The 54,129-nt window shown below is 57.5% G+C and carries 60 protein-coding genes and 3 pseudogenes; 47 read left to right on the top strand and 16 right to left on the bottom strand.

The genetic code is table 11. The features are described from left to right. Positions 1-785: 785 nt before the first annotated feature. The 3 genes and pseudogenes from FVF58_RS43925 to FVF58_RS53650 form a co-directional block, all read left to right on the top strand. Positions 786-982: pseudogene (locus tag FVF58_RS43925) on the top strand (cold-shock protein); the annotation flags it as partial. 263 nt (positions 983-1,245) lie between these two features. Beyond that, entirely contained in the window at positions 1,246-1,425 is a 180-nt protein-coding gene (locus tag FVF58_RS43920; RefSeq protein ID WP_149675853.1) for a DUF2934 domain-containing protein, read from the top strand. Positions 1,426-2,603: 1,178 nt separating this feature from the next. Continuing rightward, a complete protein-coding gene (locus tag FVF58_RS53650) occupies positions 2,604-2,756 on the top strand; it encodes a hypothetical protein (RefSeq protein WP_246217484.1) in 153 nt (50 codons plus the stop codon). A gap of 351 nt (positions 2,757-3,107) precedes the next feature. On the opposite strand, the gene FVF58_RS43910 is transcribed toward FVF58_RS53650, so the two are convergent. Beyond that, a complete protein-coding gene (locus tag FVF58_RS43910; RefSeq protein ID WP_149675856.1) occupies positions 3,108-3,425 on the bottom strand; it encodes a P-II family nitrogen regulator in 318 nt (105 codons plus the stop codon). Positions 3,426-3,785: 360 nt separating this feature from the next. Beyond that, complete coding sequence (locus tag FVF58_RS55035) at positions 3,786-3,857, bottom strand: hypothetical protein (RefSeq protein WP_425469024.1); 72 nt, start codon at positions 3,855-3,857, stop codon at positions 3,786-3,788. Between FVF58_RS55035 and FVF58_RS53645 the strand changes: the two genes are divergently transcribed. Together FVF58_RS53645 and FVF58_RS51995 are read left to right on the top strand one after the other, a co-directional pair. Next, on the top strand, positions 3,825-4,121 hold the full coding sequence (locus FVF58_RS53645; RefSeq protein ID WP_246217483.1) for a hypothetical protein: 297 nt from the start codon (positions 3,825-3,827) through the stop codon (positions 4,119-4,121). The two genes, FVF58_RS55035 and FVF58_RS53645, sit on opposite strands and share 33 nt — an antisense overlap. A gap of 407 nt (positions 4,122-4,528) precedes the next feature. Then, complete coding sequence (locus FVF58_RS51995; protein ID WP_188131139.1) at positions 4,529-4,678, top strand: hypothetical protein; 150 nt, start codon at positions 4,529-4,531, stop codon at positions 4,676-4,678. Positions 4,679-4,739: 61 nt separating this feature from the next. Here the strand turns inward: FVF58_RS51995 and FVF58_RS43900 are convergent, their stop codons facing one another. Further along, positions 4,740-5,651, bottom strand: coding sequence for a sterol desaturase family protein (locus FVF58_RS43900; protein ID WP_149675851.1), 912 nt, complete (start codon positions 5,649-5,651; stop codon positions 4,740-4,742). Positions 5,652-6,202: 551 nt separating this feature from the next. Between FVF58_RS43900 and FVF58_RS43895 the strand changes: the two genes are divergently transcribed. After that, a complete protein-coding gene (locus FVF58_RS43895; RefSeq protein ID WP_149675850.1) occupies positions 6,203-6,823 on the top strand; it encodes an SEL1-like repeat protein in 621 nt (206 codons plus the stop codon). A 63-nt stretch (positions 6,824-6,886) separates the two neighbouring features. On the opposite strand, the gene FVF58_RS43890 is transcribed toward FVF58_RS43895, so the two are convergent. Beyond that, positions 6,887-7,081 carry a hypothetical protein gene (locus tag FVF58_RS43890; protein ID WP_149675849.1) on the bottom strand — a complete coding sequence of 65 codons (195 nt, stop codon included), beginning with the start codon at positions 7,079-7,081 and terminating at the stop codon, positions 6,887-6,889. A gap of 107 nt (positions 7,082-7,188) precedes the next feature. Between FVF58_RS43890 and FVF58_RS43885 the strand changes: the two genes are divergently transcribed. From FVF58_RS43885 to FVF58_RS43875, 4 genes are all read left to right on the top strand, one after another. Next, positions 7,189-7,794: an IS607 family transposase gene (locus FVF58_RS43885; RefSeq protein WP_149675848.1), complete on the top strand. Its 606-nt coding sequence runs from the start codon at positions 7,189-7,191 to the stop codon at positions 7,792-7,794. Beyond that, complete coding sequence (locus FVF58_RS53640) at positions 7,791-8,306, top strand: RNA-guided endonuclease InsQ/TnpB family protein (RefSeq protein ID WP_342802442.1); 516 nt, start codon at positions 7,791-7,793, stop codon at positions 8,304-8,306. The genes FVF58_RS43885 and FVF58_RS53640 overlap by 4 nt, the downstream gene beginning before the upstream one ends. Beyond that, on the top strand, positions 8,212-8,991 hold the full coding sequence (locus FVF58_RS43880; RefSeq protein ID WP_246217482.1) for an RNA-guided endonuclease InsQ/TnpB family protein: 780 nt from the start codon (positions 8,212-8,214) through the stop codon (positions 8,989-8,991). Before FVF58_RS53640 ends, FVF58_RS43880 begins: the two co-directional genes overlap by 95 nt. 611 nt (positions 8,992-9,602) lie before the next feature. Next, positions 9,603-10,991, top strand: coding sequence for a hypothetical protein (locus FVF58_RS43875; protein WP_149675847.1), 1,389 nt, complete (start codon positions 9,603-9,605; stop codon positions 10,989-10,991). Positions 10,992-12,870: 1,879 nt separating this feature from the next. On the opposite strand, the gene FVF58_RS43860 is transcribed toward FVF58_RS43875, so the two are convergent. From FVF58_RS43860 to FVF58_RS43830, 6 genes are all read right to left on the bottom strand, one after another. Beyond that, a complete protein-coding gene (locus FVF58_RS43860; protein ID WP_149675846.1) occupies positions 12,871-13,212 on the bottom strand; it encodes a hypothetical protein in 342 nt (113 codons plus the stop codon). 430 nt (positions 13,213-13,642) lie between these two features. Continuing rightward, a complete protein-coding gene (locus FVF58_RS43855; protein ID WP_149675845.1) occupies positions 13,643-13,945 on the bottom strand; it encodes a type II toxin-antitoxin system RelE/ParE family toxin in 303 nt (100 codons plus the stop codon). Beyond that, positions 13,942-14,184, bottom strand: a complete 243-nt coding sequence (locus FVF58_RS43850) for a type II toxin-antitoxin system ParD family antitoxin (RefSeq protein WP_149675844.1) — start codon at positions 14,182-14,184, stop codon at positions 13,942-13,944. Before FVF58_RS43850 ends, FVF58_RS43855 begins: the two co-directional genes overlap by 4 nt. Beyond that, entirely contained in the window at positions 14,181-14,504 is a 324-nt protein-coding gene (locus tag FVF58_RS43845; protein ID WP_149675843.1) for a hypothetical protein, read from the bottom strand. The genes FVF58_RS43850 and FVF58_RS43845 overlap by 4 nt, the downstream gene beginning before the upstream one ends. Before the next feature lie 2,699 nt (positions 14,505-17,203). Further along, complete coding sequence (locus tag FVF58_RS43835) at positions 17,204-18,187, bottom strand: ParB/RepB/Spo0J family partition protein (protein ID WP_149675842.1); 984 nt, start codon at positions 18,185-18,187, stop codon at positions 17,204-17,206. Next, a complete protein-coding gene (locus FVF58_RS43830) occupies positions 18,184-19,392 on the bottom strand; it encodes a ParA family protein (RefSeq protein WP_149675841.1) in 1,209 nt (402 codons plus the stop codon). The genes FVF58_RS43835 and FVF58_RS43830 overlap by 4 nt, the downstream gene beginning before the upstream one ends. An 850-nt stretch (positions 19,393-20,242) precedes the next feature. Here FVF58_RS43830 and FVF58_RS43825 point away from each other — a divergent pair. Next, complete coding sequence (locus tag FVF58_RS43825) at positions 20,243-21,631, top strand: replication initiation protein (RefSeq protein WP_149675840.1); 1,389 nt, start codon at positions 20,243-20,245, stop codon at positions 21,629-21,631. A 395-nt stretch (positions 21,632-22,026) separates the two neighbouring features. Here the strand turns inward: FVF58_RS43825 and FVF58_RS53635 are convergent, their stop codons facing one another. Further along, positions 22,027-22,356, bottom strand: a complete 330-nt coding sequence (locus tag FVF58_RS53635) for a hypothetical protein (RefSeq protein WP_246217481.1) — start codon at positions 22,354-22,356, stop codon at positions 22,027-22,029. 108 nt (positions 22,357-22,464) lie between these two features. Further along, the gene (locus FVF58_RS43815) at positions 22,465-23,013 is read right to left on the bottom strand and encodes a hypothetical protein (RefSeq protein WP_149675839.1); all 549 of its coding nucleotides are present in this window, start codon (positions 23,011-23,013) and stop codon (positions 22,465-22,467) included. A 385-nt stretch (positions 23,014-23,398) separates the two neighbouring features. Here FVF58_RS43815 and FVF58_RS43810 point away from each other — a divergent pair, with 385 nt between their 5' ends. From FVF58_RS43810 to FVF58_RS43795, 3 genes are all read left to right on the top strand, one after another. Next, a complete protein-coding gene (locus FVF58_RS43810; protein ID WP_149675838.1) occupies positions 23,399-24,007 on the top strand; it encodes a VirB8 family type IV secretion system protein in 609 nt (202 codons plus the stop codon). A gap of 261 nt (positions 24,008-24,268) precedes the next feature. After that, a complete protein-coding gene (locus tag FVF58_RS43800) occupies positions 24,269-24,733 on the top strand; it encodes a hypothetical protein (RefSeq protein WP_149675837.1) in 465 nt (154 codons plus the stop codon). A gap of 240 nt (positions 24,734-24,973) precedes the next feature. Then, the gene (locus tag FVF58_RS43795) at positions 24,974-25,426 is read left to right on the top strand and encodes a hypothetical protein (RefSeq protein ID WP_149675836.1); all 453 of its coding nucleotides are present in this window, start codon (positions 24,974-24,976) and stop codon (positions 25,424-25,426) included. Positions 25,427-25,544: 118 nt separating this feature from the next. On the opposite strand, the gene FVF58_RS43790 is transcribed toward FVF58_RS43795, so the two are convergent. Next, positions 25,545-26,075 (bottom strand): hypothetical protein, encoded by a 531-nt coding sequence (locus tag FVF58_RS43790; protein WP_149675835.1) that lies wholly within the window; start codon positions 26,073-26,075, stop codon positions 25,545-25,547. A 592-nt stretch (positions 26,076-26,667) separates the two neighbouring features. Between FVF58_RS43790 and FVF58_RS43785 the strand changes: the two genes are divergently transcribed. The 11 genes from FVF58_RS43785 (at position 26,668) to FVF58_RS43740 (ending at position 33,857) form a co-directional block, all read left to right on the top strand. Further along, the gene (locus tag FVF58_RS43785; protein ID WP_149675834.1) at positions 26,668-27,528 is read left to right on the top strand and encodes a VirB8 family type IV secretion system protein; all 861 of its coding nucleotides are present in this window, start codon (positions 26,668-26,670) and stop codon (positions 27,526-27,528) included. A gap of 15 nt (positions 27,529-27,543) precedes the next feature. Beyond that, positions 27,544-28,662, top strand: coding sequence for a type II secretion system F family protein (locus tag FVF58_RS43780; protein ID WP_149675833.1), 1,119 nt, complete (start codon positions 27,544-27,546; stop codon positions 28,660-28,662). A 59-nt stretch (positions 28,663-28,721) separates the two neighbouring features. Continuing rightward, positions 28,722-29,012: a hypothetical protein gene (locus FVF58_RS43775; RefSeq protein ID WP_246217480.1), complete on the top strand. Its 291-nt coding sequence runs from the start codon at positions 28,722-28,724 to the stop codon at positions 29,010-29,012. Continuing rightward, entirely contained in the window at positions 29,009-30,244 is a 1,236-nt protein-coding gene (locus tag FVF58_RS43770; RefSeq protein ID WP_246217479.1) for a hypothetical protein, read from the top strand. The genes FVF58_RS43775 and FVF58_RS43770 overlap by 4 nt, the downstream gene beginning before the upstream one ends. Positions 30,245-30,361: 117 nt before the next feature. Further along, on the top strand, positions 30,362-30,856 hold the full coding sequence (locus FVF58_RS43765) for a hypothetical protein (protein ID WP_149675832.1): 495 nt from the start codon (positions 30,362-30,364) through the stop codon (positions 30,854-30,856). Between the two features lie 378 nt (positions 30,857-31,234). Continuing rightward, positions 31,235-31,789, top strand: coding sequence for a hypothetical protein (locus tag FVF58_RS43760; RefSeq protein ID WP_188131138.1), 555 nt, complete (start codon positions 31,235-31,237; stop codon positions 31,787-31,789). Positions 31,790-31,799: 10 nt separating this feature from the next. Continuing rightward, complete coding sequence (locus FVF58_RS51985) at positions 31,800-31,967, top strand: hypothetical protein (protein WP_188131137.1); 168 nt, start codon at positions 31,800-31,802, stop codon at positions 31,965-31,967. Between the two features lie 113 nt (positions 31,968-32,080). Next, positions 32,081-32,305: a hypothetical protein gene (locus FVF58_RS43755; RefSeq protein WP_149675831.1), complete on the top strand. Its 225-nt coding sequence runs from the start codon at positions 32,081-32,083 to the stop codon at positions 32,303-32,305. Positions 32,306-32,468: 163 nt separating this feature from the next. Then, positions 32,469-32,663, top strand: coding sequence for a hypothetical protein (locus FVF58_RS43750; RefSeq protein WP_149675830.1), 195 nt, complete (start codon positions 32,469-32,471; stop codon positions 32,661-32,663). Beyond that, positions 32,663-33,490 carry a hypothetical protein gene (locus tag FVF58_RS43745; protein ID WP_149675829.1) on the top strand — a complete coding sequence of 276 codons (828 nt, stop codon included), beginning with the start codon at positions 32,663-32,665 and terminating at the stop codon, positions 33,488-33,490. Before FVF58_RS43750 ends, FVF58_RS43745 begins: the two co-directional genes overlap by 1 nt. Positions 33,491-33,560: 70 nt before the next feature. Beyond that, positions 33,561-33,857 carry a hypothetical protein gene (locus tag FVF58_RS43740; RefSeq protein WP_149675828.1) on the top strand — a complete coding sequence of 99 codons (297 nt, stop codon included), beginning with the start codon at positions 33,561-33,563 and terminating at the stop codon, positions 33,855-33,857. Between the two features lie 194 nt (positions 33,858-34,051). On the opposite strand, the gene FVF58_RS43735 is transcribed toward FVF58_RS43740, so the two are convergent. Further along, positions 34,052-34,993, bottom strand: coding sequence for a LysR family transcriptional regulator (locus tag FVF58_RS43735; protein WP_149675855.1), 942 nt, complete (start codon positions 34,991-34,993; stop codon positions 34,052-34,054). A 106-nt stretch (positions 34,994-35,099) separates the two neighbouring features. Between FVF58_RS43735 and FVF58_RS43730 the strand changes: the two genes are divergently transcribed. The 4 genes from FVF58_RS43730 to FVF58_RS43715 all read left to right on the top strand — a co-directional run bounded on the left by FVF58_RS43730 (position 35,100) and on the right by FVF58_RS43715 (position 39,956). Further along, a complete protein-coding gene (locus FVF58_RS43730; protein ID WP_149675827.1) occupies positions 35,100-36,611 on the top strand; it encodes a CoA-acylating methylmalonate-semialdehyde dehydrogenase in 1,512 nt (503 codons plus the stop codon). A gap of 521 nt (positions 36,612-37,132) precedes the next feature. After that, positions 37,133-37,567 (top strand): MarR family winged helix-turn-helix transcriptional regulator, encoded by a 435-nt coding sequence (locus tag FVF58_RS43725; protein ID WP_149675826.1) that lies wholly within the window; start codon positions 37,133-37,135, stop codon positions 37,565-37,567. Between the two features lie 238 nt (positions 37,568-37,805). Beyond that, complete coding sequence (locus FVF58_RS43720) at positions 37,806-38,252, top strand: tautomerase family protein (RefSeq protein ID WP_149675825.1); 447 nt, start codon at positions 37,806-37,808, stop codon at positions 38,250-38,252. Between the two features lie 78 nt (positions 38,253-38,330). After that, entirely contained in the window at positions 38,331-39,956 is a 1,626-nt protein-coding gene (locus tag FVF58_RS43715) for an MFS transporter (RefSeq protein WP_149675854.1), read from the top strand. Positions 39,957-40,068: 112 nt separating this feature from the next. Here the strand turns inward: FVF58_RS43715 and FVF58_RS43710 are convergent, their stop codons facing one another. After that, positions 40,069-40,458: a tautomerase family protein gene (locus FVF58_RS43710; RefSeq protein WP_149675824.1), complete on the bottom strand. Its 390-nt coding sequence runs from the start codon at positions 40,456-40,458 to the stop codon at positions 40,069-40,071. Positions 40,459-40,957: 499 nt separating this feature from the next. Between FVF58_RS43710 and FVF58_RS43705 the strand changes: the two are divergent. From FVF58_RS43705 to FVF58_RS43630, 16 genes and pseudogenes are all read left to right on the top strand, one after another. Continuing rightward, positions 40,958-41,626, top strand: a pseudogene (locus tag FVF58_RS43705) (IS110 family transposase); the annotation flags it as partial. Positions 41,627-41,675: 49 nt separating this feature from the next. Continuing rightward, complete coding sequence (locus FVF58_RS43700; protein ID WP_246217478.1) at positions 41,676-42,017, top strand: tyrosine-type recombinase/integrase; 342 nt, start codon at positions 41,676-41,678, stop codon at positions 42,015-42,017. Positions 42,018-42,167: 150 nt separating this feature from the next. Then, on the top strand, positions 42,168-42,410 hold the full coding sequence (locus tag FVF58_RS43695) for an AbrB/MazE/SpoVT family DNA-binding domain-containing protein (protein WP_149675822.1): 243 nt from the start codon (positions 42,168-42,170) through the stop codon (positions 42,408-42,410). After that, positions 42,410-42,805, top strand: coding sequence for a type II toxin-antitoxin system VapC family toxin (locus FVF58_RS43690; RefSeq protein ID WP_149675821.1), 396 nt, complete (start codon positions 42,410-42,412; stop codon positions 42,803-42,805). The genes FVF58_RS43695 and FVF58_RS43690 overlap by 1 nt, the downstream gene beginning before the upstream one ends. Positions 42,806-42,885: 80 nt before the next feature. Next, complete coding sequence (locus tag FVF58_RS43685) at positions 42,886-43,179, top strand: H-NS histone family protein (RefSeq protein ID WP_149675820.1); 294 nt, start codon at positions 42,886-42,888, stop codon at positions 43,177-43,179. Between the two features lie 16 nt (positions 43,180-43,195). After that, entirely contained in the window at positions 43,196-43,738 is a 543-nt protein-coding gene (locus tag FVF58_RS43680; protein WP_188131136.1) for a hypothetical protein, read from the top strand. 527 nt (positions 43,739-44,265) lie between these two features. Then, positions 44,266-44,499 carry a hypothetical protein gene (locus tag FVF58_RS43675; RefSeq protein WP_149675819.1) on the top strand — a complete coding sequence of 78 codons (234 nt, stop codon included), beginning with the start codon at positions 44,266-44,268 and terminating at the stop codon, positions 44,497-44,499. A 15-nt stretch (positions 44,500-44,514) separates the two neighbouring features. Next, a complete protein-coding gene (locus tag FVF58_RS43670; protein ID WP_149675818.1) occupies positions 44,515-44,733 on the top strand; it encodes a hypothetical protein in 219 nt (72 codons plus the stop codon). A 324-nt stretch (positions 44,734-45,057) separates the two neighbouring features. Next, a complete protein-coding gene (locus FVF58_RS43665; RefSeq protein WP_149675817.1) occupies positions 45,058-45,438 on the top strand; it encodes a hypothetical protein in 381 nt (126 codons plus the stop codon). Further along, positions 45,431-46,177 carry a hypothetical protein gene (locus FVF58_RS52360; RefSeq protein WP_223191216.1) on the top strand — a complete coding sequence of 249 codons (747 nt, stop codon included), beginning with the start codon at positions 45,431-45,433 and terminating at the stop codon, positions 46,175-46,177. Before FVF58_RS43665 ends, FVF58_RS52360 begins: the two co-directional genes overlap by 8 nt. Before the next feature lie 58 nt (positions 46,178-46,235). After that, the gene (locus FVF58_RS43655; protein ID WP_149675816.1) at positions 46,236-46,445 is read left to right on the top strand and encodes a hypothetical protein; all 210 of its coding nucleotides are present in this window, start codon (positions 46,236-46,238) and stop codon (positions 46,443-46,445) included. Between the two features lie 88 nt (positions 46,446-46,533). Next, positions 46,534-47,337 (top strand): hypothetical protein, encoded by an 804-nt coding sequence (locus FVF58_RS43650; protein WP_149675815.1) that lies wholly within the window; start codon positions 46,534-46,536, stop codon positions 47,335-47,337. 65 nt (positions 47,338-47,402) lie between these two features. Next, positions 47,403-47,873: a hypothetical protein gene (locus FVF58_RS43645; RefSeq protein WP_149675814.1), complete on the top strand. Its 471-nt coding sequence runs from the start codon at positions 47,403-47,405 to the stop codon at positions 47,871-47,873. 50 nt (positions 47,874-47,923) lie between these two features. Continuing rightward, a complete protein-coding gene (locus FVF58_RS43640) occupies positions 47,924-49,369 on the top strand; it encodes an IS1182 family transposase (RefSeq protein WP_149675813.1) in 1,446 nt (481 codons plus the stop codon). Between the two features lie 319 nt (positions 49,370-49,688). Beyond that, on the top strand, positions 49,689-50,912 hold the full coding sequence (locus tag FVF58_RS43635; protein ID WP_149675812.1) for a PDDEXK family nuclease: 1,224 nt from the start codon (positions 49,689-49,691) through the stop codon (positions 50,910-50,912). A 426-nt stretch (positions 50,913-51,338) separates the two neighbouring features. Next, positions 51,339-52,160 carry a hypothetical protein gene (locus tag FVF58_RS43630; protein ID WP_149675811.1) on the top strand — a complete coding sequence of 274 codons (822 nt, stop codon included), beginning with the start codon at positions 51,339-51,341 and terminating at the stop codon, positions 52,158-52,160. A gap of 348 nt (positions 52,161-52,508) precedes the next feature. On the opposite strand, the gene FVF58_RS43625 is transcribed toward FVF58_RS43630, so the two are convergent. Continuing rightward, on the bottom strand, positions 52,509-53,246 hold the full coding sequence (locus FVF58_RS43625; RefSeq protein ID WP_149675810.1) for an SDR family oxidoreductase: 738 nt from the start codon (positions 53,244-53,246) through the stop codon (positions 52,509-52,511). 137 nt (positions 53,247-53,383) lie between these two features. Here FVF58_RS43625 and FVF58_RS43620 point away from each other — a divergent pair, with 137 nt between their 5' ends. Together FVF58_RS43620 and FVF58_RS43615 are read left to right on the top strand one after the other, a co-directional pair. Continuing rightward, positions 53,384-53,707, top strand: coding sequence for a cupin domain-containing protein (locus tag FVF58_RS43620; protein ID WP_246217477.1), 324 nt, complete (start codon positions 53,384-53,386; stop codon positions 53,705-53,707). Positions 53,708-53,758: 51 nt separating this feature from the next. Continuing rightward, positions 53,759-54,007 (top strand): annotated as a pseudogene (locus FVF58_RS43615) (NAD(P)-binding domain-containing protein); the annotation flags it as partial. Positions 54,008-54,129 lie beyond the last annotated feature (122 nt).

The raw sequence follows: 54,129 nt of genomic DNA, 5'->3' as shown, positions 1-54,129 counted from the left end.
AGGTATCCGAGTCGGCAGCATCACCCCACAGGGTCGCGGTATCGGTCAAATCCGTGCCGATAAGTTCGCCAGCACGGGAATAGCCGTCCTGCACGCTGGTGACGGTTTTGTGAATCGGGTCGACGAGGAACGATACATCCACAAGCGTCTCTCCGTCAGGCCAGAGGCTATGCGGACCATGATACACGCCGAGGCTGTGCGCGAAACCGTCCCGGCTGGCAGCGCGTTGCTCTGGCACACTGGCCATACGGGTCGAACACGGCTTCCGCGGTACGTACGCTGGTTGAATCTCATACAAATTGAGCCAACATGCAGGTAAGCACCGAAAGTCTTGTCGACATGTTGCAGGAAATCGAGACGGCAGACCCTATCGATTACGCCGACTGCCGTTTGGCGAGAAGGAACTGCGTCGGCTTGTATTCGGTTCACTCGTGGAACCCCACAAACCGGTTCAGAAGGACCTGAACGTCGATGACGTTCGCGCCATGTACTAACCTGGGCGGCATATTGTCCCGGCGCAGTAGGGCTGTGAGCCGTGAGTACGCGGCTGACGACGCATCCCGGCGCACCCGCGAAGGGTACTAGCGCACTATCGAGCGGTCCGCCCCCCGTATTACCGGATTGACCCACGTACCACAGCAGACTACAACTTCACTGTCACTGCCGAAGTCCCCGGAAAGCGGTCGGGCCCGGTGATTGAGCCGGCGCACTCGAAGCAACGGTTGCAATAAATGTACGGCTTGCGCACCGGATTAAACGCACTCTTCAAATTTGTAGGAGTGGGTTTGGCGACTGGAACGGTGAAGTGGTTTAACGACTCGAAGGGGTTTGGATTCATCACGCAGGACGACGGCGGGGACGACCTGCCCACTTCTCGGAAGTCAGCGCAGCAGGTTTCAGGACCTTGCCGGAGAATCAGAAGGTCAGCTTCGACGTGAAGACCGGTCCAAAGGGCAAGCAGACCGCAAATATCAAACTGGTCTGGGGAAAAGTCTGCATCTTGGAGTCTCACGATGCCCGGTCCGTCTGGCGTCGTACTTTCAAGGCGGAGTCGTGCGAGAGCGTCTGGTGAAAAAGTGCCGCCCGGCACCAAGCGTCGAAATCCGGCATCCAACACGGAGCCCTGCGGTCGCCGGACTGGCTCTTTCTGCTCGCGCGTCGGCTCTTCCCCGTTCCGCCGTCGAAACGATAGGCCGGGCGACAACAGGCGTGGCTGTTCGTGAATAATCTACTGGAGAGACTGCAATGGACAATGTTTCGCGGGAAGAGAAGATTCGTGTGCGGGCCTATGAGCTCTGGCAAAAAGACGGCAGCCCCGAGGAACGCGCCGGAGAGTATTGGGAGCAGGCCCAGGCCCAGATAGACGAAGAAGAATACGCGGCCAACGAGAGCGGAACTGAGCCAAAGAGCCGGCTGCCCAAGTGACATAAACCGGACGCTGAAGAGGAGCCCCGCCGTCGACCGCCCAGCGGAGCCATAACTCGGCGTTCCCATTTCGGTGCCGCCCTGACCTGCACCGGAGCCCCCAGCACCACTTGTGCCCGCACCCTGCGCATAGGCGGCGCCAGACAAACTCAAAATGAATACCGATAACGGTAATCCTGCGTAGCAACTCGCATGATGGTCGCCCTCGTGAGCAAAGCGCCCAGTTGCGACCCGGGTCGGTGCAACCGCCGCTGCGTTGATTCGCGCAATTCCCGTGCCGCTGATGACCCTCGCAAAGGTTCCTCAATTTTACCGTTCGCGGTTGGCCGTCCCAGGAACTATTGCGAGCAAGAGCGAAGGTCCGCGCACTGGCATGCGAATGCCGCTGCGCCGCACTGCAGGAGGTTCCCTGGACGCTGCTGTCCATCTTCAAGGCGGTCAACATACCGTCTACAGAATGCAAGTGAGCTGGCGAGAATCCAGGGCGATAACTGTTGCACGCCAACTTATGGAGAGAGATTGTTCACTGACAGGGGGCAGGTGGCATATAAATTTACCGACCGAGTTAAGCCTTGCTGAACCTTGGACTTCGACTGCGTCGGCACGAGCCAGCAGCCGTCGCATGCACTGGCATCAGGCACTGCATGCGATTTGCAAACAACGGTCGTCGTGGCATGCGTGTTGCGCGTCCAAAGGCATCAACCTTTCAGGAGTACATGACTGACATTTAAGAGTTCTGTCCCCGACAAGCGGCATACGACGCGGCCGCCGCCTGTCGGACAGCCGCACACGCAGCACCCAGTCCGTTTGGGTCGCTGCCTCCCTCACGGAGGAAATCATGACGAATCATCGAAAGAGACAGACACGCGACACGGGCCGCGATGATGATAAAGATGAGCGACCAGGAGACACCCCGAACTCGTCTGGCTCGCCAGTGCCCGACAGCGCTGCTCCGGTCTTGCAGTCAGAGGACCAAGACGCATTGGTCGACGAAGACGCGCCGGGATGAGATGCGACGGAAAGAGGCGTTGCGCCGAGACGGTACATTTCCAGCTAGGGACGCAGCGAGTGGAGATAGCTGCCAGCACGACCTCTTTGATGGCAACCCTGACGCCTGGAAGACGTATGTCGCCCATATGCAGAAGAAAGTGGGATGGTTTGGGACCGGGCTTCCCGAGATGAAAAGAAGCGTCTCGGACGAAGCGGTGCACGTTGCCGCTGAAGAAGCGAGTCCGGTCGAAGCATCGGTCGAGGCCGTGCCGCCCGCTGAGTGGGATGCGCCCGACGAGAAGAAGGGTTGGCCTTGGCCCCAGCCAGGGTCGACGTCCTGACGCACTTCTGCTCGCGGCGTCTACCGCAGATTCCAGATTCCCGAGGGCCCGAACTCGGCCCTGGCGACAGCACCCTCAAGACAAAAGCCTGAGCTTCTTCTTGCACAAAACAGTACGGGCTGTTGCCGTAGAGCAGTGGTTGCAAGCCGTCGCTCACGCGTCGAAGGCCGAGATGCGAGGTTGATGCTGTTCGTGTGCCATTTAAAGCTCCGATGGAATGGCCGGCGACAAGACCGGCTCATTTCATCGAGCAACGCACGGACCCAGTCTGCAACGTTGTCTTTTTCGGCCTCCCGTGCCAGAGCCAGGGCGACCGCACTCAGGACCATCGGCGTGAAGCCGTCAGGCAGGTCAAGGTATTGCCTCAGACTGCGTGCGGACGCGGAAAAACCTTTCGACGGGAATAATCGCGACTATGCCGTCTCCGGCCGGCCCGACGTGCGCGATATCCATGATTGCTCTTACAAGGGTTTCAACGTCCGATGCCTGGGCGAAAATTTCGATTTTGATGTGCTCGGTCGTCCAATCATCGGCAAACTGCTTCGGATGCACGCCGAACCCTTTTACCTTGCTAACGGTTATGCCGTGGATATCAATAGCGCCGAGCCTCTTTTCCAGAGTTTGCAGAACGTCCGGCCGAACAACCGCCACAACACATTTAAGTTCCATGTCTTGCTCCTCGTTGACTCCTTGATGGAAGGACGTCATGCGCTGTTCCCCCTTCGGCGCCCACCTTGCATCAACTACTGCCTGAGTCTTCCCTGCATCTCGAACTCCGTCTTGTGTCATCTGATAGTGTATCTCTGCCGTACGTTGGGGAACCGGACAAGTTACTGCAATCCGGTCTTCAAAGCATTGCAAGTGCAACGGCGGCGTATCGGCGTTGGCGAGCGTGATAGGTGCCTGCGCCGGCTTCTTCGGGTCGTTGGCCTCTTTTCCATTGACAGCGACCGTTGCTTCACGCGTAGCCCCCGCCGTTGCACCATATGCGTCGATTACTTTTGCGTATTTGACGGAATTGCCGCTGTGTTACTCAGTGCTGAAGTACCCTGGTTCCGCTACCGTCACATGAATTCCCAATGGGGCGACCTCGATGGCCAAGCACTCGGTGATGCCTTCTACGGCGAATTTCGTCGCGCAATAGCTATCTGGCTGCAACGGAACGGACTGACGGCAAGCTGGCTTGAGCGGATTGAAGTTGTCGCCGAGGCGCGTGAAATCGCTCGCGCGGTCGTAGAGCATGAACTCAACGATGAAGGCGATGCGCGGCCCGAGCAGCTATTTACTTCTGCAATGACGGTTCAATACGCATCTCCCGTTGTTGCCAAAATCTGGAGGCGATGTAACAGTTCACTCTCAAATTGATACGCGGATTCGTTCCAGGCACAGACCGAAAATGGAACCGGACACGTACAAGGGATACAGCATTTGGGGCCACGCGATTCCTCAGCATGACGGCTTCCCCGTATGTACAACTCTGCTGCCCACACCACAAGGGCGTGGACAGCCGCCCGATGGGCGGTTCCAGAGATGCACACACTCGAAGGTCTGACGCGCCGGCTTCGCCGGCTTGCTCAAATGTGAAAATAGCTGTTCAAAAACCGACCAAAAGAGCACATTTGATTTGACATTCAGTTTTGGTTGCTTAACACGACATTCCTGGCGTAATGTCGAGCAACGCGAAGAGTCCGAACAGCGACGCCTGCTGTATCGCAGTTTGGGGCTTCATCTGAACTCACCGCAACCAATTTGCCAGTTAGAACCCGGATGATATGCACGAGAAACACGGCATCGCGTTCGTCACCGACGAAATTTCGGCCTTGGTGCCGTTTGATGTCAGAGGTTCTCGCCAGATGCACGGCAAAGCCCGCGACCATCAGACCATCGATCCACAGGTCGCATTATCCCGAATGCGGGATTGAAACCTGAAAACGCAGCAAGGCGCATGTCTGCAACATGCGCCTTCCGCTTTCCACCGTGGCATTAGCCACTGGCGACTTTGCACGCGTTAGGTTCTTTGCTCTTGCGGCGCAGCTCTTCCGTCATTTCGCCTCCGCCGTTCGGCAGCCAGCCCGGCGGCTGGATCACGTGGTTGATTGCGATCCACGGGCTCTTCGCCTTGACGACATCGCGGATCAACGTGGCCCAGTGTTCGAACTCGACGACGAAGGGGTTGCGCGACGTGGTCGGCGTCACGAGACCGTAGCGGCAGGGTTCGTCGGCGCGTTCTTCGACGTAGGTGCCGAACAGCCGGTCGAAGATGATCAGCACGCCACCGTAATTCGCGTCCAGGTAATCGACGTTCGACGCATGGTGCACCCGGTGCGCAGACGGCGTATTGAACACATATTCGAACCAGCCGAGTTTGGGAATGTACGTGGTGTGCAACCAGGACTGATACATCAGATTAAGGAAGAGCGTCAGCATCACGACCTCTGGCTTGATCCCAAGCCAGACAAGCGGCGCGAAGAAGAGCGTCGTGCCCGTCAGCTTGCCGGTCACACCGAGACGGTACGCGGTTGAAAGCGTCAGCTGGTTCGGCGAATGGTGCACGGCATGCGTGGCCCAGAAGAAGCGTACCCGATGCGACGCACGGTGATACCAGTAGTAGCAGAACTCCAGCCCGATGAAGAGCGCGAACACCATCAGCGCGCTATTGATCTCGACCGTAAAGATGCGATGGTCGTAGACGAAGCTGAAAAGAGGTGTCGCAAGCGAGACCGGCAGCAGGGCCATCAATCGGCGCACAGCTAGGTCGAACAGGGAAATCCACACCTCATACCATGCAAATGATGTGGCGGCATTCTTGTTGCGGCTGAGCACGACTGCTTCGATCAGTGAGATGACGACGACGACGCCCGTGACGAAAAGGAGAAGTTCTGTGAAGGATTCCATGACGATGCCATAACGGTTTGTGGCGGGAGTATCGTCTGCGGTGGCGTTCGGTCATTGCGTCGCATCCGATAGGCGCACTTTAGACAGGGTGCGCGCGAGCGGCTACACAGAAGTTATTTCACCCTGTGTCATGGGACGGACAGCCTTTTCCCGCAGGCCTCGCGGCCTGTTTCAACGCACCTTCAATGCACCGACGAAACGTCCGGATGCCGAGGCCAGTCACATCATTCCGCTTCTCCTTCCGCCTCGTCGAAGGACGGCGGGCGGAGGTCGCAAACGACCTCCAGCATCATGACACCGTCACGCGAGCGGCACTGTCGCAGCGGTCCCGGCCTCCCGTAACGAATCGTCAAGGCAGTTGGACCCGGCCGTGAACCCTCTAGCCAACGTACATTTTCACAACAGAGCATCACAGGCTTTCTACAGATTCGGCGCATTCCGTGCACCATGGGCGCGGACACATTTGTTACGAAGCCGCACCTCAAGCCCGGTTGCAATCAGCGAAAGGTGAGCTAGAATGAGGTGCACTCTTCACCAAGGGATCGCTCACCATGCAAATGGAAAGCTGGGTGGGGACAATCGAGCGTGAATGGCATCAGTTACGCCACGCCGACCCCACACTGGATGTCGAAAAGTTCTCCCGCCACGTTGTCGCGGCAAACAAGATTGGATTCCTTTCACCGGAGTCACTCGCCGCGATCGCCAATGCACTTCTCACCAGCAGGTTAAGCCGCGCACCGTATCTAGGCCGCTGGTTACTCGAGCGCATTGGCGCGAACCGCCATCCAGCCTGGCGAATGGCCATGGCCATATCCCTCGTCACACCAACAGGAGGCGACGCGGACTTTGAAAGAGGTAACGTGATTCTTGAAGATGTGATGAAGGATGAGACCGCGGACGGTCGTCTGCGCGGCATGGCCGCCGCCGCACTGGGCGACAGCGCCCGACTGGGGCGAGGCATGGATGCGGATGTGAGCCGTGCGCGCTCGCTCTACGAGCAGGCGATTGAATTGGGGCACAAAACATCTGCACACAATCTCGGACTTTTCTGGGAGGGCGTGTGGGGTGCAGAAGACAGGAACGTTGTCCCGGACCGCACCAAGGCCATGCAGAGCTATCGACGCGGTGGAGATGACAAACGCTGCCAACGCCGTCTGGAAGCGCTGCGTTGAAGCCCTACCGCCTGACAGTCGGGCGGGTAGAAGGTTTCAGAGGCACCCGACGGATTTCTTCCGTCAATGGAGAAAAGCAAGGCTGCGAAGAAGAGACTCGCCGTGCGCCGTGACGCGGGCACGCACTGCGCCACCAGCAAGTCGCTCGAGTGCGACAAGCTGACGCTCCAGCAACGTACCCAGCTCTTCCCGATCGGCAATCTGATCCGCGGAGTCCTTGACCAGCATCAATGTTGCAAATTCGTGGGCGCTTAGCACGGGATGGTCCTGACGGAGAGAAAGAAATGCTGCTCGTCAGCGTTTGCGGTGACGGGGGATGGCAACTGAGTTCACTTATCTCCAGCAATCTGCTCTAATCTTTTCTTATGGAAAAGAGACTTGTGAAGATTGGTGAAGCAGCAACGATGCTCGGCGTCGCAATCTCCACCCTGCGTAAGTGGGAGGAGACCGGCGAACTGCTGCCCGCACGCAAGACAGCCGGCGGCACGCGCTATTACGCCGTCTCGGATCTGCTCGGTATCGGCAATGAGGACGTACCGACGGTCTGCTATGCCCGTGTCTCGTCGCACGACCAGAAGGCGGACCTTGAGCGTCAGCATGCGATGCTGGAAAGCTACTGCGCCGCTAAAGGCTGGCGCTGCGAGGTCATCAAAGACCTTGGCAGTGGCATGAACTACCACAAGAAAGGTTTGAACAGACTGCTCGAAATGATTCTGCGCAAGCAGATGAAGCGGCTCGTCATTACGCACAAGGATCGCCTTCTGCGCTTCGGCTCCGAGTTGGTGTTCGCCATGTGCGCGGCGCAGAACATCGAGATCGTCATCATTCACAAGGGCGATCAGCCGTCGTTCGAGGAAGAGCTCGCGAAGGACGTGCTCGAAATCATTACGGTGTTCTCGGCGCGCTTGTACGGCTCGCGCAGCAAAAAGAACAGGCAGCTTCTCGACGCGCTCAAGGACGCCGCCAGGTGAGTGTGCGCGTCCATAAAATCCGCCTTGATCCGACCGCAGAGCAAGCGAAGTATTTCGCTCGCGCGTGCGGCGTGGCCCGGTTCGCCTATAACTGGGCGCTGGCGGAATGGAAGCGGCAATACGAGGCGGGGGCAAAGCCGAACGAGGCCGCGCTGCGTAAGCAACTGAACGCGATCAAGGCCGTCGAATTCCCGTGGATGGCAGAGGTAACGAAGTGCGCGCCGCAGGTCGCAATCATGAATGTCGGGCTCGCATTCGACCACTTTTTCCGCCGCGTGAAGCTCGGCCAGAAGCCCGGATACCCGCGCTTCAAGCGCAAACTCGTTCCGCGCCGACAATGGGCCCGTGAACGCGTCCAGTCACGCCGTGCAGGTGCTCGGCAAGACCGTGAAACTCCCGCGTTGCGGCGTCGTTCGCATGCGCGAGGAATTGCGCTTTGCTGGCCGCGTGCTGGGCGCGACTGTGAGCCGCACGGCCGATGGATGGTATGTGGCGCTGGCCGTGGAGACTGAGGAACGCCTGAAGGCCGCAGAGGATCGCGGCGCGGTCGGCGTAGACCTTGGCATCAGGACGCTGGCAACATTCAGCGACGGCAGCGGCGCGCCCGCGCTCAAGCCGCACCGCGCAGAGCACAAGCGCATCGTGCGCCTGTCGCGCTCGCTGTCGTGCAAACAGAAGGGAAGTGCAAACCGGGCCAAAGCGAAAGCCAAGCTCGCCCGGCTGCACCTGCGTATCGCGAACGTCCGCAAGGATGCTTTGCACAAACTGACTACGACACTCGCAACGAAGTACTCGACCATCGGTATCGAGGACCTGAACGTCTCGGGCATGCTGAAGAACGGCAGGCTCGCGCGCGCCATCGCCGATGCAGGGTTCTTTGAGTTCCGTCGCCAACTCGAATACAAGGCCGCGATGACCGGCGCGCAGGTGATCGTGATCGACCGCTTCTATCCGAGCAGCAAGACGTGCTCGGGGTGCGGCGCGATCCACGCTATCACCTTGAGCGAGCGCGTCATCGAATGCGGCTGCGGGCTCAAGATGGACCGCGACCTGAACGCGGCCATCAACATTCGGCGTCAAGCTCTGGCGCAGCACTCTGTGGAGAGGAAGGCTCTGGCGGATGCTTCGGCAACCGTGAAACCGGCCTCTGTGAAGCAGAAAAAGTCAGCTTTGCACAGAAATGTGCAGGCTGCTTAGAGCGGTTCGGTGACTAACCACCACCGGTGGGATGACTACCGAGGGGGTAAAGCTTAGCGTCGAAATGTGACAGCATGAGGACGCCCTTTCCGGCGCTGGAGCCAGCCGCAGAGAACGTACGGCGACTGGCTTCTCGCAGATCGTCGGGCGAATGCTCGTCAAGGAGTTTATCGCGGAGCGAGGCGATGCCTGGCTCGAACCACCGGCTCGAGATCCATGACACGCTGGTTTTCGACGACGGCATGAAACGCGACGCGCGATGACGTTCCGAAATTTCGACCAGTGCCGCACGATGTCAAGCCCCGACCAGGACATTGCGGTCCGGTCCGTTGGGTTCGAGCGATGAATCAGGTTCGGGCCCGGTCCGGGGGTTATACGCATCCATCTTTCCTGCCCGTGGCAGCGAGCGTTTCACCAGATAACTTTGTTCGTATTCCTGATTGATTGACTTGTGGCACCGGATATATCACACCGAAGCAGCGCAAAGGTTCCACCTTAAAAACGTAGTGAGTATTTTCAACGGATAACGCAACTGACGCGTCCGGGTCAGCATCGCCTCATTTATAATTGCAGCACTCAGAGTATCAACGATCGCATGGAGCCCCCACTTTATGAGTCAAGCCCGCGGACGATATGCGGGATCTCGGGACAGCGTCGGCCAACACCCACCTCGCCACGTAAAGAAATCCCCGCCCAACCGGCAGGGACAGAAGTATGTGAAGGCGCCTCCTCGAGACTCCGCCCAGACAGCCTCCATTTTCAAAACCCGATCGTTTCAGTTTCTGGTCGATGCGGTCGGCGCGGAGAACATCGCGATAGCACTCGAATCGAACATGACACGAGTGGCCGAACTGATGAAGGGCGAGAGGTTTACGCCCGAGACCGCATTTCACATGGAAACCACGCTCGGGCTGCCGCATGGCTTTTTTGACCAGCCCCATCCCGCGCTCGCGGCCGAGACCATTGCTCGCCTGAAGTCACCGCTCGACTTCCTTCAAACGGACGACGTACCAGAAGTAGCGTCTGAAGCACTCAAGCCGACCTCTACCCTGCCCGTCGATCAGAAACCAATTATTGAAGACAGTCTGTCGGAGGAAGTGCAAATGCCAAAGAAAGTAGCTGGCGGATCGCCGGAAACCCAGAAGAATCGCCGGAGCGAAACGGCTGGGCAGGTAAAACCTCATGCACCGCTAGAAGCTTCACCGTCGAAAGCCAGGACGTCCCGTCAAGCGCCCCAGCAGCAAGCGCTGGCACTAAGCGAGAATGCCGAGGTGGAAAACATCCGGCGTGCCAACCTCCACGTCCTCACGAGTCGCAACGGATCGAAAGCAAGACTCGGAGTGGTCATGGAGATGACCGGGTCAAACACGGCCCATCGGCTATATGGCAAGAAGCGCATGGACAGTGTAGAAGCAAACCGGTTCACCGAGCGACTTGGGTTGCCGATGGGCTGGCTGGACGTGCCGCGTACCGAAGCCGAGATTCCGGAGTCCGTGGCGCTTCTGCTGACGCCGGCTTCGCGGGCTCGCGTGTCGGGTCAACAGCACGAGACGCCGTCTGTCGCGGCGAATGACAAAGTTTCAGGGAAGCTCGCCAATGCGAAGGGGCGCGCCCGACGCGCGCGTGCAGGCGTTCCAAACGGTGTGGAAAGCCCCTCACCGGTTTCAGCGGATGTCGCAGAAGAAAAGGAGTCGATCGTTCTCAGCCCGGAAGTTCATGTCGGCGATTCCCACGACAACCTTGTCGGCCGCTCACTCGACGAAAGTGTTGGCGAGACCCCCGCGGCCATCGCGGCAACCGTTGAGTTGTTGCCTGCTTCCGCAAGGCCACAGCCAAGCCCGGTACCGCTCCCCCTAGCTTCTGTAACCAGCCTCGACAATCTTCTTGGCATCGAACCGATAGCGGAAGCATTGATCAAGACGCTGGCAGGTAAAGCACGCACGGGCCGACTGGACGAATTGAAAGCTCTGGAACTTTTACAGCAGGCGCTCCTGTTGTGATTCGGCGGTGACAGACCACCTGCTCTCGTGCCGTCACGGATGAATCACATCGAGGTCTCAGCAGACTCGAGTAGTCCCCGAGCAGGCCAGTCGGTATGTAGGAAAGCGGAATTCGTTGGACTAGTGCACAGTTCGCTGGACTTGAAAACATAGAAATCGCCGAATTTGCCGGAAAGCGTCCGGCTTTCACCTCAGTAGACGGTTTGGCATCTTCCAACCTGGAAGCATCTTCATCGCGGTTGCTGCAACGCGCTCCGTTTGCGGAGCACGGCAATCGGCCATGCGCGTCCGGTCAACGAGCGGAGAAATGCAAGGAACGGATGCACCGGTACTGCCCCGAAGCAATCCTGTGGACCCACGCCGTCAATCACTGCGGCTATATCCAGTCCCGCCATGCCATCGGACGCGTGCTCGCAGCAGCTTAGCTGTGAAGCGCTCAAGGCACCGCGCTTTCCGATTCTGACCTTTGACGATTCGCAGCCCGACAGGCCGTTGGGCCGCGGGTTCAGGATCGACTGGCTCATGCCCGGCGAGTCCCTTGTCTCGATCCTCTGGAAATTCGCCTGCGCCAACGCACTGCCAGGCGATGCGCTGATGCGCCTGATGTGCCCCGACGCTGATCCACTTGAAGGGATGATCCCACTGCGAAGCGCGCTCGACCTCAATCACCTTCGACGGCTGCTGCGACTACCTGTGAATGTGTTGCGCACATCGTTGCTCGACAGGAGCCCGGGCGATCGGTACCACGCGACTTTCAGGTATTGCCGGCAGTGCGCCGCTCACGGCTACCACAGTGTGCTGCATCAGCTTGCGGAGGAAGATCGCTGTGCGGCCCATCGGCTAGAACTTCGGACCCGATGTCCACAGTGCCGCCGGCAGAGTCCGTTCATGATCAACAGCAGCGTAATCGAAGCGCCATTCCGCTGCGTCTGGTGTCGTTCACATTTCTGCTATGGGCTGCTCCCGGTCCGTTCAACGACGCAGGCGATGCGACGGCAGGACCGCCACTGTCTCCAGGACCGGTTGCTTCTACGACTCGGCAGTGATGCCTCGGGTGGGTCGAACGGGTAATCGCCGCATTTCGGGGCCGTCCCCGGGTGGCAGACTGCCCTCCCCTTTTGCGGCCCGGTTTATGGCGAAGCGAGGGAGAGGGTTGACAGCGAACGACGGTTAGTTGCATGTTTGCAACGCCGACGCGAGTTGACACATTTAATGACGCAGAAGAGACTGATTCAATACGTTCTACGAGAATTGAGGGGGATGACGCAACGCAGTGGTAGTCGTCCTGGCGCTCGTGGCGAACGACCAGGACCGTAACGTACCGATTCTTTTCCGTCAGGTGACTATCGGCGTCGACATCCGCCCCCTTTCGACTTCGCAAAGGGCGACATGGCCGAAGCCTCCAAACGAGAGGACGACCTCGCGCAGAAACGGATTGGCCTCATCCACCTTGCGGCAGGAACGGGAAGTCACGAAACAGACACGTTCCAACAATGGCGCTCAGAGTCTTTAAAGTCATCTCGGAGGTCACGCGTGTACCGGACCCGAGAATTCGCTGCGCCTTGCCCGTGGCCTTCACGCGCCCACAAGCTCTGCGTGTACGTCGTCAGCGTCGTAGTACTCGGTATCGCGCCGTGCCTGCCCACGCGAGCCAAGGTCCCGCACGACGAACTCGCGCTGCAAGCGTCAACGTGCCCCACCTTCGCGTAACGCTACTTTCACGAATGCGGATAGCGAGACGCCGTCAGGCGTTCGCTGGCAGCGAAGAGAGTTGAGCGCGCAGCAACGCCAACGACAGAGGAATCCTGATGAAATCGATCATCCGAGTTTTTTGCACGCTCTCTTTTACGCCAAGGTCATCCCCGCACCTTCCGTTTGTTTAATGCTCCGTATTCGCGGAGTTCGTACGGGTGTCACCTGAATCTGCCAACGTGGCGGGAGCTAGCCAATGAAAGGCTGCAAGCGACTTGCCGTTGAACCGACATTCCGCTTTTGCAGGTACGACCGTATTTGAGCGCTGATCTTCGACCATGCCAGTTACCAACACCGAGCGGCCGTCGGGCGACGGCTGGCTTTTGCTCACCGAGACGAGCGCGGGCTCTGCTTTGCTTTGCATCATCTGCTCGCACTGATCGGCGTTTTTTTCGGCCACGCTTGCGCACCCGGCGAAGGACGCCGCGGCGACAGTGAAAGCGATTGTAATAAGCCTACCTTTCTCCATACCTTTTCCTCACTACTGCCCAGATTTATATTGGTTCCAGATTCGCACCCTGCATCTGGCAAAAGGCGATTCTAGCGTTTACCTCCGCCCCGAAACGCAAGGACGGCCTCGAGTGCGAGCGATTCCCATACGGGTCGTTCCCGGTTGTCCAGCTCGTGCTTCCGCTGGCAACGACCACGCAAGAGGGTGCTTTTGACACCCCGTTAGTGAACATTCGGGTCGGCGATTTCGACAGCGACCAATAGATTGTTCGGGGGCGCCTGTCCCACGCCCCCTCGCCCCCTCGGCCCCAGCAGTTGGGCGTTTAGCGCATCGTCGACGAGCTCGCAGTGAGAAACGAAAGAGACCATCGTCCTATCGCACGTCTTACGCGACGATCACAAACACGATGCTGGGAGCGGCAATGCTCGTGACCGAGCCATTCGAGGAACTAGTTCCCGCCTGCCAGGTGTTGCGAAGGATCCATCCTCTGATGAAGTATCCGAATGACATCGACGAGCTCATCGTGCTCCTTGAAGAACACAACGTGCGCACCGACCAGCACACTTCGGTAACCGGCACGAACATGGGCAGCGGACCGGCTCGGTTGCGTGCCTAGCACCAACCCGATGATGGTGTCCTGAATCAGTCGGATATAGCGTTCGGCCTGCCCGGCCCCCCAATTTTCGACCGAGTAGTCCCAGATATCATCAAGATCGAGTTCCGCGGCTGGCGAAAGGACAAAACCCTTCACGTGGTCGACTTCCGTTTGCGAGCCAGGAAGGCGTCAAAGTCAAATGGCCTGGACGCACCCGAACGCTCTCCCTTTTCCAATTCTGAGCGCAGCGCATCGAGCTTAGCTTCCTGTTCTTCGAGCAAGCGAAGGCCAGCCCGCACCACGTCGCTCGCGGTGCTATAGCGCCCGGCGCGAACGCGGTCCTCGACAAAATCGGCGAAGTGTGTCCCTAGGGAAACGGACGTATTCTTGCTCATGATGGGCTCCGGCGGGCGATGAAGTCATAGTACCAAATTTTGGTATTTTGAGCCTCCCCGCCGGTTGCGGGCGCGCGCAGTGAAACTAATAGCGCGAGGGGGCGCGCACGGTCGATCAACTCCGCGCGAGTCAGGACACCCACTTCCGGCGAGGCAAGATCGTCGGACGAATGCTCGTCAAGGAGTTTATCGCGGAGCGAGGCGATGCCTGGCTCGAACCACCGGCTCAAGATCCATGACACGCTGGTTTTCGACGGCGACATGAAACGCGACGCGCGATGACATTCCGAAATTCTGACCAACTCCTTGCGTGTCGTCATGCTGATTTGCCTCATCACCTCGTGCCGCTCCCGCCGGACAATCCGGCACGGTAGCAAACTACGTGAGACAACCGTCGACCGAAATAAATGTCTCACCCCCCTGCCTAGCAATTACGGGCGCAAGCGCAGACCAGTTGACACTTTTAATAGCGGACAAAAGAGAGTGAAACAAACTGTGGGAGGTCAATTCATGCCGCTCGGCGCGCATTCGGCGAGTTCACAGCTATAGAAGTTTTGATTCAACCCGGCGGACCACGCCCTGTGCGAAGCCGTCTCACTGCATCGCCTACTCCAAGGTAGGTTGCCGCTATCTCGCTCCGTGAGCTTAGCTATCGGAGCGACGAAAGGATCGGACGTCTATCGCGCCTGCTAACCGCGAGAAAGACCGGAAAGCTGGCCGGCGGCAGCTCAACGTACGTTACAAATTACGTAACATTCACTACGAGTGAATCGGAGCCACGCCGAAATTATCGTTCTAGGCTCGCACAATCGCTGCGTTGTTGTTTCTAGTAAGAATGTGTCGTGAAACAATTGCCGGGAATTGCAAAGGAAGCGCCGATGGAAGGGGGTTTCGAGCAACTGAAAATTGTTCATCAATGTTTCACGGAGGTGGGCAGCCATGCCGCGGCTAACGTTCTCAAGTTACAGCGGTAAATCAAGTCGGGAGAACGGTAATCGCTTAGGTCTACGAAGCTAACTGCTCCCGCGAGCTTCGTGCCGGCCATCTACTCTCAGGGACCAAACCCGCGCTCCAAGTTTTACAGCCCCGAAATGCAACGGACCAACCCCGTATGCGGCGCAAGTTTGTCGTACACCCGGGCGGGCAGATGGCCAGTTCGTTGAGTTGCCTCGGTTCTCTGGGGTTGCCCCACGACGAACCGTTTTCCGTGGTGGTGGAGAACCGCAACCCGTAGCGCCGGAACGAACGCTCCAGATGCAGCGGCAGGCGTCGAGCCTCAAGGAGTAGCGCGAATGGTCGTCGAGCACCGTCGATGGCGAAGGGCGTCATCTGTGGTGCAGATCGATCCAGCTTTAGAAATCCGTCTCTCAGAGTTCGCCCAACTGTGTGTTCCAAGCGCTGCCACGGCGTGGCGGCCGAAAGCCGCCCAGGCGATCTGGCGGTGGCTATGCAGGATGGCGCACGGTGCGAGGGGCTCCTCCATGCGGCCCCGATCGCGCAGGCGCCGCTTGATTACAATCATGCGCCCGACCCACGCCGGGCGCGCTGGACTGACGGTGTTGTGCTTGCCAGACTCTGCTGGGCACAGCGCGAGCGGTCCACTAGCGTCGTGAGACCGTAGTCCTGTGCGTGAAGGCAAGCCGTTTATAGCGGCCCTTCGCACTAAAGGTGAAACGGCGGCAGTGCTTAGGAATGACCAACGCCCCTAGCGGCCATCAATAAGGACGATTCGAGCCTTCGATTTTTCACCCGTACAGCGAACTCCACCTCCCCAGGAAACGGCTACGGCCGCCCCGCATCGACTGCGGCGGCCGGCAATAGAGCAGAAATCAATTCTGGGCTCATGCAGGGGCCTTTGCTGCTGCGCGGGGTGCCAATCGCCTAGTTGACGATCGTTCGGTGCGAAATCGTCCCGATTTGCGTCTCTGCCATGGCTACCTTCATGGCCCAAGGCTCGCTCAAAACCGCCTAGGTCGGAAGAGTGCACACTCCAAGTGATTGAAAATCAGAGAAGCCGTCCGCTTGTCGTGTCCCAACTTGGGACACGACGCCAAGGGGTCAAAGAGCGGCGAAAATCGGGAGCGGGGTAGCATTTGGCGCGGTTTCCTCCCGCGTGGGCGAGAGACCACAGCTTGCGATCTGCGAGAGATTTCCTGCTCAACTTGTATCGGCTTACACCTTTCGCGTCATCGCGCAACCGGCCGCGACCCATCGCCCGCGCGAAGCGTGTCCCAAGTTGGGACACGCTCCGCGATAGTGTCGCGGCCCAAAAAAAACGGCGCCTCGTGGGCCCCCTTCCCGTTCAGCGCTGACGCCGCTTCTCCTCCTCTGCCGTGAGCATACCTGCTCTGATTTTTACCGTGAATCCCACAGCGCCTTTCGTTATTAACCACGCCTGCTTTCCCGCAGCGACCTTCTCAATGCTACCGATGAGCGTGCAGTCCTGGACCAATTGATGCGTTATTCGAAGCCCCGTGGTCGGTGGACGTGGGGTGAGCATTGAGATGGCTGGATCGAAAATCCAAGATTCGATGCGTCTTTCGTGAACACCACGATGGCGTTTGTCATTCCCGACGGAAAAAGAGCGCTTCTGCAGCTGTTCCGGATGCGACCCACGACCAATGACCCTAGTTGGAACGATGCGGCGATCGCGTCACTGGCGTGGGCCGTCGTCACGACAAACGGGTTATTCGAAGCCGAGACATGAACCGGGGAGAGCCGACTGTTGGTGGCGGCAGATCAAACAAAGGTGTCAGCGCGGCGTGTCCCAACTTGGGACACGGACTCAAATCGTCCGGAAACCCGTGGAGCGCGTTTTCCCCTTGCGGAGGGAGGTGAGCCTACCCAAACAGCGTAAATGCCCTGCCGACACAGCCGAACTTGCGTCGCCACGTGATGGCCTTGCCTATTGCTACTTGTCGCCCGTAACGAGAACAGTGTCCAAACTTGGAACACGATCAGATCCCAAAATCCTGACGATAAAAAAAGGTGCCTCTTTGGGCACCTTTTACTGTTCGCCTCAATCGGCGCTACCACCGCTTACCGAAAAAAGCTCTGATATGAGCCTACGTATCTGCTCCTCCTTCTCTGCCGTGAGCATTCCCGCTCTGATTTTCACCGTGAAGCCCACCGCATCTTTCGTTATCGACCCTGCCTGACTTTTTCCCGCAAAAATCTTTTCGATACTACGGTCACTGAGGCCGCGCGACCCATCAACGCCGCTCTGGATAGCCTGCTTGATCGACCTAGCGAGTTTCAATTGATCGAGGTCCCCTGCTACCACCCTTGCCCACATCTCTCTAGCAACGTCGACCGCCTTCGGGTTCTTGTCGCGCAGGATTGACACTAAGCCCTCCGCTGCTGTCGCGCCCAATAGCCTAGGCTGTATATCCAGATCTTTGATCACAAAGTCCGGAAGGTCAGCAAACGCGAGGAAGCGATAGAGTTCCGAACGAGAGAAACCCAAAGCCTCCGCCATACGCTTTCTGTTGGGAAATTCTTTCTCAGTGCTGCGGATAGAACGAGCGATCTCATAATCCGACAAGTCATCGCGCACGATGTTTTCCACCAAGGCCAACATCGCCATCTCTTCATCAGAAAGATCGATGATGACAGCCTTGATCGTCTCCTTACCGATCATCTTGTGAGCTCGCCACCGCCTTTCGCCCGCAACGATCTGGTGGCCGCGCGCAGCGCGGCGAACAATGATCGGCTGGACCAACCCTGCTTCGCGAATTGATTCCGCAAGTTGTGTCAACTTCGCTTCGTTGAACACCTTCCGAGGTTGCCACGGGTTTGGAACAATCTCCGAAACGTTCACGTCCGACGCCGTACCTGCTTTCTCGAGCGCGACAATTCGCTGTTGCGCCTGGGCCAATGCGCCGGCCATCCCCGGCGCGGTTCTAGGGCTAGTGGGCTTCTCTTGCTGCTGGTCGAGTTGGATGTCCTTCGCGGCTCGAACTTCAGCAGTCTTGCTCATCATGCGTTCACGCAAGTTGCTCATTGCCCAGCCCTCCATTGCGCGACATATTGGTCATCAATCCATTTGCAGTAATCCAGGAGCGGTTGCTTGACCCGAGCTAGCGTCTTCGCGACAGCATCGGAACGGGAAAGGTCAAAGACCGTCGAGAAGGCCAACGCGCCGTTGCTCATAACAGAACTCGCCGGGACCTCGGTTGCATGCAACCAATCGCCGTATGCTCGCTGCGACCAGGAGCGAACAACGGGCGCCGAAGACGTCGTTCCATAGTCCACACGTGACAGCAGGACAGAGATGAAGTCGTACGTTTTGTCGACCTCATGCTCCACAAACCCGTGCGCGACCTCAGCGAACAGTGACCAGAAAGATACTGAGGAGATAAAGTCCAAGCTTTCCGGGACTAACGGCATAACCATCGAATCAGCTGCCATAAGACCATTAAGGGTCATGTAGGACAGGGACGGTGCAGTATCCAGAATGATGTAGTCGTACTGGGCTCGAAGTGGTTCGATTCCCTTGCGAAGCACCGACCAGAACTCGAAGCCAGGGTTAGTCTGTTGGGCTGTCGGAAGATGGAACTCCGCGTCGTGCAGGTAGTTGTGTGCAGGGATGACATCCAATCCATCCCAATAGGTGCTTTGAACCTTCGACGCAAGGCCGCCCTCAATCTCCGGGTCATAGATGAACGGGAGGACGGTGTCCTCCCAGGTCACATCTTTTTCGGCATACAGACCGCATAGTTCCGAAAGAGATGCTTGCGGATCGAGGTCAATGACAAGTACTTTGCGACCACGCAAGCTCAAACCCTGCGCGATGCACATTGTTGTTGTGGTCTTACAAGAGCCGCCCTTGAAGTTCGCCGTGATCAACACGCGCCCGCGATGCTCCCGAGTGCCGGTGACGAGTGGAGTCTGATATACGTCGGATACCTGCTGTACCCACGTCCGTACGTCTTTCAGAGAGAAAATGCGCGCCCTTCCAGTACCATGAGCCATACCCGGCGGAAGTTCCCCACCTTCCTTGGTCGCCAGGTAATTGATCTTCTGGCGGTCGATGCCGCAAAGCTCCGCCAATTCCCCGATCGTGAACACGGGAGGGTTCTTACGAGGTCTCGGGGCCAGAATTTGGTCGCGCAGCTCATTCGCCATGACGGACAGACGTTCGGCAAACTCTCCCAAGTTGGAGAGCTTTACGCGCCGGTCGATCCCGGGCAATTCGCTCAAATTCATTTTCCAGTTCCTATGTTCTATCGACGGTGAGACGATTTCTTCACGCTCACCGCCTGTTTTTACGGTTTTTGTTGGATAACGCATCGAACCGTAGAATACTCAACGCGGCGGAGAATTACCATTGAAATCTGGGAACGAAAGCTACCTTAACCAAACAATTACCTTTTATCCTTTATATTCAACGGCTTATCGTGCAGGATGAAAGAAAATGTTCCGCTGGTAACCCAATAATCCAAAGAGAAAGGAGGGTGCACCAGCCTCTGCATGTCCCATCTCCAACACAGAACACCTCACCTTAGCGCGTGCAAAGCGGCGCTATCTACTCTCCATTTCTGTGCGACACACAATTTGCCTCACCTTCAATCGGTCTCCATCTGACGATCTTTTGGCAAAAAACCGTCATCCGGACGAACTAACGACGCTGCCGGTCGAGGCAAAGTTCTCGCGCCGTTGGCTGGCAGCCAGTCAGCTGGACCCTGATCGTTTTGTTCGCTGTGCACTCTCCGGTGGTTAGTGTTTATTAAAAAACAAAACCCACGAACAACTAACGTAAGCACGCAACTCTATAAAAAACAAATAGTTAGGACCGCAAGGTGAGGCGAATTGTGCCAAAGGTGCTGTTAATTGAGCGTCAAGGTGAGACGTTTACCACTGGAAGGTGAACCAAATTGATCCGCAAGGTGAGGCGTTTTGGCGCTGATGGTGAGGCGAATTGTGAAGAGCGGCTCTGCAAAGGTGAGGTGTTCTGTGTAGGTCACTGGGCAAGGTGAGGTAATCTGTGTTGACGTGGCACCTTCACATCGGTACCGTACCGCTCCAGATATCTTTCACCACGAGCTTTGGGGGCCGTATGACGACAGCAGGGCAGGTAGCCACATCGCGGCAACTGGCCTTAGCTCTGTTCGACGACGCCACTGGCCAAGACTTACCGGTCGACACAGCGCGGTCCGACATTGGCTTCGCGAGAAAGAACGTTCTCATCCGCATTATCGATCTGGGGGTTGCCGCTCGACGTCTGATCGATGCGGCGTATTTCATCGTTGCTCAGGACGAACAGGTACGTGATCTGTATGACGTTGAGCTGGACTACTTCAAGTGGCTCATGCGTTACTCGAGTCGCAACAACACGCATCTCGAGCAGGTCATCACCGAAGCCCAACGGGCATTGATCCAAGCGACTACCGCGCCTGACGCCGATGGCGATAAGCCCTTTGGCTCAGTGCAACTGATCGGACGTATCTCGTACTCAGGCGGCCGCTTCCAGTTTCGAGTACCCCCCGATCTTGTAGGCATCATACGTGGCCCGGGCAAGTCGCATTGGCTTAGCCTGCGCATTACGTCTCTCTTCACTCTCAGCTATGCACGTGTCATGTACGACCACTTGCTTCCCTACGCCGATGAAGGAGAAACGGATTGGCTTACTCTCGATGAATTGCGTTTGTGGCAAGGTGCAATGGGTGCCAAGGCAAACGAGTTCAAGTATTTCAAACGAGATTGGCTAGTACCTGCCATTGACCAGATCAACGAAGTCTCTGACCTGAGGCTCTCGTATGAGACGCGCAACGAGCAGGGATCCCGGAAAATCGGCCGCCTGAAGTTTCGCATCGAGCGCAAGGAGATGGCTGAGCGCATCCTTCATACCCACGAGCAGGCGCAAGCGATCTATCAAACGTTGAAGCAGGAGTTCGGGCTGTCCAGCGCTCAACTCAACCAGATTGCTGCATCGCGCGACACATACAACGATGAACGATTGGAACAGGCGATCGAGCGGACGCGGTTTAGCTTGAAATTGGGCAAGGTGTCGAAGAGTCCGGCAGGTTTCTTCATGAAGGCATTGAAGGACGGGTGGATCATCTCAGACGCCGAGCGACAGATGGTTGAGATCCAGGAAAACCTGGCCCTGACAGAACAACGCGAAGTCGAAGTGAAAGAGCGGGCCGCGAATAGGGTGGCCTTGCGGGTCGCCGCCCAGGACGTGCGTGCTCAAGACCAAAGGGGCGAGGAAGTCCGGCGCGGATGGGAAGCTTATGAAGCCGCCGGGTCTAAACAGCGAGATGATTGGTGGCGAACCTATAAAGCTAGCCCAGCGGCCAAGCTAACCCTGCGCAGGCTTGGAATAAATCCGACTATCGACCTGGCGGAGTCGACGATCGAGAAATTTCCTGACCTTAGAGACGGATTTGCGGGCTACGTTTTCACCAAGGTCAAATCTGTTAAACCCAAAGCCGACGGAGCATAGTTGACATCCTCCCCGCCCTAAAGGACGGGAATTTCTACGGGTGCTCGCGCACCTTCGGCGGGTTCCTGCTTCACCGAGCGGCCCGACTGCGCCATCCCTCCACAGGCCATCACGGCATGTTCTCCAGCTAGAACGTTGATTGCACCGAGGTGGTCGGCGTTGGCTTCGTGCGGGCACTGGACGCATGCAAGCGACCGTTTTGCGATTGCGATTGTCTGCCGAGACGTACCCACAACATGGACAGGTTCGGCACGACCTCGCGCCCCGTTAGGATCGACACGAACCACTTACGCGCGCACTGATACGGTCGCGCTGCGAACCTCGCCGGGCACGATGCGGCTTTTGCGGTAGAGCAGCCTCCGAGCTTCGGCAGGAAAGCGCGGCCGTTCCCTCGATCAAACGATCTGCTTCGGGTCCGGGTAACGGAAGTTGTCCGAAGCAAGGCTCTTCCATTTGAACGCCAGAAACCCGGCGGGCTTTCCGAAGAAGATTCCGAGCGCGCGCTCCAGGTCCTTCAGCGCCTGTTGCTGGGTATGCACGGACGCATCGCGCATCCATGTACGCTCCGCATCGTTGCGCCATACCGTGACCCATTTGCACATGCCCGCAAAGCTGACAAACTTCCCGTCTTCTTCAGGATTCTTCTGCTGCGCGAACTGGCGCATCTTGCGCTGCTGTTCGCCCATTGGCATCAGTTCGTATTTGAAGGCCTGGAGTCGTTGCATGAATCTATCGTATCAGCGATTACAGGGACGCCTGCGACGTCCGCGCTATCCTGAAGGACGGTTCTTGCCGCGCACTGGGTTAAAAATGGGAGTTGCCAGCGGCCGCTTTCATCTCAGCGAGAGCAACTGCATCGCGAGTTCAATGTGCATCTCGAGCATATGAAGTTGTTTTCTAAGCTTTGCTATATTGGGGGAGTACAGGCGCAGGTAGTTTTCATTCCGATTCGCGACTAATCGCACTTGCTCGTTTCGTTGTTCACCGCTACTGCCGATGCTTCCAGTATGTAGTGCTGTCAAGATCGAGCGGATCGTCAGGTCATTTCGAACGCCAAGGCGTCTCGCGTTTTCGAGCAACTTCGGCTTGCCGATCTGCTGAGCTATTTCGTCGAGAGCGGTCGCTGTCCGAATTGAAATTTGACGTTCTCCGAAAACACGGGCAATCGCCTGCGGCACCCGACTGGCCTTAAGGCATCTCGACACCTGGATCACTGATTCTCCGATCCCGGCTGCCAAGGCCCTCTGAGTCGGCCAAACGCCGTCCGTCAGCAATTGTTCAAAGAAGCGGCCGCGCTCAACCAGTGTCGCACGTGATTCACGCATCTTTTGGAATCTCGCACTTGCCATGGTGCGGCGATTCCGAATTTCAAGTTCCGACATTTCCAACGGGTGCTCCCTCCCTTCAATTCAACAATAAAGAAATCGACCAACCGGTGTTGTTTGTACCCACCGCCGCAGCAATTCGAAAAGGAGCCTGAGCCGGATCAGGCCACTCGCGCTGGACGATCCAATAAATTCAAAATGTTATAAAAGACCATGCTGTGATACGGGGTTATATCGCCTCATTCTACTTAGACAACGCCATTGTCAATCCTCGAAAGCTATCGATTTTGCTGAATCTTTCTGGGTTAAGAGCCTTAGCCGGCTCCAACTGACGGGGATGTGAACGGTGCGTCTGAAAGTGGGCGCAAATCGCCTCTCTTTTGCATGACTGACTGCCCCTTTGGCCTGATTGAATTGAGTCGGCCAAAATGGATCGACCGTCATGCGCTTATTCCACAACAAAAAACAGATTGCTCTCTCTACCGCGCCTGGCGGTTACTCACAGGAAGACCCAGAGAAGATCATCTTCGACATGGGCGCGCGTCTGCGCGCCGAAGCCAACCATTGGAAAACGTTCTGTTTCATCCTGGCATTGGTCGCGGGCGGAGCGGTCTACACGCGTAATCCACCGCCGTCTGTCGTCAAGGCGTATGGCGTGAACTCGGACGTCAACGGTCACCCGGTCGTTACGCAACTTGCGGCCTACAAGCCGGACGATCAGGCAATCCGCACTTCGCTAAAGGAAGCGGTCGAGCGCTGGTGGACGATCGAACCTGTTCTGACAGACGACATTCAGACTTCGCGCATGGCGAAGAGCATCAATGGCGTGAAAGCCATGATGGTCGGCAATGCACGCAACCAGTTCGGCGACTGGATCAAGGGTGACGCGCCGTTTCAGGCCGTCACGCTGAATCCCAAACTGGTGCGGGAGGTGCGCGTCACCAACGTAGCGCTGCTCGAGGACTCCACCGGCGTGGTCGAGTTCACGACGAGTACCACGCAGTCGCCTACTACGACGCGTTGCGCACGATCTCCGTCTGCGCTCGCATGAAATCGTTCTGCAACCGGCCCGGCGCAACATCCCTGGCCGCGTTTCGCTTCGCACGGAGACCCTGTTCGTCGACGTGCTGGACCATCAGTGCCAGCAGCGTGTGGCGTTCAGCTTCCGCACTCGTCGCGGTCGCGCGGACCTGACGGGCGGCGGCGAAAACTATGTGCCGATCGAACAGATCGAATCTGTGCACGGTTACGCGTCGTTTCTCGAAGGACTGCGTCTGGCTGGTGGCATTGACACTAGTTCGGGAGATCGCCGATGAAACTCGCGAAAGTAAAGGTTGAATACACCGGCGGCACAACGAGCACGGAGCGGGTGACACTCGACCCGGAAACGGGGAAGGTGACGTTACCCCCGCGCCTCCAGGCGTTGTTGAAGACGATGGATGAGTCGGAATGTTCACCGGCTTTCGGCCTCTATTTCGACGGATTCGTTTTGCCCGTCCGGGTGCTTGCCGACGGCTCGTACGGTGTGGACCTGCCGACCGAGCCGCAAGCGGGTTTCCGTCGTCTGATGAATTCCATTACTTATCCATCGAAGGATCAGCGACAGCAGAATGCCCGGTATCTGCATACGCTGTCGGCCGCATCACTCGCCGGATTCGTCGGTTTCGTGCACGCGGCCTCAACTCCCGATTTACCGACAATAGCGGAGGCCGTAAGCCTCATCGTAGTTGGAGTAATATTGTGGTATGTCGGATTTCTGGCTATGAAAGGAGATTGAAATGACTGCAAGTATCATCACTCTCGTGTTGGGCGTGTCCATTGCAGCGTTCTTTCTCTGGACAAACAACAACGGTATCAAGCGTGATCGTGAACGCGAATGGGGCAAAACTGATTAAAGACGTGGCCTAGTGCCGCGTTCCTGACATGGAGCCGCATCCTAGAGGGGTGCGGTTTTTTTTCGTCTATACGACCATCTGACGCGCCTTTCGGGGCGCGTTTTTCTTTTGGAAACTCAAAAATGCAACAAGCTTCCCTGAACCTGGCCTCCGCCAGCGCCGTTCCAGCCGCTCCCGGCGTGGGCGCGGTCCCCGGTCGCGAGCGACTCGATACTGAAGGCAAGACTGTCGGCGATGTCTACAAGGCCCTCTGCAAGGCGTTGCACGGCACCGAGCTTGAACCCGAATGGCTCGCGCCAGCGAACACGCTGGACGATGCCGATGAGGCTACAAGCGGAGCACGTCTGGCGAGACTCTGGCCTGGCGACAGCGTATGGAACCGGCTGGCCGTGTCCGTGGACATCGGCCGGTCTGAAGGCTGGATTGTCAATGTTGACTGGATCTTTCGCACAGAGACGGCGGAGTCGCACCGGCGGGGCTACGCAGTGATGCCGATGCTGCGCGCCAAGGTCTTCTCGTCCAGCCACGCATGGGATCTCGCGCGCTTTATCGCCTACGCGCTGGACGTCGCTTAACCCTTTTCTTATCACTGCGCCTTCCGGCGCTTAACCCTACGCGGGCACTCGGCCCGACAGGGAACGATTGCCCGATGCTTTTCTCCGGAGCAATCATGTACCAACTTTCCTTCGCTGGTCACACTCTCTTCCTCGGAACGCTGCTCGAAGTGCTGGCAGTTTTCAGAACCGATTCCCGCCTTTCGCCCGTTGAGTCCTCCGAGATCGCTTTGCTGCACGGCGGCCACCTACCCCCTTTCAGGCCATCACCGTACGTTTCAGCGAGCAATAGAGGTTTGTAATGTTGCGTCGAGCGTTCGAAAGCAACCTCACCGCAAACAAGTGACGTCAGATCCGCCCGTGACTTCCCCGATGGATCTACTTTCCTTGCGCGAGCAACAAGTGTCGACACCCCCTCGGTCTTCGCAGCTTTCAGGAGTTTGCGCGCGGTGCGATTGACGAGCCCAGCTTCGTTGAAAATCGCGAGTATTTCTGCTGGGAGTTCGGAAACCGCGACTGCTTCGCGAATTCGCGCAAAACCGATGTTCATGTTGAGTTGGGTCGCCAGCTTTGTCGCTGCTTCTCTGTACGAGTTCCATTGGACGCCGTACCCAGCGTGATAAAGCGCCGCGAGACGGAGAGGGTCAGCGATAATGCGTTCGGTGTGCATGGTTCGGGTTCGCGAGTAACGGACGGAGTATCCGACAGAGTTGTTCAACGAAAGCACTGAAAAGACGCCTGAATACAGGCTGTTCCGTGCCACAAGTTCGTCGACTCATTTGATACCACCGGCCGACTCAGTCAAGCCCGCTAATCTTTGCCATGTGCGCCAGGAAACCGCCCGGTGATAAGCAAGAATCTTCTTGAAAATAGGTTCCGGGTCCAATGGTTTTGCCGTACCGACAAATAAACCTATGACGTGCTGTACTTTTACACTGTAATAACCACCTTGGCCTGCGCAACTTCGTAGGCTCTTGAATATAAAGCAAAATGTTCTTTGGCTTACTGTAGCCAATCGTGCAACCGTGCCGCAATTGGCTACATATGAAGATCGCCTACCATAGCGTGTGGTTGTGCGCCCCGAGAAAAGAGACCAAAAAGAGCTCTCATTCTGCGAAAGCGGCCATAACGCGTAATGACGTCGTGATCCACGCACTCATGCACAACGTCCAAAGTAAAAAAGGCACCTAAAACTCTGTGCCTTTCCCCTCAAATAGCGCCTTAGAAATTGTTCCAATGGTAGCCATTCATCAAGGGTTGCCATGCGTATTTTCAGGAACAAGCGTCGGGCCGCGCTATCCACGGCCCCCGGCATGTATGCCGAGGAAGATCCCGCTCAGGTGATCTTCGAGACCAGCACAAAGCTGAAGGTTGAGAACAACCGTTGGGTGCTCATGGCATTCGCATGCGCGGCCATCGCGGCCGGAGCAGTGTGGACCCGGCAGCCACCGCCGTCGGTTACGAGAGTTGTCGGCGTGTCTGCCGATGTGAGCGGTCACCCGGTCGTGACCGAGCTCGTCGCGTACAAGCCTGACTCGCAGGCAATCCGCACAAGCATGAACGACATGGCGGTCCGCTGGTTCACGATCGAACCAGTTCTCACGGACAGCCTTCAGACGTCGCGTATGTCGGCCAACATCAACTCGGTGAAGGCCCAGATGATTGGGGCTGCCACGGACCAGTTTAAAAACTGGCTGCGCGATGACGCACCGTTTCAGGCAATCACGGCCAATCCAAAACTGATCCGCGAAGTCAACGTGCGCAACATCGCGCTTCTCGAGGATCAAACCGTCCTCGTTGAATTCACAACGACGACCTCGCAGGCCGGGGCGACCGGTAAGGTCGCGGGGGGCACAAAGCGGCCGACGCTTGTGGCCGAGCTTTACCGCCCGACGCCGGAATTTCGCGAGCGGATTTCAAAGCGCGACTGGAGCGGTGCGCGCGCCGTGTGGCGTAGCGAGCGTACGAGCACGTTCGATAACGAGGACATGACGGGAAAGACCCTCTATGAACACGCTCTTTTCAAGGTTTCGCGCGGGGAAATCGACCCACAATTCATCAACCGATCGATGCAGTCGTTCGCGCAATACCGCGTGATGCCGGGTGCAGACGGAAAACTCTAACGAGGTCGATGCGTCATGTTCAGTTCGTTGGTCGGCATGCTCCCCGAAGCGACACAGATGCGCATCGCGCGGTGGCGTTTCCAGAGTGTGCGCGAAACCTTCTACAAGGAAACGCGCCTCGATATCGAGAAGAAGGGACTTCGTGACGTTGAAACCCTGCGTGAACGTCTCGAAACCTATGAGAAGCGCAATAAGGCGCGTGACCGGATTGAATGGAAGGTGTTTGCTCGGGTCCGCGAACGCCTCGTGAAGGGCGACTCGTTTTCCGCCGCGATCAAGCCGTTTATTCCGGGTGACGAATACACGCTGTTCGACATCGCTGACGAATCGACGCAGAAGGATGCGGTCGTCCGGGGTTTCGAGCTGGCCGAGATGGCGGCGTTCGCGAAGCGTACGCTGTCGTCGCAGACTGCGCTTCAGGTGGCCTACCCGACGTTCCTGCTGGTCTACCTGTACGGTTTTTGCATGATGTTCGGTGGCCTGATCTATCCGCAGGTCACCGAGATAAAGCCACTCGAACAGTGGCCTGACGCCGGGCGTTTGCTGTTTCATATCGACACGTTCGCCTACGAGTACTGGTGGCTTTCGGCTTCGGTGGTGATTGGGGCGATCGCAGCGTACTTCTATTCGCTGAAGCGCTGGGTCGGTCCGGTGCGCAACCGGTTCGACAAGTTTCCGCTGATGTGGCGCAACCGGCGCGATATGCGTGCTGCGTTGCTGATCGTGTCGTTGGCGGGGTTGTTCGACTCCAACCTGACGTTGCGCGCGGCGATCAACCGGGTGGCGAAATCCTCTGATCCGTGGATGCGTTGGCACCTGACCACCATGAGCAAGCGGCTGACGCAGCGCCCTGATCAGCCGATGCGCGCCCTTGATACGGGCATCTTCTCGGAAATGATCGTAGACACGATCACTGATGCATCCGGACGGGATCAGTTCGAAGCGGCGATCAAGTCGCTTGGGCGTGACTCGCTCGAACGCGTGGTCGAAGCCGTAAAGCGCAACGCGCGCCTTACGCACTACATGCTGCTTGGTCTTGCGGTCGCACTGTTTCTGTTCATCGGTGTCGGGTCGTACATCGTCACCGGCGCCGTGAACATGAGCGGCGGCATTCCGGCAGTAGGCGATCAGTAAGCGCTCGTTCCGTAGTTATTTTTTGCCGCGTTCCGCGGCCTGAACTTTGGGAGATTTTTATGCGACAAGACAACACGAAGGCATTCCGTCTGCGGCTGATCCGGATGGGCCGTCGTAAAAGGCAGTCCGGCGAGCTCTCGTTGATTGAGGCCGGTGCGTACATGGCCGGTGCCGCACTTCTCGCGATAGCGGTGATCAAAGGCGGGGCGTACGTGTACACGCTGATCAAATCGCAACAGTTCACGAGTGAAGCCCAGATGTTCCATACGGGCATCCTGAACGCCACGCAGAATGACGCGGATTTCTCCGGTGAGACACTGACAACGCTTGCGACGAAGCGAAGCAGATGACACGCGCAACGCTTCAAGCCGCGTTGTCGGGCTTGATGACGGAAGGGCAGACGAAAGCCGCCCATTTCGACACACTCACGAAGCAGGCTGCCGTGGTTGATCAGGTTCCCTGTGTCGGTCACGCGATGCACACGAATTGTCCGCTGCTCACGCAGGCATTGCATGCGCGATCGCAGGCAGACGTGCAACGGGTGTCGGTGTCGGAGCTTCGGGCGAAATATCGTGAGAAGAAGGCCCAGGCCGATGAGCTCGCGCCGGTTGTTGCTGAACTGGCGTTAAAGCGAAGCGAACTGAAGGTTGTCACGGAAGCGGTAAGCGCTTCGCGACGGACCTTGCAGGCCGCGACTGAACTCGCTGCGAGCAAGCCGCTTCTCGATGCTGCTGTAGCCGGACTGGACGCCGCGAATGCGGAACTCAGGACGGTTGCTGAAGAGAGCGCCGCGCGTACTGCCCGATTCGAGTCTGAAAAGGCTCGTATGACCGCAGAGATGACCAGACTCCACGAGGAATCAAAGCAGCTTGCGGCCGTCGACGTGACGGCAGCAATTGTGGAGACAGACCGGAAACTGGTGGCGAACCGCGAGTCTGTTGCAGCGCTGGACGGGAAGATCGAAGCATCGATCCGCTCCCAGACGGTACTGCAGGCAGAAGCGAATGGTTTGGGCGCTGACCTTGACCGCTTTTCGGCTACGCAACTGCGCGCAGATCGTCTTTCCGATGAGATCGCGCAGTGGAAGCTGCTTGCCAAGGGTCTGGGCAACGACGGCGTCATCGCCCTGACCATCGACGATGCTGGACCTGCTTTGACCGATACCGTCAACAGGCTGTTGCTTGCGTGTTACGGGATGCGGTTCACGGTGGAGATCCGCACGCAGCGCGCGCTGGCAAGTGGCGAACTGCGTGAGGGCTTCGAAATCCTCGTGCATGACGCTGACGCCAACAGCACGAAGTCTGTATCCGTGATGTCGGGTGGTCAGAAGGTCTGGATCAACGAGTGTCTGACGCGAGGCATTGCGTTGTACCTCGCCCAGAACACGGGTCAGCCGTATCAGACCCTTTTCAGCGACGAGTCCGACGGTCCGCTTGATCCGCAGCGCAAGCTGCAGTTCATGCGGATGAAGCGGGAAGTGCTGCGCGAGGGCGGGTATCAGCGAGAGTTTTTCATCTCACAGACGCCTGACCTTGTCGGCGAAGCCGATGCAATCATCGACGTCGAGGCGCTAGCAGCCTGAACGTCTCTTTCTCTCAACCCTGTGGGGAACGCCCCCACAGGGGTGTTTTCTCGCCGTTTCAACACCCTACGGGACACGCCCCGTAGGGGCGTGCTCCGTACTTTTCCGGAGCATTGCATGAGCATACAAACTAATACTGCTGAACCCGGCACCTTGTCGCTCGAATCTGCCAATCAGAAACCGTGTTTCACAGACCTTGAACAGTTCATCAAGATCTCTGCTGAGTCGATCGGCGCACTGCGCAAAGTGGATACATTTCGCGTCATCAGTTCGTTGCGGTCAGACAACATCGACGGCGCAACAAGGAATGACCTTGCGACATTCATCGCAGCAATGCGGCCCGATCTCGTCGCAGAGGTCGCGGATGTGATGCGTGAGGAATACCCTCAAGATGGGTGGACGGTCGACTGCGAAAAAGCGCGGCAATCTCCCGTGATTAAACTGGCGGACGGTTACAACGGACACACCATTGCTTTCTTTTCTGACCCGATCGAGGTGGACGGCGGGGCTGTCAAGCTCCGATGTGCGGAGCCGGGCAAGGAGTACATGACTGCATGGCGGGCGATGGCTGAGGTGACGGCTGCGCTGGCTGCGCAGGGCGGCAATCGGTGACGTACACCGGAACTTCCGTGAGTGGATGACCTTGCAAGCGCTCCAACGGGCGCTGAGCCGGCGTGTCATCGATCAACCTGTTACCGGCCCGCCGCGCGCTCCGTCTGGAGCATTCGGCGGGCTTTTTTTTATGCTGGTTGCAGTATCACGGTCGCTCTGTCCGCTTTGGAATGCGAACAACCCCATCGACCGAAACCGATGGCAGAAAGACACCATGATTTGAGTATCTTTAACGTAAGCAAGCCGAGGCGATTCGCTTACTCTAAGGAAATTCACCGCGCCACAGGCGCATCGACTGGTCCGGCAACGGACCTTTTTCGTTTTGTCCCTATGGGAGCTTTCTCCCACGGGGAGGGCTCTCGTTCAACTGGAGCCTTCATGAAGAACATCCCTCACACACCGCGCTACCGCTCCCGCTCTTGGGAACATGTCCGCCGGGCATCCACGAGAGGCCTGCCTGCAGATTTCGCGCGTCACTTGCGCGACGTCGCCCGTCCCATGCAGATTGCCTACCACCGTCTCATGGCAGCGTTTGACGGTCACCCGGCAGGGATTGAGTGCCGCATCAAGGACCGCGACTCCTGGGCATTCGTGCTTCCGGATTCGTCTGGCGTAAAGGCGTGGCGCATTCAACAGTTCGATCAGGACGGATTCGTTGGCCATCTATGCTTCGACTCCATCGAAGAGGCGGTCGAAGACATGCTTCGCATGGGCTATTGCGTGACCGATCCAGGAGCGTTAGATCGCGTCGGATCGACTAACCGTTGGGCGGTAGGAGTACGTCGTGCGGCGATCATGCAAAAACATCAGGAAGGTCTGATCAGCTATCGCCAGATGTTCGAAGAGCTATCGGCCTTTTCAAAGCATCCCTCGACATCCCCTGCCAGTAGGATGGTCGCATCTCCGGCGACCCACCCAAAGTCCTGTTCTTGAGGCGTCGAACATGAACACTGCACAGCGAATCAAAGCGGCCGCAATGCGCATGCAAGACGCGGGCGTAATCATCGATTCCGAAGCGGTCGGCGACCGGTTACACATTGACGCGCGGTCGTTGGAAGGCATTCCCGACGAAGGTGTGTTCTTTCTCGAAGCGAAGCTGCCGCAAACCTGATTTCGGAAGCTCAAGCCTACGCCGAAGGTGTCACGTTCGACGAAGCGTTAGCGTTCGTCATCGAAGGGTACCTGGACAATTACAAAGAAGACGCGCCGCGCAAAGCGAACACCGTGTGCGAAGCCATCAACGCCGAATTCTGGTGCGGTCTAAGCCCAGAAATTGCGGGCATTGAAGCCGACTGCGTTGTTGGCGAGGCCGTCGTCAAGTTGCTGACTGACGTTCATGCGATTTGCACGCGCGTCTACGCGGAAGACGGGGGCGCGATGGAGCCGCACTACGTCTTGCAAATGAAGCACGTCGCGCTTTGTCAATGCAACTGTTGGTATTTCGGCTAGTCGTCCTCGACTTCCTTGCCGGGGAGTCGAGGCCCTGCGGGATACGTGCGGCGGCTTTTGTATGAAGACGTTTCACGCCAGTTAAGGCGTTAGCTGTTCATCTTTTTACCCCGCGGGTAAGCGATCCCGCAGGGGTCGCTCCGCATTCACTTGTGGAGTTACTATGTTCGAAGCAGCAATTCTTGGCGCATATCCCGCACAGTTCGAGACGGAAGCTGAAGCGATGAAGTACATCGAGGGTCAGCAGACGTGTCCGAATGAAGTTCGTCCGTGGGTGCGCAACATGAAACGGGCGACGGGAGAGAAGGAATTTCTCGTCATCGGTGGCGGACCGACTCCCGGCCGGGGAGCAGCGTGATGAGTGCGGCGCTTACCGAGCCGAGCTGGCTTTCGGCGTATGCGGCCGGTCAAAAGCAGGGATGGGCACAGGCTGTCATGGCCTACGCCGACTACTACTGCGTTGACGGCAGCGCCGATGACGATCCCGATATCGAGGAACGTCTGATCATGCATCGCCCGCCGATGGTGGGCTACGCAAGCCGTACGGGCACGCGTCGCAATCTCGCGGCCCTTTCCGATGCGGACTGGCGTCTTCTGGTCTCGGCCAAAGGCGAACATCGCACAGAGGGTATGCGCTATGCGATTGATAACGGCGCGTGGACTGCGTATCAGCGTGGCGAGCCGTTCGATGAATCCGCGTTTCTGGCGGTCGTCGAAAAGCTCGGCGAGCGCGCGGACTGGATTGTTCTGCCCGACATCGTTCAGGGCGGCCTAGCATCGCTCGAGTACTCACTGCGCTGGAAGGAACGCCTTCGCGGCATGCCGTCCCAACTGCTCATCGCGGTGCAGGACGGAATGCAACTGGACGACGTCGCCCGATTGCTGTCACCTGTCGTTGGAATTTTTATCGGCGGATCGACAGCGTGGAAAGAGGCGACTGCTGAAGCGTGGGGATTGCTTGCCCGCCGGCGGAACTGTCATCTCCATGTTGGGCGGGTCAACTCTGCGCGGCGCATTCACATCTGCGCCGCGGCAGGCGCCGACAGCTTTGACGGCAGCGGCCCAAGCCGCTTTTCGAACGCGTTGCCACGTCTGGATCGCGCAACCCGTCAACCTGATCTTTTTGCGGCGGCCGACCAGTCGCTCGAAGAGGCGAAGGCTGCAAGTTTCGGTCTGACGTTGTAGTCGCTTTTTCTCTTAAACCCTTTCGGGAGTCGTCCCGAAAGGGCGCTCCCGTTTTTTCTTGGAGCACAAAATGGAACGTGGCATCTTCATCCTGATGGAGCGCGCGATCGCGTCGATGCAGTCATATATCGAGCGCGGGTATATTCTTGCGACCGGACTAAGCGGCGGCAAGGACAGCACGTGCGCGATGGTCCTGATGCTTGAGGCGGTAAGGCGGTCGAGTCAGACCAAACCCGACGGTTCGATAAAGTCTCCTAAGCATCGACGTGTGCATATCATCCGCGAGGTTATCGATCGGCACTCCGAGCAACTTGCGCGATGTCACTGCGGAGGACGTCGTCGCGTGAACTCGCAATTTCGTGAGTGAAGCGATTCATCGTCGAAGCGTTAGCGCCGGTGACGGACAAGACTGGTTGGCAGGTCGGTTTTGTGGATCATTGCGGAATCTAGGAATTCTGTTTTTAAAACAGTTTTACTAACTTATGTGAACTATTTTCACCCTGTGCCTGTAATGCCGATACAAGGCAATTGCTCATCGGAGCGCCACACTCAAGTTCAAAATCATAGAACGAATCCGTCCGCAAAACGCGCTCGAAGATGGTTCACGAAGAGCGCTACAGCGCGAGGAACGTGCGAGGAGTACGGCCGTACGATGTAGAGTTGCTCAGCAAATGCCCCTGTCACTCGCCACTCAGGTAGCACGACGGTGAGCTTGCCAGCCTGCACCGCCGCCTGTGCAGTGAAATCGGGAACCAGCGCTATCCCGAGCCCTTCAAGTGCCGCGTCTCGGAGCGTCTCACTGTTATTGGCCGAGAATGGCCCGTTAACCGATAACGTCACACCATAACCCGGTCCCTTTCGCGTCCCTTTGCGCTCAAATGACCATGCTGGCTCCCCGGTAGTACGCGGATAGAACAGGCAGTCGTGGTGTGCAAGATCTTCCGGGGATTGCGGCGTACCGCGCTTGCGCAGGTACGCACGCGAGGCCACGATAACGGAATATGTCGAGCACATTTTCCAGGCAACATGCGTTTCCGGCGCCTCGGAGCTGTGGCGGATCGCGAGATCAAATCCTTCCGCCGCAAGCGACGCGATTCTATCGGACACCTCAACCTGAACACGAACTTCGGGATTGGCTGCAAGGAAGTCGGGCAGCTTGGGTACGAGCTGCTGACGTGCAAACGCGACTGGCGCTGTTACCCGTACAAGTCCGCGCGGCACGCCAGAAAGCTCCCTCACCTTAGCGAAGCTGGACGCGATCTGTGCATACTGGCTTCTCGTACTGTCCACGAGTTGCTGTCCCGCTTCTGTAAGGCGGACGCTACGCGTTGTTCGCTGGACTAGTGATATTCCTGCCGCTCGCTCGAGTTCGGCGATGCGTTGGCTCATTGCCGCTTTGCTGACACCAAGCCGGCCGGCCGCCGCTGTGTATGTTCCCTGCTCGGCGAGCATGGTCAGCCAGTGCAGATGGATCCAGAGATCCTCGATGCTTTGTGCGTCCATACGGTGATTGTTCATCCCTCAAAACATTGATTTCAATAGTACCTGCTTTCGCTGGATATGAACGCCTCCTACACTGACTTCACACCAAAACCCTGGAGACACAGCAATGCAAGCATACGCAGACACCAGTGACGTTGGCCAGTTCATTAACGGCGCCAGCGTCGCCGGCACTGGCTCGCGAACCCAATCGATTTTCAACCCTGCCACGGGCGCTCGTGCACGGAGACTTCTTCTGGGCGAAGCTGCAGACGTGGAAGCAGCAGTCGCCAGCGCACAAGAAGCGTTCCCGGCATGGAGCGACACGCCTCCGATCAAGCGCGCTCGCGTCATGCTTCGGTTCCTCGAGTTGATGAACAAGCACCGTGATGAACTTGCAGCCATCATCACGGCAGAACACGGCAAGGTATTTTCTGATGCCCAAGGCGAAGTGTCGCGCGGCATCGATGTCATCGAGTTCGCTTGCGGGATTCCGCAACTGCTAAAGGGGGACTATACGGAACAGGTCTCAACGGGCATTGATAACTGGACTACGCGCCAGGCACTGGGCGTTGTAGCAGGCATCACACCGTTCAACTTCCCGTGTATGGTCCCGTGCTGGATGTTTCCAGTCGCTATCGCAGCAGGGAACACGTTTATTCTCAAGCCTAGCGAGCGCGATCCGTCGGCGTCACTCTTCATGGCGGACCTGCTCAAGAAGGCCGGGCTGCCCGACGGCGTTTTCAATGTGGTGCAGGGCGATAAAGCTGTCGTCGACGCTCTCCTCGTACACCCTGACGTGAAAGCGGTCAGCTTCGTCGGCTCGACACCGATCGCGAACTATATCTATGAGACAGGTGCGAAGCACGGCAAGCGCGTCCAGGCGCTCGGCGGTGCCAAGAACCACATGGTGGTGATGCCCGATGCAGACATCGAAAAGGCGGTTGATGCCCTGATCGGTGCCGCATACGGCTCGGCCGGGGAGCGGTGCATGGCAATCTCGGTCGCGCTCCTTGTTGGTGATGCTGCAGAAAAGGTGATGCCACTCCTTGAAGAACGCACGCGCAGCCTGATCGTCAAGAATGGCATGGAACCGGATGCCGAGATGGGCCCCATCGTCACGCAACAGGCTCTCGAGCGTATCGAGGGCTACATCGCGGAAGGCGTTAAGGAAGGCGCTACTCTCGTCGTCGATGGCCGCGGTTTGGAGGTCTCCGGTCACGAAGACGGTTTCTTCACGGGTGGCACGCTGTTCGACAACGTAACCCCCGATATGCGCATCTATAAGGAAGAGATTTTTGGGCCGGTACTGGCGTGCGTTCGCGTCAAGGATTTCTCTGAGGCTGTTGAGCTGATCAACGCCCACGAATTTGGAAATGGTGTGGCCTGTTTCACGAGCGATGGTCACATCGCCCGCGAGTTTGGACGTCGAATTCAGGTGGGCATGGTGGGTATCAATGTACCGATTCCGGTGCCGATGGCATGGCACGGTTTCGGTGGCTGGAAACGAAGCCTCTTTGGCGACACGCACGCATACGGCGAAGAGGGCGTGCGCTTCTACACGAAGCAGAAATCCATCATGCAGCGCTGGTCGGAAAGCATCGAGAAAGGTGCGGAATTTGCGATGCCGACGGCGAAGTAAGACCACATCGCCCCTTTTTGTCAAGTGGTAGTTCTCACACGGCGTGCTTTCCGAGTGGAAGATACGCCGTGTGAGTCGCGCAGCTCCTCGCAATCTGGCGTGTCACATTGCACAAATGCGCTGTCCAAACCACTGGGCGACGACCTTTTTCGTAACTCAAATTCCGACTATTTCATCACAAAGCGGGAGACTTACACGCCATCAACCGGGCGCCTATGCGTATTGAAGCGGGTTCAGACAATGCGCTTTGACTGCCCCCCGGACCGCAACCTCACGGCATTCGGATTCGAGATTTATGCAACGGCTGAATATCGAGACGCCAGTGCCAATTGGGATGACAACGCGGGGAGAAGGCACGATCAGCTAGCGGGCGGGTACAAGGTGACTCAGCAGTCAGCGGCTGTAACTTGACTTTTGGTCGATCGGATGTCAATTTAGTCACGAGATGGATGTATATGCATTCTTTTTAGACCGAGCGACACGATGCGCCAGACCATCAATACGAATAGGAGTCCAACTTCATGTTCACTGACTGTTACTGTACCCAATTTCGACGTTCGGCCAACCAGTTGACGGGCATCTACGACGAGGCACTCCGTCCGGTTGGCTTGAAAATCACACAGTTCTCGCTCTTGCGGGCGCTAGAGCGTCTCGGAACAGCGACCTATAACGAGGTCGCGGCCGAGGCTGCGCTAGACAAGACCACGATCTCCCGGAACCTGAAGATCCTGATTAACGCTGGTTGGGTCAGTGTCAGCGTCGATCCGGAACAGGATGCCCGATATCGATTAGCCCGGTTGAGCAAAGCAGGAGTCAAGAAGCTGCGCAGTGCGGAACCGTATTGGAGTGTCGCCCAGCGTCGCGTCGAGGATGGCGTTCAAGGTTTCCTAAACGGCCCCGCGAACAAGGCACTTCTTGATGCGTTGGAGACATTACAACGCGTCGCACTCAGGTAAGGGAGCATCAGGGAATATCCTAATCAAAGCACGCTTAGAAACGGTTTTTTGCGTATTGACTTGTGCATTGCACCGTATAGGATGCATCTACAACTACTTGATGCCACGCACCAAGCCATCCCAAACGGGATTATCCAGACAAATAGTTGCAGCTACATCTTGATGTGATCGATTCCGAAGCGGTAACAGTCTCGGAAGCATCACCCCCGGTTACACATTCTCATCGGAGACTTGAAAAATGCCTACTTACATCGTATCCGCAACGCAAGACCTCCTGACGCCTGATCTCAAGAGGAAGGTTGCCAAGGAAATTACTCGCGCCCACAGCCAAGCAACGGGTGCGCAGGGCTTTTTCGCCCAAGTCGTTTTTACTGAAATTCCAGGCGGCTCACACTTTATGGGCGGAGTCGAAATCAACAAGCCGCAAGTATTCGTTCACGGCCACATCCGTGCCGGTCGCACGGAGGAGCAGAAGAAGCGCTTGCTTGCAGACATCACCGAGTCGATCCACACCGTGACGCACATCGAGAAACGGTTTTTGTGGACCTATATTTCCGAGTTGCCGCCAGCGAACATGGTGGAGTACGGGCAGGTTTTGCCGCAACCTGGCAAGGAAGCCGAGTGGCTTGAGTCGCTGCCTCCCGAAGATCGCGATTACCTGCTGAGCTTGAGCAAGGCGCAATAACGCACGCAAACGACTGGAAAAATCTGGTAGGAGACGCCCTTGAACACCTCAGCCCTTCCTCTGCAAGAGCGACGTCGGATGACTTCCGACGAACGCAAGATCATATTTGCTTCGTCGCTTGGCACTGTCTTTGAGTGGTATGACTTTTATCTGTATGGTTCTCTTGCAACTGTAGTCGGGAAGCAGTTCTTCTCTGGCGTGAACGAAACGGCAGCGTTCATTTTCGCGCTGCTAGCATTCGCCGCGGGCTTCGCAGTGCGCCCCTTTGGCGCGCTTGTGTTTGGGCGTCTGGGCGATCTCGTAGGCCGAAAGTACACGTTCCTCGTGACTATTCTGCTGATGGGGGCTTCAACTTTCCTGGTCGGCGTTTTGCCGTCGTACGCGAGCATCGGTATCACGGCCCCGGTAATGCTCATCGTGCTCCGGTTGGTTCAGGGGCTCGCACTCGGCGGGGAATACGGCGGCGCAGCGACCTATGTGGCCGAACACGCACCAGCTACAAAGCGGGGTGGATACACAGCGTGGATTCAGACCACAGCAACGCTTGGGTTTTTCCTTTCGTTGCTGGTTATTCTCGGGACCCGTTTGATTGCAGGCGAGTCAGTCTTCGCCGACTGGGCATGGCGCATCCCGTTCGTATTCTCAATAGTACTCGTTTCGATTTCAGTGTGGATTCGACTCACACTCAGCGAATCGCCGGTCTTTCTCAAAATGAAAAAGGAGAATGCGACTTCGAAGGCGCCGATCAAAGAGGCGTTCGGTGAGTGGAAAAACCTGCGCCTCGTACTGATCGCACTGTTTGGCGTAGTCGCGGGGCAGGCTGTGATCTGGTACGCGGGACAGTTCTACGCACTCTTTTTCCTGACGCAGACGCTGAAGGTTAATCCGGTGACGGCGAACCTCCTGATTGCGGCCGCACTACTGATTGGCACTCCGATGATTGTGCTCTTTGGTGCGCTGTCAGATCGCGTTGGCCGCAAGCCTGTTATCCTCTCCGGGTTTCTGTTGGCGATCCTAACGTACTTCCCGATCTTTCATGGTCTGACCATGTTTGGAAATCCGGCGTTGTATGCCGCGCAGGAGAACGCCCCCGTGACGGTTGTCGCGGATCCCAGCACCTGCTCATTCCAGTTCAATCCAGTCGGTACATCGAGCTTTACAAACTCGTGCGATATCGCGAAGTCATTTCTTGCTAAGTCGGGGGTGAACTATTCGAATCAGGCCGCTCCAGCAGGCACCGTCGCCTACGTTCGTGTTGGCGATACGCGAATCGACAGCGTAGATGCTGTCGGGATGGAGAAGATAGTGGGCGCCAAGCAAATCAAGGATTTTGAAAGCAAGCTTGGAGCTGTTATCAAATCCGTCGGTTATCCGACAACATCCGATCCAAAACTCATCAATTATCCGATGGTGCTGTTGCTTCTCGTTGGACTGGTTCTGACTGTTGCAATGGTTTACGGTCCAATTGGTGCGACGCTGGTCGAACTATTTCCTACGCGTATCCGCTATACGGCGATGTCACTGCCTTACCACATCGGTAACGGCTGGTTTGGAGGCTTTTTGCCTACGACTGCGTTCGCGCTGGTTGCTGCGACTGGCAATATCTATGCTGGTGTGTGGTACCCGGTTGTGATCGCGGCTGTTTCTCTTGTAGTAGGATTTTTCTTCCTGCCGGAAACTCGCTTGCGCACCATCGATGACTAAGTTATCAAGCCCGTGAATAATGCTCAGACTTAGCGAGTCATAGAGGAACTCCCGGAACCATCATACATTGGTGATAGCGCACACAGTAGTGGTGTGCGCTTGTCGCCAATACTCAAAGTTCGCCAGTCAGGAACTGTGCGACTCCGTGGCCAAAGCTCCAGTCTTCATCGGAATTGATGACGAACGACACTACAACGTCACTCGGCGCGATGTCGCAGTGTTTCTGAAGCAGATGCGTGAGTTCCCTGTAGAACATCTGCTTCGCGTCCGTGCTTCGAGGCCGGCTGATCACGGTCAGCATGACCATATTATCGGTACGCGTAATGCCGAGGCCGGTATCTTCAATGATCAGGTGCGATGCACGATGTTCGCTGACGACTTGATAACGGTCGCCTTCCGGCACCTGAAACGAGTCAACAACGGCGCGGTGTGCTGCGTCCAGCATTGATGTGATTTGGGCTTCACTGCGACCTTCAAGAATGTCGAACTTAACGAGCGGCATAGTATTCTCCTGATAAAAGTGAGAGGTCGCTGAATTCGCTAACCGGTGAACCCAGTTTATTTCTACTGATTCCGGAATTAAATAGCTTTTGTGATAAATCATTGTTCACAATGATGAACAATGATTGGACTGTTGGCTTGCTCTACGCCAATCGAACTGCACGCGCGCATCAAGGAACGATTGAAGTTGAATCCGACGCGCGCGGGACGGTATTTACGGCAAAACTGCCCCGGCCGTTGTGAGGCGGTGGTCCATCGTCCGCCGTAGCGCACCGTCGGCGAAAGACCGTTTTGAGTTGAAAGCCGCCGCAAGAGTCGGATCGACTCGACTGACCGCAATGGGTGTGCGCCGTGAAAAGGTGGCGCTTTCCAGCGGGTGTAAGTCCCGCCCGGCAACCGCTCCAGCCGGAAGCAACCTATAAGATGCTATGAAGCATGCGAGGCCTCCACGATCTGACGCCTAGAATCAGCGTGTTGACCACGGCTCGAAGGAGAGCATCATGTGCGGAGATCAGGCATACACGACGAGTAACGAGCAACTCGTGCTGGCGGTGTCACTTGAGCTTGCCGCGGCGAAGTGGAAGGTCGCGCTGCGCGACGGGCGGCGGGACCAGCCGGCCGTGCATACGGTAGCGGAGCCGCACGCCGCAGCCCGCCTGCAGGCCGTGTTGGACCTGATCGAGCGGCACAAAGTCAAGTGGGTGCTGCCGGCGGACGTGCGCGTCGTCGTCAGCTACGAGGCCGGGCAGGACGCGTTCTGGATCTATCGCGCGCTGCAGGCGCAACACGTCGAATGCTACGTCGTCGACCCGGCGAGCATCCCGGTGGAGCGGCACAAGCGGCGCGCAAAGACCGACCGGCTCGATGCGATCAAGCTGGTAATCAATCTGCGCGCGTGGCTGCGCGGTGAGCGCGACCGGATGCGCGTGATCCGGGTGCCGTCGCCACAAGACGAAGCGTCGCGCCATCTGATGCGCGATCGCGGCCAGTTGCAGAAGGAGGAGCTACAGCACCGCGACCGGATGCGCAAGCTGTTGGCCACGCTCGGCTGTTGGGACGATGTCGAACATAAGGACTTCGCAGCAGGCTCGCCCGCGGCGCCCTCGCTGTATCTATCTGGCACACGAGCGCACAATCGCGGCATTCGACCGCTACATAGACTGGCGTTACCAGCGTGGTGCTGGCGCCGCCCTGGATCGTCGGGAGTATCGCGGCCTCATGCCTTACACTCGGTTGATCCTCACGCAGAAAGGCAGCGCGTTCGAGCTGAGCGTTAAGCGGCGGATCAACTTCGATGGTGAGACGGTCGAATACCTCGCGGCCGACAGCCTTCAAAGCTATGTCACCGGTCTGTACCGAGCCGCTGGCCTCGGTGCCGGTCATAGCAGCCACAGTGGTCGTAGGACGTTTGCGAGCCGTCTGGTTGCGCAGGGCCACTCGCTCGACACCGTGCAGTTGCTGCTCGGCCATTCGCATCTGGATCATGTCTCCCCTTATCTGGAAGTGTCCACACGCGAGCGGCGTGAAGCCATGGCAGCTTTCGATGACGACTGGGATTGACGGTCTGTCAGAGCAAGGCTCGGGATGCACTGAAGTTTATGCTTCAGCGGCCGATATAGCTGGACAGGGAGACTAAAAAATCACATCCAGACCTTGATTTCCCTTTTGCCTTACCTTAAAGTAAGGAATATCGAAATCAAGGAGAATGCAATGGCGTCCGCGACAATTACGTCGAAGGGCCAGGTCACGATCCCGGTCGGCGTTCGGAGCGATTTGGGGTTGGGAACCGGCGACAGAATCGAATTCGTCCTCAATGAGACCACCGGTCGTTATGAGATAGTCCCCGCGACGAAATCCGTGGAATCGCTCAAGGGGCTTGTAGGGAAGCCGGCCAAGCCTGTGTCAGTTGAAGATATGAATGCTGCCATCGCTGCGCGCGGAGCCGGTGCTTAATGATCGGTCTCGATACAAACGTGCTAGTCCGTTACATCGCCCAGGATGACGCAGGGCAATCGCCGAAGGCGAGCGCACTGATCGAGTCGCTGACGGCCGACGAACCCGGCTACGTAACGCAGGTTGCAATAGTCGAAGTCGTGTGGGTTCTCTCCAGCTTGTACGCGGCGGATCGTGACCAGATTGCAAAAGTCGTTGAGGGCCTTCTTCGAACTAAAGAGTTGAGCGTCGAAGCTGCCGAAACAGTTTGGAAAGCTCTTCGCGTGTTCACTTCCTCGAAGGCCGATTTCGCGGACTGCCTAATCGAGCGCGCTTGTCATGATGCACATTGCGCATACACAGCAACGTTCGACGCGAAAGCCGCCAAGTCGGCTGGCTTGCGGTTAATCAAGTAAGGCGGAAAAGCTGGTGTGACAGTATTCCAAACGTCGCGCTACGAGCGTGAGACATTCAAGTGAACAGACTGGAGAAATGAGTGGCAAGCTACCGTGAACTTCTGAAGCAACGTGAGGCACTGCAAAGCCAAATTGACGCCGCACAAGAGCAGGAAGTGACTGCTGCGATAGAAAAGGTTCGCGAGATCATCAACGAGTACTCGCTGACGCCGGAGCAGGTATTTGCTCAACCCAAAGGCAAGCGTGGGCCGAAGCTGGGGACCAAACCGGCGAAGTATCGCGATCCGGTGTCCGGTGCTACATGGGGCGGCATGGGACGCGAGCCGCTTTGGATCAAAGGGCAGTCGCGCGAACAGTTTTTGATTAACCGCTGAGCCCACGGAAAAGCAAGTGCCCGACCTCTACTCATTGGCTCCTCCGATCAGCCGCCACGAATACCTAAAAGCCGCGTCTCCCCTCAAGATCGACTGCCACTCCCCACTTGAACTGCGGAAAGCTGTCGAGCAGTTGGCTTACTATTTCAAGAGGGAGCTTGGATTTGATTTCGTCCAGTTTGAGGCCGCAGAAACGGAAGCGTCTATTGGGTTTGTCCGATATGAGGCTCACTTGTTTTACGAGACTGCCTACGACCACATAGTCGAGGACGAGGCGACGCCACATCGCATTTTCGGGGCATGCTGTTTTCGATGGCGGGAGTGGACTGATCACGCCCCAGGCTGGTCAATGGATTGGGTATGGATGCACCCGTACTTTCGCCGGCGGGGTCATCTACGACAGGCGTGGGGATCGTTCCAGCAGCACTACGGAGACGAGTTTCACGTTGCTCCGCCTCTGTCCATCGAGATGGAAGCGTTTGTTAAAGCAAATAAACGCGCCGTGAAAGATACGCTACGCATGCGCTTCATGCGGACGACTCGACGGGCCTCGGCCTGAAGGAGCGGATTCGCTCGTCGCTCTTGACGGTAAGCGGTATTGCTCGTGGTGTGCGGCAGTCCATGAAACACCGTCAGGCTCAATGCGTGTGCAACCGCCCAGTCCGGGCCGTATGACCGACAACTACTGTGGATGCTTTGTCGAAAGCCCCGATATCAGCGGGCGTCGTAGCAAGCGTAGCCCCGATCTTTGCGCTTTACGCGGTTGTTCAGATAGTACGTGCGCCATTTGCTGCGGCGGCCAGCGTGAGCAAGTGGGAGCGCGAACGCGCTGTAAAGAAGTTGACGAAACAGTTTGCTAAAGAGCAGGCGCGAAGTGCAGCGCAGGTCGAAAAACGTCGGGCGCAGCGTGAGGCAACGGCCAGTGTTACGAAACCGATTCAGTCTCACACGCTTGAGGAGGCGGAACCGAAGCATGGACAAGAGATTCGTAGGGCGCTCGCTATGCTAGGGTTGATCGGTTTGGGGTTGCTCCTGCTCGTCGTATTTGGTGGGGGACGCTAACGAATCGCTAACCACGGAAAAGCCATGACACCCCTCGAAGTAGCTCGCCGCTCGAGGGAGGAAAGCGGATACGTCGGTCGAGGCGGTGTGATCGTGCTGTTTAACGGCGACGTGCAAAGCTGGGTCAACGTGCTGCGAAACCCAGACCACTGGCAACCCGGCTGCATCGCAGCTGATGAGGCAGGCCGCACGTGGACGACAATTGCGGGCAATCAGGGTGACGGCGCGCTGATGTGGCTGCCCAACGATCCCGTATAGGAAAAGAGGCCAAAAGTGAAGCGACAAAATACGCCTAAGAATTGGATCGACATCGCTATCACGGTCAGTGGCGTTGAGGTAACAGGTTCATATACCCTCGACAAGGACGAGTGGATGACAGTCAGGATGAATGGGGGCGGGTCAAAGCCCGCTCGCGGTGGTCTTGCAGCCGATAGCGTTGCTCGCATGATTCTTGGCGAGTTGTATGCCGAAGCCAATCGAGCGAAAGATTAGGATAAGCGCTCGCGCCCGTCGCGGGCCGCACAGGAAAACGAAGAGCGAGACTAATGATGCACTGGATGTTGACTCCGTACGAACGACTATCAGATCAAGTGCAGCGCGGAATACAACACTTTCTCACAGTCGTCGCACGCTGCCGATGTCGAGAGAACCGCCGCCGCCCAGACGGCAAGCGCGATCGGTAACGTCGTGCTTGGCGTGGGACTGGCCGCAGCAGCAGCAACGCAACCTCAAGTGGTTTGCTGGTACGACAAGTGGGGGCGCCAGTGGTGCCGTACCCAGTGACTTCGGAAAATTATAATGTTCACGGGGGGAACCATGACCAAACGCACCATGCTGCTGGTTGCTGTGTTATGCGTTGCGTTTGTTGATGCCGCGGTCGCTCACGGCGCATACCCTAAAGAGGCAGACATCATGGATCAGGTCAGCATCAACGAAATCGCGATAGCAGACCTGCTGGCTTGCGGCGGTGCCGGAACGGCCGCAGAGCTACATTTACTCACGACGGAGCTTCCAACGCTAGTCAAGAAAAGACTGGACACCAAGCATTTAGACGACCGAGTAAAAGCTGCGGTCAATCTGCAAACACTGGCCGGCAAGCCCAATGCCCAGCGGTGCATCGCGGCGTCGCGTCGCTGGGCCGACGCGGAACTTGAGACATTCCGGATGCTGTATCGGCTCGAACCGCGAAGTGATTAGACTTGTTGTTCGGCGCGACGAGACGTTGGGTAGCGACTTTGCCGGCGTCGTTTGGGTCGCACTGGATGCAAGCAACGGCTGGAAGCTGGCTCTTGGGCAGGAGCTCCAGGCGGCCGGCCACAGCATCGACTGGAACAAGGTGATGGGACAGGAAAACGGGGGGCTACAAACGATGACCGAACGGACAGAGAACTATCGGGGTTATGTTCTCGTCGCACGCGCGGCGGATCTCGGAGCGCGCTGCTGGGCGTGGAAGGACAACACACCGATTCACAAGGCGGTTGGTAGGACCGTGGGCGAAGCGATCGTCACTGCTCGTCGGGCGATCGACGACGAACTCGGTGTTCCGCTGCGGGATGGGGCAGAAGCTGACGCAGCGTACACGGAAGCACTCGTGTCGGTTCTGCCACGATTGACGGCAGCACAGTTGAAAATGCTCCAGGCTCACTATCATGCGCCGGATCGCACTATCACCGCAACGCAGCTTGCCGAGGCGGCAGGCTACGCTTCATACAGCGGCGCAAATCTACAGTACGGATTCATTGGAAAAGCGATCTTGGAGACTTATCCGATGGAGGTAGAGAAACGACGGGATGGTACGCCAATATTCACGTTTGCGCTGGCCGGCGCAGGGGGCGCTGAGCGAAACGGCGATATGAATGACGCCGAGTGGAAATGGAGGATGCTGCCTGCGCTCGCGCATGCGCTCCTCGCGCTGGGCATTGTCTCCGACAAATAGGAAAACTGGCGCGAGAGCGCACCGCACCGACCGGCAGTTCGGGTTTAGAGGATAGCAAATGGATATGGTGAAAGAGAAAGAAGTGTTCATCGTTGATACGACTAAGCAGATTGTTGCGGCACTCAGTGCCGGGCACCTCGCTAACACGACAAACGCCAACTTTCCGAAACCTGCTGAAATTGCGGACCAAGCGTACTGGATCGCAGAGGCAACTTACGAGCGCCTGAAGCACTACGGGTGGATTGGCCGGGCGCGTACCACGGCGTAACGGCACCCTGATCCTTGCCGCTTCAACGAGGCGGCAACAGCTCGTGCACAGGAAGGTGTTCGCAGGCCGCTCGTTTCGACTGCTGGGCATGTCGAACGCAGACGAATACATCCGGAAATTGTCATTTAATTTTACATTGAGTTATCAGATGCCATTATTGACCATCGGGGCCTACCAAAATCCGATTGCGGTTGCAATGCCAGCCGCACCCCTAGCGGCCGCTGCTCCTGCCCTGGCGCCAGGCCAAGGAGACCATGTCTTCGGCGACGTAATTGGAACTATAGAAACTGCGCTGCAATCGATTTTTGGTGGTGGTGCGGGTTGGCAAACACGCATGCAAAAATACAATTCAACGCTTGCTTCGCTTTGGACGGCATTGACGGCGCTAGATTTGGGACACGGCGCGCTGCCGCCAATCGTGAACAGGGCGGGAATGGCGGAGCCTGATGAGCACTCGCATATGTTTGGCGGCTACTCACACCGCTTCCAGTGGCAATTGTGCGAACTGGTGGCCACGGGATTCGTAGCCGGACCTACCGGCGCGAATATTGAAGTTCGCGTGATCGGTGGAGCTACAAAGGCGTGGCGCAAGGGAGTAATGGCGAGGTTTGACGATTTGATCGGTCATCTGGTCGACAGTACTGCGCTCGCCTTCTATATCACAAGTCCAACGGTAATACGTCACGCTGCTGCCTTGGTAAGACACTCCGCGATATCGCTGACAGCGGCGGTAGCCTATACGACTGGACACAACGGTCCGGGAAAACTTAGGGTGAACACAGTGCTGGCGCAGTATGCATCGCTGCGGATCGCGTTCGAATCCATCCTTTTACGGTTGGAGAACGAAGGTGGAACGCGCGCATACAACGCGGTCGATGACTCCTGGTCTTGAGGGGCAACAGAAGTAAGTAGCGAACTGATCTCAGCAGACCGGAAAGCACGGAAAAGCACACGAATATGGGCGTTCTTATCCAGACGGTCGACGACCCGGCGCAAAACACGCCGATGTACTCGACAAACGCCACGGGCGGCAAGACGTGGGGCGGCAGGCACGTATCAGAGTTGACGGCAAGTGACCTGGTCGCAGTTCTCGATTTTTGCCGCCACGAAGCAACCCGTGTAGGTTGGAATGACGCGAACAACGGTCAGACCGACGTGCATCGCAGCAACCCGTTTGATCCCGAGTTGTTGGGCGGTTATCCATATCGGGAATGGACCGCATGCTATCTGCAGGGCATCCGCGAACACGCATTGGCCACCGTCGCGGGCGTGGCGGACTCCAATCTGTCGAAAACAGAGACAGCGCTAATGCGAGGATCGCTAGCTCGTCGCCCAGTATCAAAACAAGACTTTTTCAACACAATCCATCGGAAGCTGTCGTTGATTTGGCGCTTGGTCCAGCGGCCGCATCGGGTCCAGAGTGTGTGAAAACGCATTGATCGCCTAAACTGAATCAACGCACTCAGACCGGGCGACTCATGAAGCGATTCGTTGAAGGCGATGACCGCAAGCAGGTCGCACTACTTCCCGAATGTGTCGACGACTACATCGGACAAGACAACGCGGTCAGAGTCATAGACGCCTTTGTCGACGAGTTGGACCTTGCAGATCTTGGTTTCAACGGTACCACGCCAGCGATCACGGGCCGCCCGTCCTATCATCCAGGTGTGATGCTCAAGATCTATATCTACGGCTACCTGAATCGGATTCCTTCGAGCCGGCGTCTCGAGCGTGAATGTCAGCGCAACGTCGAACTGATGTGGCTAACGGGACGTCTGGCTCCGGACTTCAAGACGATCGCCGACTTTCGCCGTGACAGCGGCGCAGCCATTCGCAACGTATGCCGGCGTTTCGTCGAACTGTGTCGCGGCCTGAAACTGCTATCCAGTGACATGGTGGCCATTGACGGTAGCAAGTTCAAGGCGTCAAACAGCCGCGACAGGAACTACACGGCAAGCAAGATCGACAAGCGTCAGCAGCAGATTGAGGAAAGCGTACAGCGATATCTCGACCTGATTGAAACCGCAGACCGGACCAGTCCAACAGGTTTCGATGTGAAGACCGTTCGCCTGTACGAGAAGATCGCCCGCTTGCGCCAGCAGATGCGTGAGCTCGCACAGGTCAGGAAGCAGTTAGAAAAGCAACCAGACAAACAGCTGTCGATGACGGATCCGGACGCGCGCTCCATGGCAACCAGCGGAAGAGGCTCCGGCATAGTGGGCTACAACGTTCAGGCCGCCGTAGACACTAAACATCACCTGATCGTTGAGCACGAGGTAACTAACGTCGGAAACGATCACGGACAACTCAGCAGAATGGCGCTGTCTGCGAAGGACGCGATGGGCAGATCGAAGCTGAAGGTTGTTGCTGATCGGGGTTACTTCAGCGGACCGGAGATACGGGCATGTAATCTGAACGGCATCAGTGCATACGTTCCCAAGCCACTCACCTCGGCATCGCGGAAGAAAGGTCTGTTCACCAAGGCCGACTTTGTCTACGTGGCAAAAAGCGATGTGTATCGATGTCCTGCTGGCGAGCGAGCCATCCTTCGATTTACTACCGTTGAGCATGAGCTGAATTTGCGGGTTTACTGGCCCAGCGCCTGCCCGCGTTGCCCTATGAAGGAGCGATGTTCACCCAGCGACTATCGTCGCATCCGAAGATGGGAGCACGAAAACATACTGGAAGCCATGCAGCGGCGGCTCGACCGGAAACCCGATGTAATGACCATCCGCCGAAGTACTGTCGAACATGTCTTCGGTACACTCAAGCACTGGATGGGTCCCGCACACTTCCTGACCAGGACGCTCGGACGAGTGAGTACGGAGATGAGCCTTCAGGTGTTGGCCTACAACCTGAAGCGGGTCATGAACATACTTGGCGTTGCGGGAACAATGAAGGCCATGAAGATGGCTGGAAGCTAAAGCCCCGAGGGGCTTTGTTGTGCTAGCGATGTTTGATTAGTGCATGCTCGACGTATCAAACTCGATCGATTCGACCAGCAATCGCGCGCTCAGCGGCAAAAATGACGTTTCCACACACTCTGGGTCGATGAGAGACCAAGGTCATTCGCTTCCAGCGCAAGCGCTACATTGCGCCCACAAATTCACAAACCAACTCGAATTCGGGCAGCGGCACGATGCGCAATAAGGCATCACTGCGAAGTCGTACAATCGGCGGCGTCTATAACATCCGCCCGCGCATACCTGGACGCAGGGCGACTTAAAACCACGAGACCCGCGCATGACCACTTACCTCTACGAGGAGCAGACCTCCAACTCGCCCGCAGCCTTTCAGCCAGTCGCATTGGCCGCTGGGAATGGTCACAACGAACGCTGGCTGCAAGAGCGGATTTTTGAGCTACCTGCGCTACTGCCCATGACCAAGATGTTCGGGCACGGCGAGAGCTTCGTGCCGCTCTGTCGCGAGCTTCCACTGCGTTATGGCTCTTCGAGCGTCTTCCTCGACATCTTGGGCGTTTCCGCTACCGGCCGACTCGTGCTCGTCGAATGCAAGTTGTGGCGCAACCCTGAAGCTCGCCGCGAGGTCATTGCGCAGTTGTTCGAATATGCATCGTTGCTAGCCGAGTGGACGTATTCCGACCTGGAAGCGCGTCTGAAGAAGGCTCGTGGCCTGACTGGCGAGAACCCCATATTCGCCGCGGTCAAAGCCTTGCATCCTGAACTGGTCGAGGGAGCGTTCGTTGACTCTGTAAACCGGTCGCTCGAGCGCGGCGACTTCCTCTGCGTGATCGCAGGCGACGGCATTCGTAGCGACTTGCAGTCGTTGCGCCGGTTGCTCGCTGCGCAGGGCGGTGTGCTGTCTCAACTCGCGCTCGTCGAAATCGGCACGTATCGCGATGCGGTTGGGCGCACGCTTCTCGTGCCGTCCGTCCCGTTGCACACTGAAGTCGTGCAACGCGAGGTGCTCGTGCGCCCTGACGGCGTGCCGCTTGAGCGCGCAACTCCGCTTGAAGAAGTGGCGCCGACGCAAGAGTCCACGGCTCAACCGAAGGCCACCAGCGCGTCAAAGCTTGAGAATCGCGCGTTCTGGGACAAATTCATTGAGCAAGTGAAGTTCGACCACCCGGACCAGACGCCGCCCCGACATGGCGGGAACAACTTCGTGCGCCTGGACCTACCGGGCCCGGTGCAAAGGCTCGTCGCCTACCGGGCGCAGCCGTCGATTGCGGGCCTCTTCGTTAAGTTCCTTGGCGCCGACGGGCTGGAAGCGTTGCAAGCGCTCATTGACGACCAGGCAGCGCTAGAACAGGAAGTCGGACAGCCAATCCGTTTTGAGATCAACGATGGACAGGACGCGGAGCGGGTATCCGGACTCCTGGGCGTTCAGTTTGAAGCCCAAGGAGAGGGGGCTGCACGAGATGCCGAACAGATCGCATGGCTGCTGCGCACCTGCAATTCGCTGGTGAACGCACTTCGGCTCCGCTTAGGCGGTACGGGCGGCTAGAGCCTGCCACCCTTGTGGATCGACAAGTTGATGGCGGCGGTCACAAGGAGATGTCCACGAGCCACAGACACTGCCGTTGAGGACAATGCCGATGGTGTATAGACGAGCCTGCACGGCCGGGTCCCTACAAACGTCGGCATTAGCACCACCTCTTATCGCGTTGTGGTTCGTACTTTACGCCGACGGAACCGGACACGGCTGGGGCCACTTTCGAGCCGCCTAACCAGCGACAAAGCAGTCTAAACTAGTTGTCGCTGTGCATTGGGGGGGCAGCGTACATGAAACTGCAAGTTAAAACGGCATAGATCACCAGCGGCACAAGTCGCATTGGCATGATGCGCACTATGTGATGACAAGCGCCCGGCGCTCGTACTGTCCAAGCGCTTGAAATCCCCGACGTTGCTATTTAATGGAGGACCAGGACCTATGGGCAGAACCCCGAATGATGATCGCAGCGACAGCATGAATCCGAACAACCCTGCGTACGATGCGAGCGAGAGCAATCGGCTAAATCAGATCGGTGCGAACTATGATGATGACGATTACTCGCCAGGCGGCCCAAGTGGATTGTCCTTTTCATACTATTCAGAACCGATGGCACCGGCATCCCCACCGGTGGTCGAGGAACTGGAGCTGATTGTCGCACCGCAGCCGGTTCGCGTTTCGGGTCTGTACTTGCTGATTGTATCGAACGACGAGAAACAGAGATGCGTCAAGGTGGACGCAGGTGCCATCGAGGAAGCAGTCAAAGACGCAAAGACGATCTGGGATAGCAGGCATCTCGCATACCTTGCCCTGTACGACAACAAAAACATCTATCTCGAGCGAACGCGAAGCAAACAGTTCAGCCCGGATGTGCTGCAATCTAGCATCGAACTCGATGAGCTAGAAAAGTTGATCTTGTTTGCGTCGAGCGAGATTAGGTCCGCACGGCGCGCACTTAATCAGGTTGCTGGTTCACCTGATGGACAGCATGCAGTTGCGCGTTTCCTTCGGCGCTATGGAGCTAGTTACTCGGCTTTGCAGGGATTGCGCGCAGAGAGGTCGGAACGGATTGAAGATCTTCGCGCAAGAGGGTACGAAGTCTCCGGAGAAACGGCAGGGGAGTTTGGGCACGAAGGGAAACTGGCAAAAGTCGTGGACGCCAATGCGCAATGGGTACGGGATTTCCAATCTGGAAAAGCAGACTTCGACCCAATGGTCAGAGCCTTCTCTCGTCCAGAGCGCATCCTGGACATCAAGGCATAGCACTCGCCTGGAAATGAATCGCCGTCGGTTTCGTTGACACGTTCAGATGTCCCGGAAAGCGCGGAAGACCGGCCGCTTTTGGAAAGGCGCGATACCCGCTCAGGATTGACTGCGGCCGGCCGCGTCTTGCTGCAATCGGCCAATTGGGGACATCCACGCGACCCAGTTGAGTGGCTGAGTAGTGACAGAAAGCAGCCGGTCATGCGGCCACGTATTGACGAGGAGACGAGGAAAGCTCGACGCTGAAGGATTGGCCGAGTCCAGCGCCAGTCCAGTCCGAACGACGATCGCGCCGCTATTCCAGTTATCCCACGCTACCGCAATCCTGGTCTTCTCGAACGGCTCAACCTACCCCTGCGCAGTGGGTCGGACAATAATCTCGCCCACGTCAACGTCGGCCGGCTGCTCGATTGCAAACGCAATCGCACGAGCGATCGCATCCGGTGACATCGCGAACTTATCCATGGACGCGACGATTTGCGCTTTTACTTCCGGATTCGTCATGGACTCCGCAAAGTTCGTCCGCGTGAAGCCGGGTGAAATGACCGTTACGCGCAGTTTGTCGCCAGCCTCCTGCCTCAAGCCCTCGGAGATCGCACGTACGGCGATCTTCGTGCCGGCGTAGACCGCCATGTTCGGCGTGATGCGATGAGCCGCGGTGGAAGCGATGTTGATAAAGTGACCGAAGCCCTGCGTACGAAAGATGGGCAGCGCAGCCGCGATTCCGTACAGAACGCCTTTGACGTTAACGTCGATCATGTCTTCCCAATCGTCGATGCGCAACTCGTCGAGAGGAGAGATCGGGCCGACCCCTGCGTTGCTGATGAGGACATCGAGCTTGCCGTACCGCTCGCACGCCAGCTTCACGAGGCGGGACAGATCTTCTCGTTGTTTCACGTCCGTGCGCGCCCATGCAGCATCTCCACCCGCATCCGCAATTCGATCGGCTAAAGCCTGAAGGCGGTCCGTTCCGCGGGCTCCCAGCACGACTTTCGCCCCTCGCTCTGCTAGCAGAAGTGCGGTTGCCTCGCCGATCCCGCTACTCGCGCCCGTGATGACGACGACCTTGTCTTTGACTGTCGACATGAGGTGTTCCTTATCGGTTCTCTATGAGAGTGAGGACCATTGCAGGCCGGTAGCACGTCTCGTATGCATCATGTTCGCCCGGCTCTGGCGTTTATTCTATAATCGCCGCAATTTTTTATCGATCGTACGGATTTTCGATGGATCCGCTCTCGGATGTCTTTCACCTGCTCAAAGTCGAAAGCTTGCTGTCGGCGCGGATCGAAGTGTACGGCGCGTGGTCGCTGCGCTTTTCTGCCTATGAGCACATCAAGTTCGGCGGCGTTCTGGAAGGTTCGTTCTGGCTGTGGTTCGAAGACGGTGCGCCGCCGGTCAAGCTGGAGGCCCGGCGATTTCTATCTGCTGACCCGAGGGCAGCCGTATTGCACGGGAAGCGATCCGTCACTCGATCCTGTCGATGGTCGCGAAGTTCTGGCGACCTGCCGTTGTGCAGATGGCATCGTGCGCTATGGCCAAGGCGGTGAGAAGGTAAGCGCAGCGGGAGGCTGAAGTGTCGACTATGGCTCAGATTCTACGTTGCGCACCACACGATCGTCCACATGGGGACGACCTCGCCCGACTACTCGCGCGGACTCGAGGCCGACATTCGCAACGCCGGCGGCAGCTACGTGGAAGCGCCCGTCTCGGGCTCGCGCAAGCCCACCGAGGCAGGCCAGTTCGTGGCGATGCTGGCGGGCGAAGACGCGGCTGTCGAAAGCGTCCGCCCTCTGCTCGAGCCAATGTGCCACCAGACGATTGTGTGCGGCCCGGTTCCGAGTGGGCTTTCCAAGAACCCCTCCCGCACATTCCGGGGATTTCAGGCTGTTCCAGTGACGGCGGGGACGGGCACCAGCTCGCGACCCAGTTCCCTGGCCAGGCACTTGAGGGCCTGTTCCCTGGTTTTGCG

Origin of the sequence: Paraburkholderia panacisoli (assembly GCF_008369935.1) — a bacterium.
GTDB classification, from domain to species: Bacteria; Pseudomonadota; Gammaproteobacteria; order Burkholderiales; family Burkholderiaceae; genus Paraburkholderia; species Paraburkholderia panacisoli.
The sequence above is the reverse complement of the archived record's forward strand: the minus strand, read 5'-3'. Positions and strand labels throughout refer to the sequence as shown.

Bases quoted from the DNA above. Each gene is read 5' to 3' on its own strand.
- FVF58_RS43920 (WP_149675853.1), top strand. From the start codon at position 1,246: ATGGACAATGTTTCGCGGGAAGAGAAGATTCGTGTGCGGGCCTATGAG.
- FVF58_RS53650 (WP_246217484.1), top strand. From the start codon at position 2,604: ATGAAAAGAAGCGTCTCGGACGAAGCGGTGCACGTTGCCGCTGAAGAA.
- FVF58_RS43910 (WP_149675856.1), bottom strand. From the start codon at position 3,425: ATGGAACTTAAATGTGTTGTGGCGGTTGTTCGGCCGGACGTTCTGCAA.
- FVF58_RS53645 (WP_246217483.1), top strand. From the start codon at position 3,825: ATGAATTCCCAATGGGGCGACCTCGATGGCCAAGCACTCGGTGATGCC.
- FVF58_RS51995 (WP_188131139.1), top strand. From the start codon at position 4,529: ATGCACGAGAAACACGGCATCGCGTTCGTCACCGACGAAATTTCGGCC.
- FVF58_RS43900 (WP_149675851.1), bottom strand. From the start codon at position 5,651: ATGGAATCCTTCACAGAACTTCTCCTTTTCGTCACGGGCGTCGTCGTC.
- FVF58_RS43895 (WP_149675850.1), top strand. From the start codon at position 6,203: ATGCAAATGGAAAGCTGGGTGGGGACAATCGAGCGTGAATGGCATCAG.
- FVF58_RS43885 (WP_149675848.1), top strand. From the start codon at position 7,189: ATGGAAAAGAGACTTGTGAAGATTGGTGAAGCAGCAACGATGCTCGGC.
- FVF58_RS43880 (WP_246217482.1), top strand. From the start codon at position 8,212: ATGCGCGAGGAATTGCGCTTTGCTGGCCGCGTGCTGGGCGCGACTGTG.
- FVF58_RS43875 (WP_149675847.1), top strand. From the start codon at position 9,603: ATGAGTCAAGCCCGCGGACGATATGCGGGATCTCGGGACAGCGTCGGC.
- FVF58_RS43860 (WP_149675846.1), bottom strand. From the start codon at position 13,212: ATGGAGAAAGGTAGGCTTATTACAATCGCTTTCACTGTCGCCGCGGCG.
- FVF58_RS43850 (WP_149675844.1), bottom strand. From the start codon at position 14,184: ATGAGCAAGAATACGTCCGTTTCCCTAGGGACACACTTCGCCGATTTT.
- FVF58_RS43845 (WP_149675843.1), bottom strand. From the start codon at position 14,504: ATGACGACACGCAAGGAGTTGGTCAGAATTTCGGAATGTCATCGCGCG.
- FVF58_RS43835 (WP_149675842.1), bottom strand. From the start codon at position 18,187: ATGAGCAACTTGCGTGAACGCATGATGAGCAAGACTGCTGAAGTTCGA.
- FVF58_RS43830 (WP_149675841.1), bottom strand. From the start codon at position 19,392: ATGAATTTGAGCGAATTGCCCGGGATCGACCGGCGCGTAAAGCTCTCC.
- FVF58_RS43825 (WP_149675840.1), top strand. From the start codon at position 20,243: ATGACGACAGCAGGGCAGGTAGCCACATCGCGGCAACTGGCCTTAGCT.
- FVF58_RS53635 (WP_246217481.1), bottom strand. From the start codon at position 22,356: ATGCAACGACTCCAGGCCTTCAAATACGAACTGATGCCAATGGGCGAA.
- FVF58_RS43815 (WP_149675839.1), bottom strand. From the start codon at position 23,013: ATGTCGGAACTTGAAATTCGGAATCGCCGCACCATGGCAAGTGCGAGA.
- FVF58_RS43810 (WP_149675838.1), top strand. From the start codon at position 23,399: ATGCGCTTATTCCACAACAAAAAACAGATTGCTCTCTCTACCGCGCCT.
- FVF58_RS43800 (WP_149675837.1), top strand. From the start codon at position 24,269: ATGAAACTCGCGAAAGTAAAGGTTGAATACACCGGCGGCACAACGAGC.
- FVF58_RS43795 (WP_149675836.1), top strand. From the start codon at position 24,974: ATGCAACAAGCTTCCCTGAACCTGGCCTCCGCCAGCGCCGTTCCAGCC.
- FVF58_RS43790 (WP_149675835.1), bottom strand. From the start codon at position 26,075: ATGCACACCGAACGCATTATCGCTGACCCTCTCCGTCTCGCGGCGCTT.
- FVF58_RS43785 (WP_149675834.1), top strand. From the start codon at position 26,668: ATGCGTATTTTCAGGAACAAGCGTCGGGCCGCGCTATCCACGGCCCCC.
- FVF58_RS43780 (WP_149675833.1), top strand. From the start codon at position 27,544: ATGTTCAGTTCGTTGGTCGGCATGCTCCCCGAAGCGACACAGATGCGC.
- FVF58_RS43775 (WP_246217480.1), top strand. From the start codon at position 28,722: ATGCGACAAGACAACACGAAGGCATTCCGTCTGCGGCTGATCCGGATG.
- FVF58_RS43770 (WP_246217479.1), top strand. From the start codon at position 29,009: ATGACACGCGCAACGCTTCAAGCCGCGTTGTCGGGCTTGATGACGGAA.
- FVF58_RS43765 (WP_149675832.1), top strand. From the start codon at position 30,362: ATGAGCATACAAACTAATACTGCTGAACCCGGCACCTTGTCGCTCGAA.
- FVF58_RS43760 (WP_188131138.1), top strand. From the start codon at position 31,235: ATGAAGAACATCCCTCACACACCGCGCTACCGCTCCCGCTCTTGGGAA.
- FVF58_RS51985 (WP_188131137.1), top strand. From the start codon at position 31,800: ATGAACACTGCACAGCGAATCAAAGCGGCCGCAATGCGCATGCAAGAC.
- FVF58_RS43750 (WP_149675830.1), top strand. From the start codon at position 32,469: ATGTTCGAAGCAGCAATTCTTGGCGCATATCCCGCACAGTTCGAGACG.
- FVF58_RS43745 (WP_149675829.1), top strand. From the start codon at position 32,663: ATGAGTGCGGCGCTTACCGAGCCGAGCTGGCTTTCGGCGTATGCGGCC.
- FVF58_RS43740 (WP_149675828.1), top strand. From the start codon at position 33,561: ATGGAACGTGGCATCTTCATCCTGATGGAGCGCGCGATCGCGTCGATG.
- FVF58_RS43735 (WP_149675855.1), bottom strand. From the start codon at position 34,993: ATGGACGCACAAAGCATCGAGGATCTCTGGATCCATCTGCACTGGCTG.
- FVF58_RS43730 (WP_149675827.1), top strand. From the start codon at position 35,100: ATGCAAGCATACGCAGACACCAGTGACGTTGGCCAGTTCATTAACGGC.
- FVF58_RS43725 (WP_149675826.1), top strand. From the start codon at position 37,133: ATGTTCACTGACTGTTACTGTACCCAATTTCGACGTTCGGCCAACCAG.
- FVF58_RS43720 (WP_149675825.1), top strand. From the start codon at position 37,806: ATGCCTACTTACATCGTATCCGCAACGCAAGACCTCCTGACGCCTGAT.
- FVF58_RS43715 (WP_149675854.1), top strand. From the start codon at position 38,331: ATGACTTCCGACGAACGCAAGATCATATTTGCTTCGTCGCTTGGCACT.
- FVF58_RS43710 (WP_149675824.1), bottom strand. From the start codon at position 40,458: ATGCCGCTCGTTAAGTTCGACATTCTTGAAGGTCGCAGTGAAGCCCAA.
- FVF58_RS43700 (WP_246217478.1), top strand. From the start codon at position 41,676: ATGCCTTACACTCGGTTGATCCTCACGCAGAAAGGCAGCGCGTTCGAG.
- FVF58_RS43695 (WP_149675822.1), top strand. From the start codon at position 42,168: ATGGCGTCCGCGACAATTACGTCGAAGGGCCAGGTCACGATCCCGGTC.
- FVF58_RS43690 (WP_149675821.1), top strand. From the start codon at position 42,410: ATGATCGGTCTCGATACAAACGTGCTAGTCCGTTACATCGCCCAGGAT.
- FVF58_RS43675 (WP_149675819.1), top strand. From the start codon at position 44,266: ATGACACCCCTCGAAGTAGCTCGCCGCTCGAGGGAGGAAAGCGGATAC.
- FVF58_RS43665 (WP_149675817.1), top strand. From the start codon at position 45,058: ATGACCAAACGCACCATGCTGCTGGTTGCTGTGTTATGCGTTGCGTTT.
- FVF58_RS43655 (WP_149675816.1), top strand. From the start codon at position 46,236: ATGGATATGGTGAAAGAGAAAGAAGTGTTCATCGTTGATACGACTAAG.
- FVF58_RS43650 (WP_149675815.1), top strand. From the start codon at position 46,534: ATGTCGAACGCAGACGAATACATCCGGAAATTGTCATTTAATTTTACA.
- FVF58_RS43645 (WP_149675814.1), top strand. From the start codon at position 47,403: ATGGGCGTTCTTATCCAGACGGTCGACGACCCGGCGCAAAACACGCCG.
- FVF58_RS43640 (WP_149675813.1), top strand. From the start codon at position 47,924: ATGAAGCGATTCGTTGAAGGCGATGACCGCAAGCAGGTCGCACTACTT.
- FVF58_RS43635 (WP_149675812.1), top strand. From the start codon at position 49,689: ATGACCACTTACCTCTACGAGGAGCAGACCTCCAACTCGCCCGCAGCC.
- FVF58_RS43630 (WP_149675811.1), top strand. From the start codon at position 51,339: ATGGGCAGAACCCCGAATGATGATCGCAGCGACAGCATGAATCCGAAC.
- FVF58_RS43625 (WP_149675810.1), bottom strand. From the start codon at position 53,246: ATGTCGACAGTCAAAGACAAGGTCGTCGTCATCACGGGCGCGAGTAGC.
- FVF58_RS43620 (WP_246217477.1), top strand. From the start codon at position 53,384: ATGGATCCGCTCTCGGATGTCTTTCACCTGCTCAAAGTCGAAAGCTTG.